54 protein-coding genes and 1 tRNA gene (1 of these 55 cut by a window edge) are annotated in these 55,714 nt (G+C 67.7%); 19 read left to right on the forward strand and 36 right to left on the reverse strand.

Annotation, left to right across the window (positions count from 1 at the left end):
* The 9 genes from F3H32_RS09635 to F3H32_RS09675 all read right to left on the reverse strand — a co-directional run.
* Positions 1–498, reverse strand: a 498-nt coding sequence (locus F3H32_RS09635; RefSeq protein WP_149765668.1) for an acetyl-coenzyme A synthetase N-terminal domain-containing protein, incomplete at its 3' end; no start/stop codon positions are given.
* A gap of 276 nt (positions 499–774) precedes the next feature.
* The gene (locus F3H32_RS09640) at positions 775–1,689 is read right to left on the reverse strand and encodes an FAD:protein FMN transferase (protein ID WP_149765669.1); all 915 of its coding nucleotides are present in this window, start codon (positions 1,687–1,689) and stop codon (positions 775–777) included.
* Positions 1,686–2,261: a nitrous oxide reductase accessory protein NosL gene (locus F3H32_RS09645; protein WP_149765670.1), complete on the reverse strand. Its 576-nt coding sequence runs from the start codon at positions 2,259–2,261 to the stop codon at positions 1,686–1,688. Before F3H32_RS09645 ends, F3H32_RS09640 begins: the two co-directional genes overlap by 4 nt.
* Positions 2,258–3,082, reverse strand: coding sequence for an ABC transporter permease (locus tag F3H32_RS09650; protein ID WP_149765671.1), 825 nt, complete (start codon positions 3,080–3,082; stop codon positions 2,258–2,260). The genes F3H32_RS09645 and F3H32_RS09650 overlap by 4 nt, the downstream gene beginning before the upstream one ends.
* The gene (locus F3H32_RS09655; protein WP_149765672.1) at positions 3,079–3,978 is read right to left on the reverse strand and encodes an ABC transporter ATP-binding protein; all 900 of its coding nucleotides are present in this window, start codon (positions 3,976–3,978) and stop codon (positions 3,079–3,081) included. The genes F3H32_RS09650 and F3H32_RS09655 overlap by 4 nt, the downstream gene beginning before the upstream one ends.
* On the reverse strand, positions 3,944–5,272 hold the full coding sequence (locus F3H32_RS09660; protein ID WP_149765673.1) for a nitrous oxide reductase family maturation protein NosD: 1,329 nt from the start codon (positions 5,270–5,272) through the stop codon (positions 3,944–3,946). Before F3H32_RS09660 ends, F3H32_RS09655 begins: the two co-directional genes overlap by 35 nt.
* Positions 5,273–5,275: 3 nt before the next feature.
* Entirely contained in the window at positions 5,276–7,234 is a 1,959-nt protein-coding gene (gene nosZ / locus F3H32_RS09665; protein ID WP_149765674.1) for a TAT-dependent nitrous-oxide reductase, read from the reverse strand.
* Between the two features lie 20 nt (positions 7,235–7,254).
* Positions 7,255–9,453, reverse strand: a complete 2,199-nt coding sequence (locus tag F3H32_RS09670; RefSeq protein ID WP_149765675.1) for a NosR/NirI family protein — start codon at positions 9,451–9,453, stop codon at positions 7,255–7,257.
* Positions 9,450–9,899: a hypothetical protein gene (locus tag F3H32_RS09675; protein WP_149765676.1), complete on the reverse strand. Its 450-nt coding sequence runs from the start codon at positions 9,897–9,899 to the stop codon at positions 9,450–9,452. The genes F3H32_RS09670 and F3H32_RS09675 overlap by 4 nt, the downstream gene beginning before the upstream one ends.
* 332 nt (positions 9,900–10,231) lie before the next feature.
* On the opposite strand from F3H32_RS09675, the gene F3H32_RS09680 reads away from it, so the two are divergent.
* Positions 10,232–10,675, forward strand: a complete 444-nt coding sequence (locus tag F3H32_RS09680) for a pseudoazurin (RefSeq protein WP_149765677.1) — start codon at positions 10,232–10,234, stop codon at positions 10,673–10,675.
* A gap of 165 nt (positions 10,676–10,840) precedes the next feature.
* Positions 10,841–11,113, forward strand: coding sequence for a DUF6522 family protein (locus F3H32_RS09685; RefSeq protein ID WP_149765678.1), 273 nt, complete (start codon positions 10,841–10,843; stop codon positions 11,111–11,113).
* A gap of 40 nt (positions 11,114–11,153) precedes the next feature.
* Here the strand turns inward: F3H32_RS09685 and ric are convergent, their stop codons facing one another.
* Genes ric through F3H32_RS09700 form a run of 3 tightly spaced genes read right to left on the reverse strand, consistent with a single transcriptional unit; the run spans position 11,154 to position 13,874 of the window.
* Positions 11,154–11,822, reverse strand: coding sequence for an iron-sulfur cluster repair di-iron protein (gene ric / locus F3H32_RS09690; protein WP_149765679.1), 669 nt, complete (start codon positions 11,820–11,822; stop codon positions 11,154–11,156).
* Complete coding sequence (locus F3H32_RS09695; protein WP_149765680.1) at positions 11,815–12,408, reverse strand: UbiX family flavin prenyltransferase; 594 nt, start codon at positions 12,406–12,408, stop codon at positions 11,815–11,817. The genes ric and F3H32_RS09695 overlap by 8 nt, the downstream gene beginning before the upstream one ends.
* Positions 12,405–13,874 carry a UbiD family decarboxylase gene (locus F3H32_RS09700; protein WP_149765681.1) on the reverse strand — a complete coding sequence of 490 codons (1,470 nt, stop codon included), beginning with the start codon at positions 13,872–13,874 and terminating at the stop codon, positions 12,405–12,407. Before F3H32_RS09700 ends, F3H32_RS09695 begins: the two co-directional genes overlap by 4 nt.
* 118 nt (positions 13,875–13,992) lie before the next feature.
* Here F3H32_RS09700 and ubiT point away from each other — a divergent pair, with 118 nt between their 5' ends.
* The 4 genes from ubiT to F3H32_RS09720 are packed head-to-tail and all read left to right on the forward strand — an operon-like array spanning position 13,993 to position 17,647.
* A complete protein-coding gene (gene ubiT / locus F3H32_RS09705; RefSeq protein WP_149765682.1) occupies positions 13,993–14,526 on the forward strand; it encodes a ubiquinone anaerobic biosynthesis accessory factor UbiT in 534 nt (177 codons plus the stop codon).
* Positions 14,526–15,518 (forward strand): ubiquinone anaerobic biosynthesis protein UbiU, encoded by a 993-nt coding sequence (gene ubiU, locus F3H32_RS09710; protein WP_149765744.1) that lies wholly within the window; start codon positions 14,526–14,528, stop codon positions 15,516–15,518. The genes ubiT and ubiU overlap by 1 nt, the downstream gene beginning before the upstream one ends.
* A 2-nt stretch (positions 15,519–15,520) precedes the next feature.
* Positions 15,521–16,411 (forward strand): ubiquinone anaerobic biosynthesis protein UbiV, encoded by an 891-nt coding sequence (gene ubiV / locus F3H32_RS09715; RefSeq protein ID WP_149765745.1) that lies wholly within the window; start codon positions 15,521–15,523, stop codon positions 16,409–16,411.
* Between the two features lie 21 nt (positions 16,412–16,432).
* A complete protein-coding gene (locus tag F3H32_RS09720) occupies positions 16,433–17,647 on the forward strand; it encodes an NnrS family protein (RefSeq protein ID WP_149765683.1) in 1,215 nt (404 codons plus the stop codon).
* 63 nt (positions 17,648–17,710) lie between these two features.
* Here the strand turns inward: F3H32_RS09720 and F3H32_RS09725 are convergent, their stop codons facing one another.
* The 7 genes from F3H32_RS09725 to F3H32_RS09755 are packed head-to-tail and all read right to left on the reverse strand — an operon-like array spanning position 17,711 to position 28,443.
* Positions 17,711–18,223, reverse strand: coding sequence for a DUF2478 domain-containing protein (locus tag F3H32_RS09725; protein WP_149765684.1), 513 nt, complete (start codon positions 18,221–18,223; stop codon positions 17,711–17,713).
* Complete coding sequence (locus tag F3H32_RS09730; protein WP_223191400.1) at positions 18,223–19,020, reverse strand: peptidylprolyl isomerase; 798 nt, start codon at positions 19,018–19,020, stop codon at positions 18,223–18,225. The genes F3H32_RS09725 and F3H32_RS09730 overlap by 1 nt, the downstream gene beginning before the upstream one ends.
* Before the next feature lie 11 nt (positions 19,021–19,031).
* Positions 19,032–19,733, reverse strand: coding sequence for a respiratory nitrate reductase subunit gamma (narI, locus tag F3H32_RS09735; protein WP_149765686.1), 702 nt, complete (start codon positions 19,731–19,733; stop codon positions 19,032–19,034).
* A 13-nt stretch (positions 19,734–19,746) separates the two neighbouring features.
* Positions 19,747–20,436: a nitrate reductase molybdenum cofactor assembly chaperone gene (narJ, locus tag F3H32_RS09740; protein ID WP_149765687.1), complete on the reverse strand. Its 690-nt coding sequence runs from the start codon at positions 20,434–20,436 to the stop codon at positions 19,747–19,749.
* On the reverse strand, positions 20,433–21,950 hold the full coding sequence (narH, locus tag F3H32_RS09745; protein WP_115756528.1) for a nitrate reductase subunit beta: 1,518 nt from the start codon (positions 21,948–21,950) through the stop codon (positions 20,433–20,435). The genes narJ and narH overlap by 4 nt, the downstream gene beginning before the upstream one ends.
* The gene (locus tag F3H32_RS09750; RefSeq protein ID WP_149765688.1) at positions 21,947–25,711 is read right to left on the reverse strand and encodes a nitrate reductase subunit alpha; all 3,765 of its coding nucleotides are present in this window, start codon (positions 25,709–25,711) and stop codon (positions 21,947–21,949) included. Before F3H32_RS09750 ends, narH begins: the two co-directional genes overlap by 4 nt.
* Before the next feature lie 14 nt (positions 25,712–25,725).
* The gene (locus tag F3H32_RS09755; protein ID WP_149765689.1) at positions 25,726–28,443 is read right to left on the reverse strand and encodes a nitrate/nitrite transporter; all 2,718 of its coding nucleotides are present in this window, start codon (positions 28,441–28,443) and stop codon (positions 25,726–25,728) included.
* Positions 28,444–28,726: 283 nt separating this feature from the next.
* On the opposite strand from F3H32_RS09755, the gene F3H32_RS09760 reads away from it, so the two are divergent.
* The 4 genes from F3H32_RS09760 (at position 28,727) to F3H32_RS09775 (ending at position 32,676) form a co-directional block, all read left to right on the forward strand.
* Positions 28,727–29,431 (forward strand): helix-turn-helix domain-containing protein, encoded by a 705-nt coding sequence (locus F3H32_RS09760; protein WP_115756531.1) that lies wholly within the window; start codon positions 28,727–28,729, stop codon positions 29,429–29,431.
* Positions 29,432–29,523: 92 nt separating this feature from the next.
* Entirely contained in the window at positions 29,524–30,594 is a 1,071-nt protein-coding gene (gene ada, locus F3H32_RS09765; RefSeq protein WP_149765690.1) for a bifunctional DNA-binding transcriptional regulator/O6-methylguanine-DNA methyltransferase Ada, read from the forward strand.
* Positions 30,595–30,861: 267 nt separating this feature from the next.
* A complete protein-coding gene (locus F3H32_RS09770; protein ID WP_149765691.1) occupies positions 30,862–31,575 on the forward strand; it encodes a FadR/GntR family transcriptional regulator in 714 nt (237 codons plus the stop codon).
* Between the two features lie 93 nt (positions 31,576–31,668).
* A complete protein-coding gene (locus tag F3H32_RS09775; protein ID WP_223191401.1) occupies positions 31,669–32,676 on the forward strand; it encodes an asparaginase in 1,008 nt (335 codons plus the stop codon).
* 90 nt (positions 32,677–32,766) lie between these two features.
* On the opposite strand, the gene F3H32_RS09780 is transcribed toward F3H32_RS09775, so the two are convergent.
* On the reverse strand, positions 32,767–34,131 hold the full coding sequence (locus F3H32_RS09780) for an NCS2 family permease (RefSeq protein ID WP_223191402.1): 1,365 nt from the start codon (positions 34,129–34,131) through the stop codon (positions 32,767–32,769).
* 220 nt (positions 34,132–34,351) lie between these two features.
* Between F3H32_RS09780 and puuE the strand changes: the two genes are divergently transcribed.
* Together puuE and F3H32_RS09790 are read left to right on the forward strand one after the other, a co-directional pair.
* Positions 34,352–35,764: an allantoinase PuuE gene (gene puuE, locus F3H32_RS09785; protein WP_149765692.1), complete on the forward strand. Its 1,413-nt coding sequence runs from the start codon at positions 34,352–34,354 to the stop codon at positions 35,762–35,764.
* A gap of 67 nt (positions 35,765–35,831) precedes the next feature.
* The gene (locus F3H32_RS09790; RefSeq protein WP_149765693.1) at positions 35,832–36,659 is read left to right on the forward strand and encodes a bifunctional allantoicase/(S)-ureidoglycine aminohydrolase; all 828 of its coding nucleotides are present in this window, start codon (positions 35,832–35,834) and stop codon (positions 36,657–36,659) included.
* A gap of 67 nt (positions 36,660–36,726) precedes the next feature.
* Here F3H32_RS09790 and alkB read toward each other — a convergent pair whose 3' ends face one another.
* Positions 36,727–37,359 carry a DNA oxidative demethylase AlkB gene (alkB, locus tag F3H32_RS09795; RefSeq protein ID WP_149765694.1) on the reverse strand — a complete coding sequence of 211 codons (633 nt, stop codon included), beginning with the start codon at positions 37,357–37,359 and terminating at the stop codon, positions 36,727–36,729.
* A 92-nt stretch (positions 37,360–37,451) separates the two neighbouring features.
* Here alkB and F3H32_RS09800 point away from each other — a divergent pair, with 92 nt between their 5' ends.
* Positions 37,452–38,069 (forward strand): DsbA family protein, encoded by a 618-nt coding sequence (locus tag F3H32_RS09800; protein WP_149765695.1) that lies wholly within the window; start codon positions 37,452–37,454, stop codon positions 38,067–38,069.
* Between the two features lie 15 nt (positions 38,070–38,084).
* Here F3H32_RS09800 and trpB read toward each other — a convergent pair whose 3' ends face one another.
* The 9 genes from trpB to F3H32_RS09845 form a co-directional block, all read right to left on the reverse strand.
* A complete protein-coding gene (gene trpB / locus F3H32_RS09805) occupies positions 38,085–39,317 on the reverse strand; it encodes a tryptophan synthase subunit beta (protein WP_149765696.1) in 1,233 nt (410 codons plus the stop codon).
* A gap of 52 nt (positions 39,318–39,369) precedes the next feature.
* Positions 39,370–39,822 carry a GNAT family N-acetyltransferase gene (locus tag F3H32_RS09810; RefSeq protein ID WP_149765697.1) on the reverse strand — a complete coding sequence of 151 codons (453 nt, stop codon included), beginning with the start codon at positions 39,820–39,822 and terminating at the stop codon, positions 39,370–39,372.
* Entirely contained in the window at positions 39,819–40,466 is a 648-nt protein-coding gene (locus F3H32_RS09815) for a phosphoribosylanthranilate isomerase (protein ID WP_149765698.1), read from the reverse strand. Before F3H32_RS09815 ends, F3H32_RS09810 begins: the two co-directional genes overlap by 4 nt.
* Before the next feature lie 3 nt (positions 40,467–40,469).
* On the reverse strand, positions 40,470–40,874 hold the full coding sequence (locus F3H32_RS09820; protein WP_149765699.1) for a LapA family protein: 405 nt from the start codon (positions 40,872–40,874) through the stop codon (positions 40,470–40,472).
* Between the two features lie 38 nt (positions 40,875–40,912).
* Positions 40,913–41,200 (reverse strand): integration host factor subunit beta, encoded by a 288-nt coding sequence (ihfB, locus tag F3H32_RS09825; RefSeq protein WP_115754835.1) that lies wholly within the window; start codon positions 41,198–41,200, stop codon positions 40,913–40,915.
* A gap of 197 nt (positions 41,201–41,397) precedes the next feature.
* On the reverse strand, positions 41,398–43,077 hold the full coding sequence (rpsA, locus tag F3H32_RS09830) for a 30S ribosomal protein S1 (protein WP_115754836.1): 1,680 nt from the start codon (positions 43,075–43,077) through the stop codon (positions 41,398–41,400).
* Positions 43,078–43,238: 161 nt separating this feature from the next.
* Positions 43,239–44,318, reverse strand: coding sequence for an NAD(P)H-dependent flavin oxidoreductase (locus tag F3H32_RS09835; protein WP_149765700.1), 1,080 nt, complete (start codon positions 44,316–44,318; stop codon positions 43,239–43,241).
* Entirely contained in the window at positions 44,315–44,899 is a 585-nt protein-coding gene (locus F3H32_RS09840; protein ID WP_149765701.1) for a (d)CMP kinase, read from the reverse strand. Before F3H32_RS09840 ends, F3H32_RS09835 begins: the two co-directional genes overlap by 4 nt.
* A 6-nt stretch (positions 44,900–44,905) precedes the next feature.
* Complete coding sequence (locus F3H32_RS09845; RefSeq protein ID WP_149765702.1) at positions 44,906–45,151, reverse strand: hypothetical protein; 246 nt, start codon at positions 45,149–45,151, stop codon at positions 44,906–44,908.
* Positions 45,152–45,318: 167 nt separating this feature from the next.
* On the opposite strand from F3H32_RS09845, the gene F3H32_RS09850 reads away from it, so the two are divergent.
* The 3 genes from F3H32_RS09850 (at position 45,319) to F3H32_RS09860 (ending at position 47,149) form a co-directional block, all read left to right on the forward strand.
* A complete protein-coding gene (locus F3H32_RS09850; RefSeq protein ID WP_149765703.1) occupies positions 45,319–45,939 on the forward strand; it encodes a hypothetical protein in 621 nt (206 codons plus the stop codon).
* Between the two features lie 200 nt (positions 45,940–46,139).
* Complete coding sequence (locus F3H32_RS09855) at positions 46,140–46,592, forward strand: DUF1236 domain-containing protein (RefSeq protein ID WP_149765704.1); 453 nt, start codon at positions 46,140–46,142, stop codon at positions 46,590–46,592.
* Between the two features lie 137 nt (positions 46,593–46,729).
* Positions 46,730–47,149: a hypothetical protein gene (locus tag F3H32_RS09860; protein ID WP_149765705.1), complete on the forward strand. Its 420-nt coding sequence runs from the start codon at positions 46,730–46,732 to the stop codon at positions 47,147–47,149.
* Between the two features lie 65 nt (positions 47,150–47,214).
* On the opposite strand, the gene F3H32_RS09865 is transcribed toward F3H32_RS09860, so the two are convergent.
* Both F3H32_RS09865 and F3H32_RS09870 read right to left on the reverse strand, forming a co-directional pair.
* Positions 47,215–47,290, reverse strand: a tRNA-Thr gene (locus F3H32_RS09865).
* 44 nt (positions 47,291–47,334) lie between these two features.
* Positions 47,335–48,960 carry an alpha-amylase family protein gene (locus F3H32_RS09870; RefSeq protein ID WP_149765706.1) on the reverse strand — a complete coding sequence of 542 codons (1,626 nt, stop codon included), beginning with the start codon at positions 48,958–48,960 and terminating at the stop codon, positions 47,335–47,337.
* Between the two features lie 85 nt (positions 48,961–49,045).
* On the opposite strand from F3H32_RS09870, the gene F3H32_RS09875 reads away from it, so the two are divergent.
* Together F3H32_RS09875 and F3H32_RS09880 are read left to right on the forward strand one after the other, a co-directional pair.
* On the forward strand, positions 49,046–49,420 hold the full coding sequence (locus F3H32_RS09875; protein WP_149765707.1) for a sensory rhodopsin transducer: 375 nt from the start codon (positions 49,046–49,048) through the stop codon (positions 49,418–49,420).
* Positions 49,421–49,424: 4 nt separating this feature from the next.
* Positions 49,425–50,417 (forward strand): TIGR03885 family FMN-dependent LLM class oxidoreductase, encoded by a 993-nt coding sequence (locus F3H32_RS09880; protein ID WP_149765708.1) that lies wholly within the window; start codon positions 49,425–49,427, stop codon positions 50,415–50,417.
* A 104-nt stretch (positions 50,418–50,521) separates the two neighbouring features.
* Here F3H32_RS09880 and folE2 read toward each other — a convergent pair whose 3' ends face one another.
* From folE2 to F3H32_RS09900, 4 genes are all read right to left on the reverse strand, one after another.
* Positions 50,522–51,487, reverse strand: a complete 966-nt coding sequence (folE2, locus tag F3H32_RS09885) for a GTP cyclohydrolase FolE2 (protein WP_149765709.1) — start codon at positions 51,485–51,487, stop codon at positions 50,522–50,524.
* 83 nt (positions 51,488–51,570) lie between these two features.
* Positions 51,571–52,767, reverse strand: a complete 1,197-nt coding sequence (gene metZ, locus F3H32_RS09890; RefSeq protein WP_149765710.1) for an O-succinylhomoserine sulfhydrylase — start codon at positions 52,765–52,767, stop codon at positions 51,571–51,573.
* Positions 52,768–52,842: 75 nt separating this feature from the next.
* On the reverse strand, positions 52,843–53,448 hold the full coding sequence (locus F3H32_RS09895) for an inner membrane-spanning protein YciB (protein ID WP_149765711.1): 606 nt from the start codon (positions 53,446–53,448) through the stop codon (positions 52,843–52,845).
* 93 nt (positions 53,449–53,541) lie between these two features.
* On the reverse strand, positions 53,542–54,591 hold the full coding sequence (locus tag F3H32_RS09900; protein ID WP_223191403.1) for a DUF1223 domain-containing protein: 1,050 nt from the start codon (positions 54,589–54,591) through the stop codon (positions 53,542–53,544).
* A gap of 311 nt (positions 54,592–54,902) precedes the next feature.
* Between F3H32_RS09900 and acnA the strand changes: the two genes are divergently transcribed.
* Positions 54,903–55,714: the start of an aconitate hydratase AcnA gene (acnA, locus tag F3H32_RS09905; protein ID WP_149765713.1), read on the forward strand. 1,948 nt of this gene lie beyond the right edge of the window; only the first 812 of its 2,760 coding nucleotides appear in the window; it begins with the start codon at positions 54,903–54,905; its stop codon lies off the right edge, out of view.

Here is a 55,714-nt window from a genome sequence, read left to right on the forward strand (position 1 = left end):
GGCGAAGACGATGGAATGGATGGCGCCGATGCGCGCACAGGCCAGCATGGCATAGGCCGCCTCGGGGATCATCGGCAGGTAGATCACCACCCGGTCGCCGCGCATCACCCCCTGGCTCAGCAGCACATTGGCAAAGCGGTTCACCTTTTCGGACAGTTCGGCATAGGTGATGTGGCGGGCGGGCTGGTCGGGGTCGTCGGGTTCGAAGATGATCGCGGTCTGGCCGGCGCGTTCGGCCAGGTGGCGGTCGATGCAGTTGACCGAGGCGTTCAGCACCCCGTCCTCGAACCATTTGACCGAGACCCGGCCCATGGTGAAATCGGTGTCCTTGACCTTGCTGTAAGGCTGGATCCAGTCCAGCCGCCGCCCCTCGCGCCCCCAGAACCCCTCGGGGTCCGAAATCGATTCGGCATAAAGCCGGGCATAGTCGGAAGGCCCAACCAAAGCATCCGAAAAACCAGCCGGAATGGGATGTTTCTTAACGTTTTCAATGGACATGGCGCGCCTCCTCTACTCGCGACGGGGGTCTGTCCGGGCGCCGCACCTCCCCCTCAAGGTGCTTTTGTCAGGCGGCCGGGAACAAGAATGCGCAGATGTTAATAAGATTTTTAATTTCCAGTAAACTGTTTTTTTTAAACGAAAATATTGTTAAGTAATTCACACTAGTGATCGCATTTGTGTAAATTATTCACAAGCCCGGCATTTTGCATGCCCATGCGCCCGCCGCCGCTGCTGGCGGCGGGGATGGGGCGGCGCGCGCGCGGGCGGCTTTAGTCAGGCCGCGCGGGGCGCGGCCTCCAGCCGGGCGGCGGTGAAACCGGCCAGCAACCGGTCCAGCGCCGGCCGGTCGGCCGCCAGGCAGCCGGCCGTTGACAAGGCATCGGCAAGCGCCGCGCTGGGGGCCGAGACGCTGATCGCGCGCCAGGGCGAAACCACCGGGGCGCCGCTCAGCGGGTCCAGGATATGGCCGTCCCGCCCGGCCCCGTCGAAGCTGGTGCCCAAGGGCGCCGAGGTCGCCAGCGCCCGGCCGCGCAGCCCCACCGCACCGCCCTGGGCCAGGTGCACCGGCCAGTCCGTGCCGTCGGGCCGCGCCCCCAGGGCGCGCAATTCGCCGGTGTCGATCAGGATGTCGTCCAACCCCTCGGCCTCGAGAGCCGCGGCGACGCGGTCGGCGACATAGCCCTGGCCGATGCCGTTCAGCGTCAGGGCCATCCCCGGCTCCAGCGTGATGCGGGCCGCGTCCAGCCGCACCCGGTCCCAGCCGGTGCGCGCCAGCGCCGCGCGCCGCTCGTCCGCAGTGGGACGGCGGCCGGCCGCGGCGGCTTCGGCCCAAAGCGCCCAAAGCGGCTGCACGGTCGGGTCGAACAGCCCGCCGCTGGCGCGATGCACCGCGCCGGCCTGCGCCAGGCAGTCCAGCAATTCGAAGGGCGGCGCCGCAAGCGCCCCGTCCCGGTTCAGCCGCGACAGGGCGCTGTCGGCGCGGTAGAGGCTAAGGATGCCCTCCAGCCGGTCGATCTCGGCCAGGCAGCGGGCGGTGATCGCCACAGCCTCGGGGTGGTCGATGCGGATCGAGGCGCGGGCGCCAAGCGCCTGGCCTGTCCAATGCCGGACGGGCTGGGCGCGCAGGCTTGCCGGCGCAAGCGCCACGGCGGCGGTGATGGTCAGAAAGCGACGGCGGGACAGGCTCATGTCGCGGGCTCCTTGGGTTGGCTCAACGCGCGCAGGCGGTTCATGAAATCGGCTTCCGTGCCGCTGTCGGGCGCGGTCTCTTCGGGCGTCAGCACCATTTCGTCGGGGATGGCGTCCAGCCGCATCACCTGGCCGCCCTGCGCGGCGGCAAAGGTTTCGGCGGCCTCGCGGCTGGAAAAGGGCACCGCCTCGGGCGCGCCCATGCCGCCGACCTGGGCCGAGCCCATGACGAAAAAGGCGTCCTCGGCCTCGATCCAGTTGCCTTGGCCCGGATCGTCCCAGGTGGCGCCGGGCGCACCCATGTCATTGACCTGGATGGCCAGGATCGGGTGGCTTTGTTCCGGCATCCTGGCATAGGCGACGGCGTCGCGGACCTGGCTGAAGAACAGCGGCGTGCCCGGCATCCCCTCCAGATGCACCTGGGCCTTGGGGCCGGGATGTTCCAGCAGGTTCATCTGGCAGAAATGGCCCAGCGTCTGGGTGTTCATCTCGACCGGGGTGGTGTCCTGCGCCACCTCGTCGCGGCAGGCGGCAAGGCCCAGCATCAGTACCAGCAGCAGCGCATGTCTCATGGCGTGACCTTTCGGAATGCGGCAATGGCAAGGCCAAGCGCGGCCAGCGGCCACAGCAGGACCGAGAGGGCCGATTGCCAAAGCGGGATGGTGGCGGCCGCCCCGCCGACGCCGGCGGCGGCAGCGGTGGCCTGGGCGGCCGACAGGTTGAACAGGCGGAAGGCGTCGGCGGGATTGGCCAGCAGCGCGACCGGCAGCACCTGGGTGGTGAAGCCGCCGCCGCCATCGGCGACGATCAGCGCCAGCAGCGCCAGGTCGTAAAGCACGACCAGCCCCAGCCACAGCCCGACCGCCAGCCCCGCCGCGCCCGAGGGGCGGCGCGCGACGCTGGACAGCGCATAGCCCGCGCCCAGGAAGGTCGCGCCCAGCAGGGTCGAGCTCCACATCAGCCGCCACAACGCCGGCAGACCGGCGGTCGAGGCCGGATCGGTCCAGACCGCCGCAGCCGCGGCCGCGCCATAGCCGGCACAGACCGCCAGCGCCAGGATCGCCAGATGCGCGACCAGCTTGCCGGCCAGCACCTCGGCCCGCGCCACGGGATAGGTCAGCAGCAAGGGCAAGGTGCCGCGTTCGACCTCGCCGGCAATGGCGTCGAAGCTCATCAGCAGCGCCAAGAGCGGCACCAGGTAGACGGCCAGCGAGGTCAGCGAGGCGACCACGACCGACAGCCGGTCGGCGCCGATATCGCCGGTGGGCGCGGCACCCGCCGCCGCCAGCACCAGCGCAAAGACCACCATCAGCGCGGTGGCGATGGCGACCCAGCGGTTGCGCAGCGCGATGCGGAACTCCAGCGCGGCGGTGGACAGGATGCGGCGGATCATTGCCCGGCCCTCCGGCTGAAATGGCTGTAGATGTCCTCAAGACTGGGCGGGATCACGTCCAGGTCCGCGACCCGGTCGCCAAGCCCGGCGATGCGGGCCAGCAGCCCCAGCTTTTCGTCCTGGGCGCAGGCCAGGTGCAGCGTGCCGTCGCCTGCCGGCCGCGCCTGCGGCAGGGCCTGGGCCAGCGCCGGGGCGGCGCCCTGGGCCGGTGTCACGGTCAGGCCCACGGGCAGGGCGGCGCGGCGGCGCAGGTCGGCCAGCGTGCCTTGGGCCGCCAGCCGGCCCTGCGACAGGATCAGGATGCGGTCGGTGCGGGCCTCGACCTCGGTCAGCGCGTGGCTGGACAAAAGGATCGCCGCCCCCTCGGCCGCCAGCCCGTCCAGCAGCGCATAGAAGTCGCGCCGCGACACCGGGTCCAGCCCCGATGTCGGCTCGTCCAGCACCAGAAGCCGCGGCCGGCCGATCAGGGTTTGGGCCAGGCCGACGCGCTGGCGCATGCCCTTGGAATAGGTGCCGATGCGGCGGCGCGCAGCCTTGGCCAGCCCCACCCGCTCCAACAGCTCCATGGCGCGGCGCGGGCTTTCGCCGCGCAAGGACAGGTAATGGCGGATCTGCTCTTCTCCGGTCAGGGCCGGGTGGAAGGCGGCGTTTTCGGGCAGATAGGCCACCTGCATCCGCGCCTGGCCCGAGCCGGGGGCGGCGCCGCAGACCCGCACCTCGCCCGCATCGAAGGGGATCAGGCCCAGGATGATCTTCATCATCGTGGACTTGCCCGCGCCGTTATGGCCCAAAAGCGCGACGCGCATCCCCGGCCCCAGGTCCAGCGAGACCTGGTCCAGCGCCTCGACGCCCTGGAACCGCTTAGTGAGACGAGAGATCGTCAGGGTCGATGTCATCGTAATTTCCTTTTGCCCAACGCCCCGCGGCCTCGGCTTCGTAAGCCTCGATCTCGGGCGGGACGGGGATGGTCAGGGGTCGCATCAGGGGCGCGCTGTCCTGGACGCCGCCCGGCAGGGTGGCGGGAAAGCTTTGCTGGCTCCAGCGGATCAGTTGCACGGCGGGCGCGCCGGTCAGCAGCGCGGCGGCGGGCTGCGACCACAGGATATGGTCCATCAGGTCGTTGGGGCGATAGACGCCGTCGGCGATGCCGTCTCCGTTCAGGTCAAAGCCCGGATGGTCGGACCAGAAATTGCCGCGCCCCTCGTGGCTCCATTCGACATGGCGGGTGCCCACGTATTTCACCTGCTCGCGATTGCCGATAAAGGCGTTGCCGCTGAGCACGTTGCGTTCCGACCCGGCGGTGAAATGGATGCCGATGCCGCAATCCTGAAAGCGATTGTCCCAGATCAGGTTCTTGTGCGCGTTATAGATGAACAGGCATTTCTTCGCGCCGCCGCGGATCAGGTTGCCGGTCACGTCGGCATTGTTGGCATAGTTCAGCATCAATCCATGCTCGCGGTCGCCCAGGCTGCGGTTGCCGCGGATCACCGTGCGGTCCGAGAACATGATGGCAAAGCCCAGGTGGTTGCCGATGCTGACATTGCCCGAAACCTCGGTATTGCGGGTATACATGAAATGCACGGCAAAGCGCAGGTCGCGAAACAGGTTGTCGCGATAGAAGCTGTCGGCGCTGGTGTTGGAAAAGATGCCGTCGCGCCCGTAGCGCACGGAATTGCCCTGGACCAGCGTGCCGGGGCTGTTCCAGACATAGATGCCGTTGCCGCGCTCGTTCATGCGCGGGTCGCGGGTGCCGATGATCTGGTTGCCGACGACCTGGGCGTCGCGGCCGCCATGCACGTCGATACCGTGCATGTTGCCTTCCAGATGCAGGCCGCGGACCTGCGCCCGGTCGGCGCCCTTGCCGATCTTGACGCCCGCATCCAGGTCCTTGTTCACCATGCCCGAGCCGGTGACGGAAAATCCCTGCAAGGTGACGTCCGATGCGGCGATGGTGACGACCGTGCCCTGCCCGCCGCCGTCGATGACGGCCGCCTGGCCGCCGGCCAGGGTCAGCGGCCGGTCGATGGTGACGGGGCCCGGATGGACCCCGTCTTGCAGCCGCAGCACATCGCCGGGGGCAGCCCCGGCGATGGCGCGCGCCAGATTGCCCCGGCCCGGCGCCACCTGATGCTCGGCCGCCCCGGCGGGGACGGCAAGCAGCAGGGCAAGGATCAGGGACGCAAGCCGCATCGGTCAGGCCGCCTTCGGCTCGACCATCATGCGGCCGCGCATCTCCATGTGCAGCGCATGGCAGAACCACTGGCAATAATACCAGTAGACCCCCGGATTGGCGGCGACGAATGTCACCGAAGAGGTCATCTGCGGCCCGATCTCCATCGCCACGCCGTGGTTGCCCATGGTAAAGCCGTGGGTCAGGTCGTCCACCTCGTCCAGGTTGGTGACGACGATCGTGACCTCGTCCCCCTCGGTCACGCTGAAGCTCTCGATCGAGAAGCTGGGCGCGACGCTGGACATATAGACCCGCACCTTGTTGCCGTCGCGGATGATCGTATCGGCCCAATCGTCGATATTGACGCCGTCCGCCTCGGCCATCTTGCGGGTTTCGGCCCACATCGGGTCGTTGCGGTCCCAGACAGACTTGATGTTGGACAGGATCGCCGGATCGACCGAGATGGCGTCATGGGGCTCGGCATAGGTGGGGCCGTCATGGACCAGCACCATCTCGTCGCCCGAAATGTCGATCAGCTGGTCGTTTTCCGGCTTCATCGGCCCGACATTCAGGAAACGGTCCTTGGAGAACTTGCACAGGCAGACCAGCCAGTCGTTCTTGGCGTCCAGCGTCTCGCCCATCGTGGTCTTCAGGTGGCCGGGCTGGTAATGCACGTCCAGCTTTTGCTTGATCGGGTCGATTTCCTCGCCGCCATAGGCGCGGATCGCCTCTTCGATGTTCCACTTGACCACCTGGCTGTCGATGAACAGCGAGGTATAGGCGTTGCCCCGCCCGTCGAAGGCGGTGTGCAGCGGCCCCAGGCCCAGTTCCGGCTCGGCCACCACGGCGCTGCGCGGGTCGGCATCTTCATAGAAGATTGCGTCGAACCGCGTCACGTCCAGCACCGTCGCGGTAGGCGACAGCTTGCCCGCAACGACCAGGTGCTTCTTGTCGGGGGCCATGTTGCAGCCATGCGGGTTGTTGGCGATGGGGATATAGCGGGTCAGCAGGCTGCCCGCCTCTTTCCGGCCGTCCAGGACCTTGCAGCCGTTGATTTCCTCGTAATTGCCTGCCTCGACCGCCTTTTCGATCTCGGCCAGGTTGAAGACGACGACATGGTCCATCTCGGACTCGCTCATCTCGGGCAGGGTCATGCCCATTTCCGAGTTGTACGAGGTCGAAAAGGCGTATTTGCCGTCGTAATCGCAATCGCAATTGTCCAGGTTGCCCGAAACCAGCACCTGCCAGGCCACCTGCATCTCGTCGGCATCGACCGCGGTGAAGACGTTCACATAGGTGGACAGATCGTCCATGGTGGTGCCGTCGTTGATCAGCGGCGCCTCGTCCTCGCCGTTGCAGAACAGATAGTTGCTGCGCGGCCATTTCTGCGGGCGCATGCCGTGGATGGCCTTGGCGTTCGGGATCTCCAGGATGGAATCGCATTTCATCACGTCGCAGCGCACCCGCGCCACGCGGGTATTGGCCTTGTCGTTCATGTATAGATAGCGGCCGTCATACTTGCCCTCGGTATAGGACATGTGCAGGTGGTGCAGGTCGCCGTTGTCGTGGATGCGCTTGCCGTTGGCGGCGAGCTGCTTCTTGGTCCGCTCGGTCATCGTGCGTTCGTGGATGTGCAGCGATTCATTGGTCTGGCCCCAGCCGGTGGCCGAGCAGCGGTTGAAGACCGGCACCCGCATCAACTCGCGCATCGACGGAATGCCCAGGATGCGCATTTCGCCCGTCTGCCCCGAGGACCAGAAGCCGTAATAGTCGTCAAGCTGGCCCGGCGCGATGGCGCCTTCGCCGGTCGCGGCCAGCGCCGCGCCGGTGCCGGCGGTGGTGGCGATGCCCGCCGCCCCCAGCCCGACCGCGGCCGGCCCCAGCGCCAGCCGCCCGCCCCAGGCGCCGGCCACGGCCGCGCCCCCGGCGGTCGCCCCCAGCAATGCACGGCGGCTAAGACCCTTTTGATGCTTCGATTCCATGATCGAACTCCTTTTTTCGTTCAAGCTTCAATCTTGCGGGCGGCGTTGGGATGGCCGGCCGGCGGCTGGCCCAGCCTGGGCTTGCTGCCGGCGGCCACGGCTTCGCGCCGCTTCACCTTTCTGATCACCACCGGACAGGTGGTTTCGGACTGATAGAGCACCTGGCAGTGCAGGCAGTTGATGCATTCGTTGGGGTTGATCTCTCCCGTGGGGTGGATGGACTGCACCGGGCATTGCTGGGCGCAGATCTGACAGGGGTTTCCGCATTCGTGATAGCGCTTGAGCCAGTCGAACATGCGGATGCGGGCCGGGATCGCCAGCGCCGCGCCCAGGGGGCACAGGTAGCGGCAATAGAACCGCTCGACGAACAGCCCCGCGATCAGCAGCGCCGCGGCATAGGCCACGAAAGGCCAGGCGCGGACGAAGTTCAGGATGATCGCGGTCTTGAAGGGCTCGACCTCGGCCAGATGTTCGGCCTGTTCGACGCTGACCAGAGAGACTCCGAAAAGGCCCAGGAAGATCATGTATTTGACCGGCCACAGCCGTTCGTGCAGGCCCCAGGGCAGCGTCCATTGCGGCACGCGCAGCTTGCGCGCTATCTGGTTGGTCAGCTCCTGCAACGCGCCAAAGGGGCACAGCCAGCCGCAATAGGCCCCGCGTCCCCAGAACAGCAGCGCCGCCGCGACCGCGAACCACAGGATGAAGGTCAGCGGGTCCAGCAGGAATGCCTGCCAGCTGAAGCCGTTCACCAGGCTGCCGAACAGCGCCATCAGGTTCACCACCGAAAGCTGCGCGTTGAACATCCAGCCCAGCACCACCAGGGTGACCGCCAGATAGGCCATGCGGAAGATGTAGAAGCGCCGTTCGTTCCTGACCGCGTAATGCTGAAAGAAGAACACCCCGGTCAGCACCGCCAGCATCGTGGCCAGGATCGCGATCTTGACCTTGGAATCCAGCCAGATGCGCTTCCAAAGCTCGGCTTGGGCGCGGGTTTCCTCTTGCTCGGCCACGGCTACGGCCGGGGCTGCGGCGGCGGGCGCGGGCGCGGCGGCCACCGGGACGGCGCCCAGATATTTTTGCGGCAGCTGATAGGCCAGGTCAAAGGTGTGGAAGACCTTTTCGATCGGCCCGACCTCGCGATGCACCAGCAACTGGATGCGGAAGGGCTTGGTCGGGTCAAAGCCCGATTCGGCGGGGATCTTGAACAGGTCCGTTTCGGTGAAATCCGGCGCACCCTCGGCCCGGACGGCATTCAGCCGGCGATGGTCGCGGTCGCGAAACCGCACCGAGATGTCGTCCTGGATTAGCACGATGCGGTCGAAGATGCCGCCGCGCACATAGCCGGACCCCTTGAAGCTGTAGAGCCCCTGCCCCATCACCGCGATGGCATGGTCGTCCGGCCCAAGCCAGACGTCCAGGTTCGCGGCCTGCGCCTCGCCCAAAAGGGCCTGGCCGATGGCCGGGACCGAAACCAGCCCGACCTGCATCTCGATAAAGGTGGTCTCGGGGGCCTCGGTCAGGGCGCGGCCGGCGGCGCGCGGATCGGGATTGGTCGCAAAGGCCTCGTTCACCTGTCCCACGTCCAGCAGCAGCCGGCGCAGGGTGCCGTCGCCCTCCATCTCGGTCCAATCGGCGGGCGGCGCGGCGTCGGGATTGATCTCCAGCGCCGGGCCGGTGGTGGCGGCTTCGGCCAGCCCGCCCAGCCCCAGCGCGCGGGCGACCTTCAGCCCCGAGCGCACGATGGAATCGTCGATGACCATGACCGTCACGGTGGCGCCCGAGATGATCTCGACCTGGTGCCCGGTGCCGCCCGACCGTGCCTCGGCCACCAGGTCCAGGCCCTTGTAGCCGTCCACCAGCGCCTTGACCTTCGCCTCAGGGATGCCGATCAGCACGATGGGTTCGGAATGCTTGACCAGCCGCAGGCCGGCGATCCGGGCATCCTTGTCCACCGCCACCAGCGTATGGATGGGCTTGCCGGAATAGCCGGTCGTGCCGACGAAATCCGAGGTGACAAAGGCGTGGGCGATGGTTTCGCCGCCCCTTAGCACCGGCGCGACGGCCAGATCGTCGCGGATGGGACCGAAACCGTCGGCGCCGGGCACCAGTTCTGCCGCGTTCTGGTCCGGCAGCAAATCGGCCAGCACGCTTTGGGCGGCGGCAGGCAGGGCCGGCAGCGCCAGCAGCGCAAGGGTCAGGAAAAGGCGGAAAATCTTCATGCTCTGGCATCCATGGCAATCGCCTGGACGCCGCGCTTCGGCCGGCGCGGGCATTCCGCATCAGGCCAGGGGCTGTCGCCTGCGGGCGACGGGACCAGAACGGTCCAGGCATGGGAAAGGGATGGGGGTCCGCGCGGCAGCACCGGCACCGGCCGGTCGGTCCCGAACCGCTGCGGCGCGGCCAGGATCACATCTGACCGCTGCCATTCCCCGACGGCGGCCGGCAGGTCGGGCGGCGGGTTGTCGGTCAGCGCCGGCGGATGGCAGATCGGGCAGTCGCGGCAGTCCTGGGGGGCGGGGTGCTCGTTGCCTTCGGCATCAAGCCAGACGGTGCTGGCCTGGCCTTGCGCGCAGATCACCACCTGTTCCAGCGGCCCGGCCAATGCTGCGGCCAGATGACCGGGCATGGCGGCGCCGGTCCCGCCCCAGCCTGCCAGCAGGATCAAGAGAATCGCGGCAAATGACAGCAGAGGCCGGGCCAGGTTATGAACTGCACGATAGCACATATCCCCCCTTTTATGCCGTTCCTTGGGACGCGCGTTGATTTCGATCAAACCCGGCGGTTCGGAATTGGTTCCCCGCAGTTTAGTTCCGCATGGCGGCTTTCGCCAAGCAGGCTCTCTCGTTTTGCGTGTATGGAATCCTGCCGCCTGCCTCGTCCGGCCGAAATCCGAGTTTTTTCCTTTTCATTTGACTTTTCTCAAGCCGCCGCCGTCCTGGACCGGCTATTCCCATGGGCACCGGCGGGGCTTCCGTCCCCGCCGCCAAGGAGAATACGATGTTTCACAAACCCCTCGCCACAGTTGCCGGCCTTGTGCTGGCGCTTGGTCTTGTTGCCCCCGCATCCGCCGCGACGCACGAGGTGCATATGCTCAACAAGGGCGAAACCGGCGTCATGGTCTTCGAGCCGGCCTTTGTCCGCGCCCAGCCCGGCGACGTGATCACCTTCATCCCCACCGACAAGAGCCATAATGTCGAAGCGATCAAGGACATCCTGCCCGAAGGCGTCGAGCCCTTCAAAAGCAAGATCAACGAAGGCTATGCGCTGACCGCGACCGAGCCGGGCCTTTACGGCGTGAAATGCACCCCGCATTTCGGCATGGGCATGGTGGCGCTGGTCCAGGTGGGCGATGCGCCGCAGAACCTGGACACGGCCAAGGACGCGAAGATGCCCAAGAAGGCGCGCGAACGCATGGACGCCGAACTGGCGCAGGTTGACTGACCCGCCGGCGGCATCCCATCGCCAGGCAAGGGCGCGGCGCGGCAAGGTCCGCCCGCGCCCGCTGGCGTCGAAAGGGGCGCAGCGCGTCATGGCAGAATGGCCCCCGCGTGCCCATATGCGAAAAAGAACCGCCCGCATGAGGGCCCGATCCAGGAGGGGATTGGCATGGACATGATCGAACTGACCGAACAGGGCTTCGTGGTCGAGGCCCAGGAACTGGCCGCGGGTTTCGGGCTGGAGCCGGGTCGGGTGCCCGAACTGATGCGCGACAACCGCATCACCACCCGCTGCGAAACCGGCAAGGGCGAGGATGCGGGCCGCCACCGGCTGACATTCTTTTACGACGGCCGGGCGCTGCGGCTGACCGTCGACGACGCGGGCACGATCCTTAGCCGCGCCCGCTTCGACATTCCCGCCCGTGGCCAGGCCGCGGGCTGACGCGGCCCTGCGGCGCGCCAGCCTCCCAGGACCTGCCGGTTCACGACGCCAGGACGCGCGGGAACAGCACCTCTTCCTCCAGGTGGATATGGGCGACCACGTCGTCGCACAGCTTGCGCAGCCCGGTGTAAAGCGCCGTCCACGACCCGCAGGCGTCCTGCGGCAAGGCCAGCCCATGGGCAAGATGCTCGACCTGGCGCAGCAGCGCCCCGGTATCCTGGTGTTCGGCCTGCATCACCCTGATCGGGCCGGCCAGCATCGAGGCGCCGGCGCCTTGCAGGATGGCGGGGAACAGCAGCGCTTCTTCCTTGCCCATATGCGATTCCAGGTCGTCGCGCAGCGCGGCCAGCCCCTGGGCCAGGCCCAGCGGCGCGGCATCGTGGCCGGCATGCACCCTTTCGACCCGCTCGGCCAGGCCGATCAGCGCGGCCAGTTCCTGGCGGTGGACGGCATGATAGCGGTCCAGGATATGGTCGATCAGCGCCGGCGTATCGGCCGGGGCATCGCGCCCGGCGCGGTCGACCAGTGCCTGCAACTCGGCGGTCAGCGCCGGCAGGGATCGGCCGGCCTTTCCGGCCGCCTCGGCCAGGCTGTCGCCGGCCCCGCAGCAAAAGCTGATGCCGGCCCGGCGAAAGACCTCGGCCGCGCCGGGAAGCCGGGCGGCGATGTCGCCGACGGTGCTGTCGGGTGCAAGTGTAATGTCAGTCATGGTGATCTCCTCCGTTTGGGGCGGGCCGGCTGGGGGCCCAGGCTTGCGCCAAAGGCGGGCCGAGGCGCAGCAGATCGACCGCGCGGGCGGCAATCTGGGCGGTGACTTCGGCCAAGCCCTGCGGGCGCAGGTAAAAGGCGGGAACCGGGGGCAGGATCACCGCCCCCATCCGCGTCGCGGCCGCCATGTTTTCCAGATGCGCCAGCGTCAGCGGCGCCTCGCGCGCCAGCAGCACCAGCGGCCGGCGTTCCTTCAGTTGCACCCCCGCGCTGCGGGTCAGCAACCCGTCGTCGAAACCATGCGCGACGGCCGCAAGGCTGCGCATGGAACAGGGCGCGACGATCATGCCCGCGACCGGGCAGGAGCCCGAGGCGATGGCCGCGCCCAGGTCGCGCTGGTCATGGACGCGCGCCGCCAGCGCCTGCAAATCGCGCAATGCGTCAGGCCCGACCTCTTCGGCCAGGGTGCGCCGCGCCATGTCCGACACCACCAGGTCGATCTCCGCCCCGGCGCGGGCCAGCGCGCGGGCGCAATCCAGCGCCAGCACCGCGCCCGAGGCACCCGAGACGCCCAGCACCACCCTCATGGCAGCACCGCGTCAAGCAGCGCCTCGGCCCGCGCCTCGTGTGCGGGGTCAAGCCGCATGACCCGGCCCCATTCGCGGCTGGTTTCGGCGCCGATCTTGGTGGTGGCGTCCAGTCCCAGCTTGCCCGCCAGCCCCTCGACGGGCGAGGCGAAGTCCAGATAGTCCATTGGCGTGCGGTCCAGCAGCATCACGTCGCGGCCGGGATCCATCCGGGTCGAAATGGCCCAGGCGATGTCGTCCCAACTGCGCACGTCGATGTCGCTGTCCACCACCACGACCAGCTTGGTATAGCTGAATTGCGGCAGCATCCCCCATAGCGCCATCATCACCCGCCGCGCCTGGCCGGGATAGCGCTTGTCGATCGCCACCACCGCCATGCGATAGGAACAGGCGGCGGGCGGCAGCCACAGGTCGGTGATTTCCGGGATCTGGGCGCGGATCACCGGCAAAGCCAGGTCGTTGAACACCTCGCCAATGACCGATGGCTCGTCGGGGGGCCGGCCGGTCGCGGTGGACAGGTAAAGCGGATCGTCGCGGCAGGTGATGCGGCTGACGCGCATGACCGGGAAGGGTTCGACGGCGTTGTAATAGCCGGTATGGTCGCCAAAGGGGCCTTCGGGCGCGGTCTCGCCGGGATGGACCCAGCCCTCGACGATCACTTCCGCGCGGGCGGGCACCATCAGCGGCACGGTCTGCGCCGCGACCAGTTCGGCCCGCGCGCCGCGCAGCACGCCGGAAAAGCCCAGTTCGGACACCGTTTCGGGCAGCGGCAGCGCCGCGGCCAGCAGCAGCGCCGGATCGGCACCCAGCGCGATGGCGACCGGCATCGGCTCATTCGCGCGCGCCCATGTGCGGTGATGCGCCGCCCCGCCGCGATGCGCCAGCCAGCGCAGGATCAGCCGGTCCGGCCCCAGCACCTGCGCGCGATAGACGCCCAGGTTATAGCGGGTCAGGTCCTCGGCCCGGCTGTCCTGCGGCCGGGTCAGCACCACCGGCCAGGTGATCAGCGGCCCGCCATCCTCGGGCCAGGGCGTCTGCACCGGCAGCGAATCGAGGTCCGGCAGTTCGACCGCCTGCCCCGGCCCGTGGCGCAGGACCTTGGGCCGCGTCGCCAGCGCCGCGCGCAGCATCGGCCAGCGCGACATCGCGTCCCGCATGCCCTCGACCGGGGCCGGGCTGCGCAGCGCGGCCAGGAATTCGCCGAAACCCGCGATCTCGTCGGGCTGAAGGCCCAGCCCGGCGGCAACCCGCGTCCGGGTGCCGAACAGGTTGGCGATGACGGGAATGCGCGATCCTTGGGGCCGGTCGAAGCGCAAGGCCGGGCCGGCGCGGCGCAGGCAGGCCAGTTCGACCGCCGTCATCTCGTGGCGGGGCGAGACCGGCTCGGCGATGCGGGCAAGCTCGCCCCGCGCCTCCAGCCAGGACAGAAACGCCCGCAAGTCGGGAAAGATGGGTAGGCTGCGCATCGAGGACTCCGGCAGGCCCGCGGCAGGGCGGGCGGTCCCCCAAAGCTAGGCAGGATTTTCCGCCGCCGATTTGACCAATATCAATCACAGCGCCGATTGGGGGGCCTAGACCCGGATCATGACCCAGCGCCCCACCCTGCCGCCGCTGCTGATGCGGCTTCCGCCCCCGCCGCTTTCCCGCCCGGTCCTTGGCCTGGCGCTGACGGCTTTCCTGCGCCGCATCGCCGCGCGCGAACCGACGATCCTGTCGCGCCTTGGCCCCTATGCCGGATCGCGCTTCCTGCTTGATGTCAGCGATGCGCCGATGCTGCTTTTGATGCAGCCCCAGGCGCGGCGGCTGACCGCGCATTCGCGCCATGCGCCCGCGCCCGAACATGACGCGGCGATCCGCGGCGGGCTGGCGGCGTTCCTTGCCATGCTGCACGGGGCCGAGGACGGCGATGCGCTGTTCTTTTCCGGCGAATTGCAGATCGGCGGCGATACTTCGGCGGTGCTGGCGCTGCGCAACGCGCTGGACGATGCCGAACTGGACCTGACCGAGGAGCTGGCGGCGCTGACCGGCCGGCCGCTGGACCGCTGGCTGCGCCGCGCCTCGGCGCTGGTGGCGCGCAAAAGCGGCCTGGTGCTGTCCCGACAAGAGGTGATGGCATGATGGAGCTGGTCTGCCCGGCCGGAACCCCGGCGGCCCTGCGCGCCGCGGTCGATGCCGGCGCGCATACGGTCTATTGCGGCTTTGCCGACGAAACCAACGCCCGCAATTTCCCCGGCCTGAACTTTTCCCGCGAGGAACTGGCCGAGGGCGTGGCCTATGCCCATGCCCGCGGCGCGCATGTGCTGGTGGCGATCAACACCTTTCCGCGCGCCGGCGACCAGGCGCTGTGGCACCGCGCCGTGGCCGATGCCGCCCGGCTGGGCGCGGATGCGGTGATCCTGGCCGACCCTGGCCTGATCGCGCATGCCGCCAATGCCCATCCCGGCCTGCGGCTGCACCTGTCGGTGCAGGCCGCCGCCGCCAATCCCGACGCGATCAATTTCTATGCCGAAACCTTCGGCATCCGCCGCGTCGTGCTGCCCCGCGTCCTGTCGGTCGAGGAGATCACCGCCATCAACCGCGAAATCGACGTGGAAACCGAGGTCTTCGTCTTTGGCGGGCTTTGCGTCATGGCCGAGGGGCGCTGTTCGCTGTCTTCCTATGCCACGGGGCTTTCGCCGAACATGAACGGCGTCTGCTCGCCCGCCAGCCACGTCGCCTATGCCGATGTCGCCGGCAATCACGAGGCGCGGCTGGGCGATTTCCTGATCCACCGCACGCCCAAGGGCATGCCGGTGCCCTATCCGACGCTGTGCAAGGGCTGCTTCACCTCGGCCGACGGCAAGGGCGACAGCCAGACCGGCCATATCTTCGAAGATCCGGCCAGCCTGGACGCGACCCGGCTGATCCCGGCGCTGCAAAAGGCCGGGGTCCGCGCCCTGAAGATCGAGGGGCGGCAGCGTTCCCGCGCCTATGTCGCGCAGGTGGTGCGCGCCTTTCGCGCCGCCGTCGAGGCCGCCGAACAGGGCGCGCCCATGCCCGAGGGACTGCTGGCCCGCCTGACCGAGGGACAGGCCGCCACCACCGGCGCCTATGCCAAGACCTGGAGATGACCATGGACCTGACCGTCGGACCCATCGCCTTTTTCTGGAGCGCCGAACAGGTGCGCGCCTTTTACCGGACACTGGCCGACACCCCCGTTCAGCGGGTGGTGATCGGCGAATGGGTCTGTTCCAAGCGCCTGCCCTTCTGGCAGCACGAGATCCCCGCCGCGGTCGAGGTTTTGCAGGCCGCCGGCAAAGAGGTGGCACTGTCCACCCTGACGCTGATCACCCTGAAACGGGAACGCCGGCAGACGGCCGAGCTGTTCGCATCCGGCCTGCCGGTCGAGATCGCCGATCTTGGCGCGCTGAAGCACCTGCCCCAGGGCGCGCCCTTCTGGGTCGGCCCGACGGTGAACGTCTATAACGAAGGCACGCTGGAATGGCTGGCGGCACAGGGCGCACAGCGCATCTGCCTGCCGCCGGAACTGCCGCTGGAATCGGTGGCGCAACTGGCGCAGGCCGGCAGGCAGGCTGGCGTCGCGGTCGAGGTCTGGGGCCATGGCCGGGCGCCGCTGGCGATTTCGGGGCGCTGCTATCACGCGCGGCTGCATGACCGCGCCAAGGATAGCTGCCAGTTCGTCTGCGCCGAAGATCCCGACGGCCGCACCGTCGAGACGCTGGAGGGGCAGCCCTTCCTGACCGTGAACGGCGTCCAGACGCTAAGCTATACCCAAATGACCGTGGCCCGGCAGGTGGATGCGCTGCGCCAGGCCGGCGTCGCCGCGCTGCGGCTGTCGCCGCAGCCGGGCGATTTCGCGGCCGTGACCCGGCTTTACGCGCGGCTGCTGGACAAGGGGCTGGACCCCGGCGACGCGCTGGCCGACTTGCGCCGCATCCAGCCCGGCGCCATCTTTGCCCAAGGGTTCCTGGAGGGGCGCCCCGGCGCCGCCCCCTGCCCCTGACCTTTTTGACGGAGACGCGCGATGTCTACCTCGGAACGCCTGCGCAACTATCGCGGGCCGGCCTTGCTGAGCCATGGCTTTCGGGCCTTTTTCCTGCTTTCCACGCTATGGGCGGCGCTGGCCATGGCGATCTGGGTCGCCATGCTGGCCGGGGCCGAGATCCTGCCCCTGGCCTTCGACCCGTTCAGTTGGCACGCCCATGAGTTCCTTTACGGCTATCTGGGCGGGGTCATCGCCGGCTTCCTGCTGACCGCGGTGCCGAACTGGACCGGGCGGCTGCCGGTGATGGGCGCACCCTTGGCCGGGCTGGTCGGGCTGTGGCTGCTGGGCCGGCTGGCAGTCGGGGTGTCGGCGCTGATCGACTGGCGCGTGGTCCTGCTGGCCGACCTGGCCTCGGGCCTGATGCTGCTGGCCTTCCTGGCGCGGGAAATCCTGCATGGCCGGAACTGGCGCAACCTGCCGGTGCTGGCGCTGCTGGGGCTGTTCACCGCCGGCAACGCGTTGTTTCACATCGAGGCGGCCCGCGGCGACGCGGCCTTCGAGGGCATGGGGATGCGGCTGGGCCTGGCGGCGGGCCTGATGCTGATCGCGCTGATCGGCGGGCGGATCATCCCCAGCTTTACCCGCAACTGGCTGGCCGCGCGCGGCGCGCAGCAATTGCCCGTGCCTTTCGGCCGTGGCGACGGGCTGGTGCTGGGGCTGACGGCGGTGACGCTTGCGGGCTTCGTCGCCCTGCCCGAAGGCCGGGCCATGCCCTGGCTGATGCTGGCCTGCGGCGCGGCGCATCTGTGGCGGCTGGCGCGCTGGCAGGGCGCGCGGACCGGGGCCGAGCCGCTGCTTTGGGTGCTGCACCTGGCCTATGGCTTCCTGGCGCTGGGTTTCTGGGCCGAGGCGGCGGCCGGGCTGGACCTGATGCTGGCCGCACCGGCGCGCCATGTCTGGCTGGCCGGCGCCATCGGCCTGATGACCCTGGCGGTGATGAGCCGGGCGAGCTTGGGCCATAGCGGCCGCCCGCTGCGCGCCGGGCGCGGCACCACGGCGCTTTACCTGGCGTTGACCGCATCGGTCGTGCTGCGGCTGCTGGCCGGTCTGCTGCCGGCCCAGGTCTGGCTGCTGCACCTGTCGGGAACGCTGTGGATCCTGGCCTTTGGCGGCTTCGCGCTGATCTACCTGCCGGTGCTGGCGCGGCCGCGGCTGGCGAAAAAGCCGGTCTCGGGCGCCAGGCGCACGGCCTGAGGCAGAACGGAAAAAAGGCCCGGTCGCGACGACCGGGCCTTTTGCATTGCGGGGCTTTTCGGCTTAGGCGGGTTGCAGCCCGCAGGCGCGCTGGCACCAGTCCAGAACCGCCGCCTGATCGGCGGGAAGCGGCGTGGCAAGCCCATCGGCAAAGGCCTGGAACGCCGGCAGGTTCAGCCCGTTCACCCCGGCCAGTACCGGGATGCCGCGCGACAGTGCCTCGGCGATCAGGGGGGCAAAGCCGCGGCCCTCGGATTCCTGCTTGCCGAACTTGTTGACCAGCAGCAGGTCGGCGCCGGGCAAGGCGGCAGCGACGCCCAGCACCGCCGCCTCCAGCACGCCGGCATCCAGCCGGCAGCCCCGCGCGCCATTGCCGCGATCCTCGCTGATGCGCAGCACCGGACCGTCGGGCAGCACAAGCAGGTCCATGTCGCAGCGCGCGCGGCCCTCGCGCTGCGGATTGGTCTGCACCGTACCGGCCAGCCGCAGCCCCGCCGCCTGCGCGGCCAGGGCGACACCGGCCAGGAAGCGGTCGGTGGCACCGCGGCCGGACAGGCTGACATAGGCCAGTTGCATCACGCCCGCCCTTCCTGGTCAAAAGTGATCCCGGAAATCCCCGCCCCGGCGATCAGGCCGCCAAGATAGTCGCGGCTGGCGCGCAGCCAGGCCGCCTTGTCATGGGCCTGGCGCAATTGCGGCAATACCGCCTGGAACGGCAGCACCTGGCCGCGGGCGCGCGCGTCCAGGCGGATGATGTGCAGGCCATAGCGGGTCTCGGCCAGGGCCAGCCCGCCTTCCTCCATCGTGGCCAGCACGGCCTCGAACTCGGGCACGGTATCGCCCGAGGTCAGTTGCCCCAGCACCCCGCCCGCGGTTTTCGAGGAACAGGCGCTAAGTTCCGCCGCCAGTTCCCCAAAGCGGCCCGGCCGGGCGCGCAGTTCCGCCAGCGCCGCCTCGGCCTTGGCCCGCGCTTGGGCACGTGCCGGCGCATCCTCGGGGGCGGCGGCGAACAGGATATGCGCCGCCTCGTAAAGCGAGGGGGCGCGGAACTGGTCGGGATGGGCGGCGTAATGGGCGGCCAGCGCCGCCTCGTCGGCGGGGACGGGCCGGACCCGCTGGTCCAGAAGGGCGCGGATCGCGGCCTCGTCCTCGGTCTCCCATTGGCCGGGGGCCAGTTCGGCGGGTTCCGCCGCGATGCCCTGGGCGCGGGCTTCCTGCAACAGAAGCTCGCGCACCGCCAGGGCGCGGGCCGCGGCCCGCCAGGCATGGCCGGGCTTGCCCTTGGGCGCGGGGTGGTTCTGCGCCTCGGCCGCGATGCGGCCGGGGTCTAGCGTCACGCCGTTCACCACGACCGGCGGCAGCAGCGGTTTCATCTCCATCGCCCCTACTCCGCCGGATGGCGCTTGGCCGGTTGATGCTTGGTCCGCACGATCTGGTAGCCGGGCCGCCACAGATAGCGCACCGGGGCCGAAATCATGTGGACCAGCCGCGTGAACGGGAACAGCAGGAAGATGGTCAGCCCCAGCAGGATATGCAGCTTGAACAGCCAATGCACATTGGCGATGTGGTCCGCGGCGCCGGATTGCAGATAGACGATCCCCTGCGCCCAGGACATCAGCAGCGTCATTTCGTGCCCGTCCAGGTGCTGGGCCGAAACCAGGATGGTCGCAAGCCCCAGCACCAGTTGCGCCACCAGCAGGGCCAGGATGCCGGTATCGGCCAGCGTCGTATGGGCACGCACCCGCGGGTCGGTCAGCCGGCGGTGCAGCAGCATCCCGCCGCCCACCAGCGCCACGACCCCGGCAATGCCGCCCGCCGTCATCGCCAGCACCTGCTTGGCGCCATGGCTGATCCCCAGCGCATCAAAGACCGCGATCGGGGTCAGAAGCCCGCCCAGGTGGCCGAAAAAGATCACCAGCACGCCGACATGGAACAGGACCGAGCCGATGACGAATTGCCGCCGCCGCAGGATCTGGCTGGACTTGGATTTCCAGCTAAACGGGTCCTGGTCATAGCGGATGATCGAGCCGAGGATCATCACCGTGATGGCGATATAGGGATAGATCCCGAAAAGGAAATTGTTCATCTATGCCTCCTGTTCATTGCGCCGGGCTGGGGACGCGCGGTGCGTCCATGCGGGCAAGGATGTCGCGGCTGACCGGGCAGCCGGCATTGGGGTCGGGGCCGAAAGTGACCTGCGCCTCTTCCCAGACGGCGTCCAGCGCGGCCAGATCCTCGGGGTCGTCGTCGGGCATGCCGGCCAGGTCCTGGGGCAGTTCGGGCGGCTCGGTCACGACCAGCGTCACCAGCGCGCTCAGCACGCCGGCATAGGCCGTCTCGCGCCGCGTCAGCCGGTCGGCCAGCGCGACCAGGATATGCGAGGCATCGGCCAAAAGCGCCTCTGCCTCGGGTAAGGGCCGGGTGGACAGGTATTCCAGCAGCACCGGCAGGTGGTCGGGCAGTTCCAATCCGACCAGGTCGAAGCCACCGGCGCGATAGGTTTCCAAAAGGTCCACCATGGCGCCGCCGCGGTCGCGGCTTTCGCCATGGACATGTTCGAACAGGTTCAGCGACAGGCTGCGCGAGCGGTCGAACAGCAGCACATAGCGTTCCTGAAGGTCGTAAAGGTCGCCTTGCTGCAATTCCCGCAGCAGCCGGGCGATTTCCTGCATCCGCCGGGGGCCAAGCAGCCCCTCGGCGCGCAGCACCGCCTCGATTTCGGGCAGCGCGGCGATCAGCTCCTCGCTGGGATAGGACAGCAGCGCGGAAAGGGCCTTGAAGCTTTTCATGCGATGAACTCCTGGGGGCTGCGGAACTTCTTGCCGCCAAAGAGCGAGGGCGTGTCGCCCGACGAACAGCCATGCCCGTCGGTAAAGCCGCAGCCGCCGCGCAGGTCATAGGCGTCCTCGACGATCTCGCGATGCGTGGTCGGGATGACGAAGCGGTCCTCGTAATTGGCGATGGCCAGCAGCTGATACATCTCGTCGATCTGGTGGGGGGTCAGGCCGACGCGCTGTGCGACGCCCAGGTTCACCACCCCGTCCAGGTTCTTGGAGCGCATATAGCTGCGCATGGCCAGCATCCGCTCCAGCGCGGCGGCCACCGGCGCCTCGTCGCCGGCGGTCAGCATATTGGCCAGGTAGCGCAGCGGGATGCGCAGGGAACGCACGTCGGGCATGTCGTCCTGGGCGGCGATCTTGCCCGCCTCGGCCGCGTTCTGGATCGGCGACAGCGGCGGCACATACCAGACCATCGGCAGGGTGCGATATTCCGGGTGCAGCGGGAAGGCGATCTTCCATTCCATCGCCATCTTCCAGATCGGCGAGCGCTGCGCACCCTTGATCCAGTCCTCGGGTACGCCCTCGGCGCGGGCGGCGGCGATCACCTCGGGGTCGTTGGGGTCCAGGAAGACGCCAAGCTGCGCGTCGTAAAGATCCATCTCGCTTTCGGTCGAGGCGGCCTCGGCAATCTTGTCGGCATCGTAAAGCATCACGCCCAGATAGCGGATGCGGCCGACGCAGGTTTCCGAACAGACCGTGGGCTGGCCGGATTCAAGCCGCGGATAGCACAGGATGCATTTTTCCGACTTTCCGGTGGACCAGTTGTAATAGATCTTCTTGTAGGGGCAGCCGGAAACGCACATCCGCCAGCCCCGGCACTTGTCCTGGTCGATCAGCACCACCCCGTCCTCTTCGCGCTTGTAGATCGCGCCGGATGGGCACGAGGCGACGCAGGCCGGGTTCAGGCAATGCTCGCAAAGCCTGGGCAGATACATCATGAAGGTGTTTTCGTATTCCCCGTAAATGTCCTTCTGGATACCCTCGAAGTTATAGTCCTTGCTGCGTTTCTCGAACTCGCCGCCCAGGATTTCCTCCCAGTTCGGGCCCCATTCGATCTTTTCCATCCGCTCGCCCGAAATCTTGGAGCGCGGTCTTGCGGTCGGGAAAGCCTGCATCTCCGGCGCGGATTTCAGGTGGTCATAGTCGAAATCGAAGGGTTCGTAGAAATCGTCGATCTCGGGCAGGTCGGGGTTGGCAAAGATATTGGCCAGCACGCGCCACTTGCCGCCCTGCTTGGGCCGCAGATGGCCCGACCGCGTCCGCACCCAGCCGCCGTTCCAGCGTTTCTGGTTTTCCCAATCCTTGGGATAGCCGATGCCGGGCTTGGTCTCGACGTTGTTGAACCAGGCGTATTCGACGCCTTCGCGAGAGGTCCAGACGTTCTTGCACGTCACCGAGCAGGTATGGCAGCCGATACACTTGTCCAGGTTCAGCACCATGCCGATTTGCGCACGCACTTTCATTCCGCTGCCTCCATCTTTTGGGTTGCGGGCCCCGTTTGCAGGGGCTGGTCGAGCCAATCGACCTTGTTCATCTTGCGGACGATGACGAATTCGTCGCGGTTGGCGCCCACGGTGCCGTAATAGTTGAAGCCGTAAGCAAGCTGGGCATAGCCGCCGATCATATGCGTGGGCTTGGGCACGATGCGCGTCACCGAATTGTGGATGCCGCCGCGCAGGTTGGTGATCTGGCTGCCGGGCGTGTTCACGATCTTTTCCTGGGCGTGATACATGAACATGCTGCCTTCCTTCATGCGCTGGCTGACCACCGCGCGCGCGGTGATGACGCCATTGCTGTTGAAGACCTCGACCCAGTCGTTATCGACCAGCCCGGCCTTGCGGGCGTCGATTTCCGAGATCCACACCACCGGGCCGCCGCGGTTCAGCGTCAGCATCAGCAGGTTGTCGGTATAGGTCGAATGGATGCCCCATTTCTGGTGCGGGGTCAGGAAGTTCAGCACCACGTGCTTTTCCCCCGCGGCCAGCGATTTGCGGGCATCCGCCCCGATGGTCTTGAGGTCAACCGGCGGGCGCCAGGTCACAAGCGCCTCGCCAAAGGCGCGCATCCATTCGTGGTCCTGGTAAAGCTGCTGGCGGCCGGAAACGGTGCGCCACGGGATCAGCTCATGCACGTTGGTCCAGCCGGCGTTATAGCAGACCTCCTCGCTTTCGATGCCCGACCAGGTGGGGGACGAGATGATCTTCCTGGGCTGGGCGGCGATGTCGCGGAAGCGGATCTTCTCGTCCTCCTTGACCTCGGCCAGGTGCTTGTGGCTGCGGCCCGTCGCCTTGGACAGCGCGTCCCAGGCCTTGACCGCAACCTCGCCATTGGTTTCGGGGGCCAGCATCAGCACCATCTCGGCGGCGTCGATGGCCGTGTCGATGCGGGCCATGCCCTTGGTCGCGCCCTCTTCGGTGACGCGGCCGTTCAAGGCTTGCAGGTGATGCACCTCGTCCTTGGTGTCCCAGGAAATGCCCTTGCCGCCATTGCCCAGCTTTTCCATCAGCGGACCCAGCGCGGTGAAGCGCTTGTAAAGGTTCGGATAGTCGCGCTCGATCTCGATATAGGCGGGCGCGGTCTTGCCGGGGATCAGGTCGCATTCGCCCTGCTTCCAGTCCTGCACGAAGGGCTGGGCGATTTCGCCGGCGCTGTCGTGCTGCAAGGGTAGCTGCACCACGTCGGTTTCGACCCCCAGCACCTCGGGCGCGATGTCGGAAAACTTGCGGGCGATGGCCTTGAAGATTTCCCAGTCGGTCTTGGACTCGTAAGCCGGGTCCACCGCCGCTTGCAGCGGGTGGATGAACGGATGCATGTCCGAGGTGTTCAGGTCGTCCTTTTCATACCAGGACGCGGTCGGCAGGACGATGTCGGCATAGACCGCGGTGGTGGACATGCGGAAGTCGATCGTGACCAGCAGGTCCAGCTTGCCCTCGGGCGCCTGGTCGTGCCAGGCGGCCTCGACCGGCTTTTGCCGGCCCTCCTGGCCCAAATCCTTGCCCTGGACGCCGTGATCGGTGCCCAAGAGGTGCTTCAGGAAATATTCATGCCCCTTGCCTGACGAGCCCAGCAGGTTCGAGCGCCAGACGAACAGGTTCCTCGGCCAGTTTTCGGGCGCATCCGGGTCTTCGCAGGACATCTGCAAGGCGCCGGATTTCAGCCGCTCGGCCACGTAATCCTTGGCCGGCACGCCGGCCTCTTTGGCGGCGCGGCCGATTTCCAGCGGGTTGGTCTTCAACTGCGGGGCCGAGGGCAGCCAGCCCATCCGTTCCGCCCGGATGTTGTAGTCGATCAGCGACAGCCGGTTCCAGTCGCCCTTGGGCGCGGTCGGCGACAGGATTTCCTGCGTGCTGACCGTCTCGTAGCGCCATTGGTCGGTATGGGCATACCAGGCCGAGGTGGCGTTCATGTGCCGCGGCGGGCGCGCCCAGTCCAGCGCGAAGGCCAGCGCCGTCCAGCCGGTCTGCGGGCGCAGCTTTTCCTGGCCGACGTAATGCGCCCAGCCGCCGCCCGACTTGCCCACGCAGCCGCACATCACCAGCATGTTGATGACGGCGCGATAGTTCATGTCCATGTGGAACCAATGGTTCATCGCCGCGCCGATCACCACCATCGAGCGGCCATTGGTCTTTTCGGCATTGGCGGCGAATTCGCGCGCCACCTGGATGATCCGGTCGCGGGGAACGCCGGTGATGCGCTCGGCCCAGGCCGGGGTAAAGGGCACGTCGGCGTCATAGTCGCGCGCGACGTTTTCGCCGCCCAGGCCGCGGTCTAGGCTGTAATTGGCGCAGAACAGGTCGAACACCGTGGCGACCAGCGCCTGCTGGCCATCCGCCAGGGTCATGCGCTTGACCGGGATGTTGCGGGTCAGCACCTCGCCGCGGTCGTCCACCTCGAAGCCATTGGTGGCTGCGCCGCCGAAATAGGGGAAGTCGACGCCGACCACGTCGTCGCGATCTTCCTCCAGCACCAGGCTCATCTTCAGCCGGACCTCATCCTCGCCGGCCTTCTGTTCCAGGTTCCAGCGCCCCTCTTCGCCCCAGCGGAAGCCGACCGAGCCGTTCGGCACCACGATGCGGCCGGTCAGGTCGTCGATGGCGACCGTCTTCCATTCCGGGTTGTTGGCCTGGTCCAGCGCGCCGTCGAAATCGCTGGCGCGTAGCTGGCGGCCGGGCACATAGCGGCCGTCCTGTTCCTCCAGCCGCACCAGCATCGGCATGTCGGAATAGCGCCGGCAGTAATCCTCGAAATACTCGGCCTGCCGGTCCAGGTGGAATTCGCGCAAGATGACATGGCCAAAGGCCATGCCAAGCGCCGCGTCGGTGCCCTGCTTGGCGTTCAGCCAGATGTCGCCGAACTTGGCCGCCTCGGAATAGTCGGGGCAGATCACCGCGGACTTGGTGCCGCGATAGCGCGCCTCGGTATAGAAATGCGCGTCGGGGGTGCGGGTCTGGGGCACGTTCGAGCCCCAGATCAGCAGGTAGCCGGCATTATACCAGTCGGCGCTTTCGGGCACGTCGGTCTGTTCGCCCCAGGTCTGCGGGCTGGCCGGCGGCAGGTCGCAATACCAATCGTAAAAGGACATGCAGGTGCCGCCCAGCAGCGACAGGTAGCGCGTGCCCGCGGCGTAAGAGATCATCGACATGGCCGGGATGGGCGAAAAGCCGAAGACCCGGTCGGGGCCGTATGTCTTTGCCGTATAGGCATTGGCGGCGGCGGTGATTTCCGTCGCCTCGTCCCAGGTCGCGCGCACGAAGCCGCCCTTGCCGCGGATGCAGGTATAGCTTTCACGCGCCGCCGGGTCGGACTGGATCGCCGCCCAGGCCTGGATGGGGGTCATGCTGCGGCGCTTTTCGCGCCACAGTTTCATCAGCCGGCCGCGGATCAGCGGCGTCTTTACCCGGTTCGCGCTGTAAAGATACCAGCTATAGGACGCGCCGCGCGCGCAGCCGCGCGGCTCGTGGTTGGGCAGGTCGGGCCGGGTGCGGGGATAGTCGGTCTGCTGCGTTTCCCAGGTGACGATGCCGGATTTGACATAGATCTTCCAGGAGCACGAGCCGGTGCAGTTCACCCCATGGGTCGAGCGCACGATCTTGTCGTGCCGCCAGCGCTGGCGATAGGTGTCCTCCCAATCGCGGTTTTCGGTCGTGGTCTGGCCATGCCCTTCCGAAAACACGTCCTTGCGGGTGGATTTCAGGAAGTTCAGGCGGTCCAGCAGATTGCTCATGGCTGTCTCCTATGTCAGGCGGGGGTGGCGGCGCCGGCAGGGGCGCGGCCGCGTTCGATGTCGTGCAAAAGCCCGCCCGGCCGGGTGTAGAACACCCAGGTCACGGCAAGGCACAGCACGTAGAAGCCCAGAAAGGCCCACAGCGCGCCAAGCGCCGATCCGGTCAGCGCGATAGAGCTGCCGTAAGCCTTTGGGATGAAGAAGCCGCCATAGGCGCCGATCGCGCTGGTGAATGCGATGATGGCGGCGGATTCGCGGTCGGACTGGCGGCGGCGATCCTCGGGGGAAAGCTGCGGCTCAAGCCGGGCGACTTCCTTGCGCATGATGACGGGGATCATCTGGAAGGTCGAGGAATTGCCGACCCCGGTAAAGAAGAACAGCGCCATGAAGCCCGCGAAGAAGCCCCAGAAGGACAGCGCCTGAAGCGAGACGATGACCAGCCCGACCGAGGCGATCATGCCGGCAAAGACCCAGAAGGTCACGCGCCCGCCGCCGACCCGGTCGGAAAGCCAGCCCGTGCCCGCGCGGCTAAGCGCGCCGACCAGCGGCCCCAGGAACACGAATTGCAGCGCGTTCACATCCGGGAAGGCCAGCTTGATCAGCAAGGGGAAGCCCGCCGAATAGCCGATGAAGCTGCCGAAGGTGCCGATATACAGCAGGCACATCACCCAGTTGTGCAGCCGGCTGAAGATCACCGCCTGTTCGCGGAAGCTGGCGCGGGCGTCGGTGATGTCGTTCATGCCCAGCCATGCCGCGATGGTCGAGGCGATGATGAAGGGCACCCAGACAAAGCCGGCGTTCTGCATCCACAGCCGGCTGCCGTCCGACAGTTCCTGAGCCGCGCCGCCCATGGCGCCAAAGACGCCCATGGTGATGACGATGGGCACCAGGAACTGCATCAGCGACACGCCCAGGTTGCCCAGGCCCGCGTTCAGCCCCAGCGCATTGCCCTTTTCGGCCTTGGGAAAGAAGAAGCTGATATTGGCCATGGACGAGGCGAAGTTGGCGCCCCCCAGCCCGCATAGCAGCGCCAGCACCACGAAGATCAGATAGGGGGTCGAGGGATCCTGCACCGCATAGCCGATGCCCATGGCCGGGATCAGCAGCGAGGCGGTGGACAGCGTGGTCCACAGCCGCCCGCCAAAGATCGGCACCATGAAGCTGTAGAAGATGCGCAGCGTCGCCCCCGACAGCGCCGGCAGCGCCGCCAGCCAGAAAAGCTGGTCCTGGGTAAAGGCAAAGCCGATCAGCGGCAGCTTGGCCACCACCACCGACCAGACCATCCAGACCGAGAAGGCCAGCGTCAGCGCCGGGATCGAGATCCACAGGTTGCGCCTTGCGACCTTGCGGCCCTGTTCGGCCCAGAAGGTCGGGTTCTCGGGGCGCCAATCGTCCAGGACGCGCGGCATCACCGTGCGTTCGGGGTCATGCACCTCGGCCAGTTCGGGAAAGTTCGGCAGCCGGTCCAGGGCCCGGCCCTGCGCCCGGCGCTCCATGGCGCGGATCGACATGTGCATCCAGGCCATCGACACGATGACGACCAGGAACAGCAGCGCAAAGCTGGAGGTCCAGATCCCCGTCAGGTCCAGAAGCGCGCCGAAGACGATGGGCAGGATGAAACCGCCCAGCCCGCCGATCATGCCGACAAGCCCACCGACCGAGCCGACATGGTTCGGGTAATAGACCGGGATATGCTTGAAGATCGCGGCCTTGCCCAGGCTCATGAAGAAACCCAGCGCAAACAGCGTGACCACAAAGGGCCACAGCCCCATTTCTGTCGAGAACGAGATCGGCCCGTCCATGCCGCGGATCGTGTAATCGGTCGGCGGATAGGACAGCATGAACAGGAACAGGGCGCTGAAGCCAAAGGTCCAATACATCACCGTGCGCGCGCCGAAGCGGTCCGACAGGATGCCGCCATAGGCGCGGAAGATGCTGGCCGACAGGCTGAAGGCCGCCGCCGCCATGCCCGCAAGCCGCAGGTCGACGCCGTAAACCTGGGTCAGGTAATGCGGCAGCCACAGCGCCAGCGCGACGAAGCCGCCGAAGACGAAGAAATAGTAAAGCGCGAAGCGCCAGACTTGCAGCTTTTTCAGCGGCGCGAATTGCTCGGCCAGGCTGGGGGCGGCGATGCCCTGGGCGCGGCGCGCCTCGAAATCGGGATCGTCGCGGGCAACCAGGAAAAACACCACGCCCATCAGCGCGATGCCCACCGCCCAGATCTGCGCCACCGCCTGCCAACCCCAGGCGACCAGGATGAAGGGGGCCAGGAACTTGGTCACGGCGGCGCCGACATTGCCCATGCCGAAAATGCCAAGCGCGGTGCCCTGGCGCGCGGCCGGGAACCATTTCGAGACATAGGCGACGCCGATGATGAAGGAACCGCCTGCCATGCCCACGCCAAGCGCGGCCAGCAGGAATTCGGCATAGCTGTCGGCCCAGGTCAGCGCCCAGGTGGCGATGCCGGTGAACAGCATTTGCAGCGAAAACACCAGCCGCCCGCCGAAGCGTTCGGTCCAGACGCCCAGGATCAGCCGGATCAGCGACCCGGTCAGGATGGGCGTGGCGATCAGCACCCCATATTCGAACTCGTTCAGGCCGAGTTCCTGCTTGATGGTGATCCCGATGATCGAAAATATCGTCCAGACCGCGAAGCAAAGCGTAAAGGCGGTGGTGCTGAGCCAAAGCGCCCTTTGCTGCTGCGTCTGGGAAGTGGAACCTGGGTCCGGCATGGCGGCTGCTCCGTTTGGATCGTTCGCGCGCTTGTTTCTGCGGCTTACCCATCACGGCACCCCGGCCGGAATGTTTGATCTGAATCAACTTTCGTCGGGCGGCCGGGGAAAAGCGACGCGATTTGGGTTTTGTCCCCCGCAACACGAGTAAATGCACAAAACATAATGCCGCGTTCACGGATTCGGTCAACGACAAATCCCGGCTGGCCGGTTGACAATAATCAAGGTAAATATCATCACCGCGGCCGATTCTGGCCAAATCAGAGGCGAAAGGTCGACCCAGATGCGCGAAGAGGACCGCAACGATATTCGCAACTTGCCGCTGTTTCGCAACATGACCAGCCCGGCATTCGACGCGCTGATGCATGCGGCCTATGACCAGGTGTTTCCCGCGCAGCTTGAACTGATCCAGCAGGGCGAGGTGGCGAATTTCCTGCATGTCATGCTGGAGGGCGCGGTCGAGCTTTATGCAAATTGGCAGGAACGCGACACGACCATGGCGGTGGTCCAGCCGGTGACGACCTTCATCCTGGCGGCCTGCATGCGCGACGCGCCCTATCTGATGTCGGCGCGCACCTTGCAGCGTTCGCGCATCGTGCTGATCCCGGCCGTGGATGTGCGCGCGGCCTTTGCCCGCGACCACGGCTTTGCGCTGGCCGCGGTCCAGGACCTGTCCGAGGGCTATCGCAACCTCGTGCGCCATGCCAAGAACCTGAAGCTGCGCAATGCCCGCGAAAGGCTGGGGGCCTATCTGTGGCAGCGCTCGCTGGATGCGGGGGGCGTGCAGGGATTCGTGCTGCCGCAGGAAAAGCGGCTCTTGGCCTCTTACCTGGGGATGACGCCGGAAAGCCTGTCGCGCGCCTTCAAGGCCCTGCGCGATCACGGCGTCCATATCGACGGCATGCGCGTCACCATCACCGATGCGGCGGCGCTCAAGGCGCTGGTCCAGCCCAACACGCTGCTGGACACGACGCTGAACATCCCCTGACCGGGCCGGATTTGACCGCAAGCGGCGGAGTGCAATGGTCGCCGGCCGGTGCCAGATATGCTAGCAGGACATGCAGCAGAAAGGTTCCCGCCATGGACCAGGCCCCGATCCCCACCGAAAGCGATCCCCGCTGGCAGCTTGTGCTGGCGCGCGATGCGGCGTCGGATGGCCGCTTCGTCTACGCGGTGCGCACCACCGGGGTCTATTGCCGCCCCTCTTGCCCCTCGCGCCGCGCCAGGCCGCAGAACGTGACGCTTTACCCATCGCCCGACGCGGCCGAGGCGGCGGGCTTTCGCCCCTGCCGCCGCTGCAATCCCAGGGGCGCTTCGGTGGCCCAGGCCAATGCCGCCCTGGTCGCCGCCGCCTGCCGCCTGATCGAGCAGGCCCAGACGCCGCCCAGCCTGGACGCGCTGGCCGCGGCCGCCGGGGTCAGCCCGTTCCATTTCCACCGCCAGTTCAAGGCCGCGACCGGGCTGACGCCGCGCGCCTATGCCGCCGCCCATCGCGCCGGCCGGTTGCGGGACAGGCTGGACCAGGGCGACAGCGTCACCCAGGCGATCTATGCCGCCGGCTTCGGCTCGAACAGCCGCTTCTACGAAGGCGCGGACGGGATGCTGGGCATGACGCCCTCGGCCTGGCGCAAGGGCGGCGCGGGGGCCGATATCCGCTTTGCCCTGGGCCAATGCGCGCTAGGCGCCATCCTGGTCGCGCAAAGCGGCCGCGGCATCTGCGCCATCGCGCTGGGGGACGATCCCGAAACGCTGCTGCACGATTTCCAGGACCGTTTCCCGGCCGCCAGCCTGATCGGCAACGATACCGCCTTCAAGGCGCTGGTCGCCCGCGTCGTGGGCTTCGTCGAGGCGCCCGGCATCGGGCTGGACCTGCCGCTGGACATCCGCGGCACCGCCTTTCAGCAGCGGGTCTGGCAGGCGCTGCGCCAGATCCCGCCCGGCACCACCGCCAGCTACGCCGAAATCGCCCGCCGCATCGGCGCGCCGCGCGCCAGCCGCGCCGTGGCCGGGGCCTGCGCCGCCAATGCGATCGCGGTGGCCATCCCCTGCCACCGGGTGCTGCGCAGCGACGGGGCGCTGTCGGGCTATCGCTGGGGCCTGGCGCGCAAGCGCGACTTGCTCGACCGCGAAGCCGCGCCCCGGCGCAAGTGACGGGTGCAACCGCATGCCTGCCAGCCACATTGATAAATGTTTGCGCCGGGAAAAATGGGGCTTCCCAGGCCCTGCCGGCATGATCAGGATGAAAGGACAATTTACGGATTCTGACGCGGAGCGCGCGGATGAGGATCTATCATCTGATTTTCATGGCCCAGGTCGCCGGACTTGTCGGACTGCTTGGCGCCGCCATTCTGTACTGGTGACGATTGCGCCACCGACGCCATGGCTTGACAGCATCGTCCCAGATGCAACATTGGCGCCATGAACAAGGTGGCTGATTGGTTGACCCAAAAGAGCCCGGTCAGTCGGAAAAACGCCGCCGAAACGGTGTTCGAGGATTTGCGCGGCGCGATACTGGCCGGCCGGCTGCCGGTCGGCACCCGGCTGCCCTCCGAGGCCAAGCTGGCCGGGCATTACGGCGTCAGCCGCCCGATCATCCGCGAGGCCATGCGCTCGCTGCAAACTCTGGGCCTGACGCGCAGCCGCAGCGGCAGCGGCAGCTTCGTCATCTCGGACCGCCACGCCCCCGAACTCGCCTATGGCAGCTACTCGGCGCGCGAGATGATCGAGGCCCGGCCCCTGATCGAGATCCCCGCCGCCGGCTGGGCCGCGCTGCGCCGCAGCCCCGAGGACATGGCCCGGCTTCTTCAGCTTTGCGACGGCATGGAGCGACAAGAGGATGCGCTGAAATGGGTGCGGCTGGATTCCGATTTCCACTGCCTGATCGCCGAAGCCGCCCGCAACCGGCTGTTCGTCCGCATCGTCGCCGATTTCCGCGAGGCGCTGATGCGTCAGTCGGAACTGGTGAACCTGATGGCGGACCGCCGCGTCACCTCGAACAGCGAACATCGCCGCATCGCCCAGGCGATCGCCGCCGGCTCCGAGACCGAGGCCCGCGCCGCGATGCGCGACCACCTGGACGTGGTCGAGCAGGCGATGACCTGGATCACCAGCCAGCGCGCGGCCCGCTCGTGACCCCGGCCGCCCGGCGTGCCCCGCGATGGGGACGGGCCGGGGCGCGGCTTGACCCCGGCCCCTGGGCTGTTTAATCGCACGCCATCAGACAGGTTGCGGCAGGCCGGCCCAGGCCCGCGCATCTGCCAGGGGGGCCACAGCCATGCGGATTTCGTCGTGACGCCGGCCGGGCGGCTGCCGGTGCTGGCGGTGCTTGCCACCGGCGGCACCATCGCCAGCCGGCGCGGTGCCGATGGCGCCGCCAGCCCTCGGCTGGGCGCCGGGGATATCCTGGCGCAACTGCCGCAGATGCAGGCCGAACTGCGCCCGCGCGAATTGCTGGCCAAGGATTCCGCCAGCCTGTCGCTCGACGACATGCAGCGCATCAGCGATGCGGTCGCCGCGGAACTGGCCGATCCCGGCATCGACGGCATCGTCGCGCTGCACGGCACCGACGCGATGGAGGAAACCGCGCTTTTGGTGCAATTGCAGACCGCCGCCCGCAAGCCGGTCCTGTTCACCGGCGCACAGCTTCCCGCGGACCATCCGCACCCGGATGGGGTCCTGAACCTGGCCGATGCGATCCGCGCGGCCCTGCAACCGGGGGCGCGGGGTGTCGCCCTGGCCTTTGGCGGCCGGGTGCTTCCCGTCTGGGGCCTTTACAAGGCCAGCGTCGAGGCAGCCGATGCCTTTCGCCGCGTGGCCGACGAAGCGCCGACCATCAGCCGCCCGCTGCCGGCGCCGGTCACCGGGCTGCGGGTGGATATCGTGGCCGCCCATCCGGGCAGCGACGGGCTGCATCTGGACGCCAGCATCGCCGCCGGGGCGCGCGGCATCGTGATCTCGGCGCTGGGGGCGGGCAATGGCGCCCCCGCCCTGGTCGCGGCCATCGCCCGCGCCCGCAGCCGGGACGTGCCGGTCGTGGTGTCCAGCCGGGTGCCCGAAGGGCTTTTGTCGCCGCTCTACGGCGGCGGCGGCGGCGGCCATGACATGCGCCGGGCCGGGGCCATCCATGCCCGGCTGCTGCGACCCGGACAGGCGCGCATCCTGCTGGCGGCGATGCTTGCCAATGGCTGTTCGCAGGCCGAAATCACCCGCGCCTTCGAAGCGCCGCCGGCCTGACCGGACCCGACCCGGCCCGAAGCCGCAATTCTTTCGTGGACAAATATCCTCGGGGGGTCCGGGGGGCAGACAGCCCCCCGGCAGCCGCCGTCACTCCATGAAGAAGGCAAAGCGGATCACGAACAGCGCCGCCACGATCCAGGTCGCGGCATGCACCTCGCGCGCGCGGCCGGTCGCCAGCTTGATCGCGGCATAGCTGACAAAGCCGAAGGCCAGGCCATTGGCGATGGAATAGGTAAAAGGCATCATCAGCGCCGTCAGCACGGCCGGGGCGCTTTCGGTCACGTCGCTCCAGGCGATCTCCTCGAATTCGCGCACCATCAGGCAGGCGACGTAAAGCAGCGCCGGCGCGGTGGCATAGGCCGGGACCGATCCCGCTAGCGGCGCAAAGAACACCGCCAGCAGGAACAGCACCGCCACGACCAGCGCGGTCAGCCCGGTGCGCCCGCCCGCCTGCACGCCCGAGGCGCTTTCGACATAGGCGGTGGTCGAACTGGTGCCCAGCATGGATCCCGCCAGGATCGCCGTCGAATCCGCCATCAGCGCCCGGCCCAGGTTTTTGTTGGTATGGGTCGGCCCCTCGGTCAGCAGCCCGGCGCGCTTGGCCACGCCGATCAGTGTGCCGGTGGCGTCAAAGACCTCGACCAGCACCATGACCAGGATGACGTGGAAGATGCCCACCGTCAGCGCGCCGGCGATATCCAACTGCAAAAAGGTCGGCATGATCGAGGGCGGCATCGAGATCACCCCGGCAAAGGGGCTGGCGCCGATGGCGATGGAAACGACGGTGATGACCAGGATGCCGATCAGGATCGCACCGCGCACCTTCAGCGCATCCAGCGCCGCGATGATGAAAAAGCCCAGGATGGCCAGCAGCGTGCCGATCTGGGTCAGGTCGCCCAGGGCGACCAGCGTCGCCGGATTGTCCACCACGATGCCCGAGTTCTTCAGCGCGATCAGCCCCAGGAACATGCCGATGCCCGCGGCGATGGCGCTGCGCATGGATGTCGGGATGCCCGCGATCAGCCAGCGCCGGATGCCCGTCACCGACAAAAACAGGAACACCAGGCCCGAGATGAACACCGCCCCCAGCGCCTGTTGCCAGGTGAACCCCAGCGCGCCGACCACGGTAAAGGCGAAGAACGCGTTCAGCCCCATGCCGGGCGCCATGCCGATGGGCCAGTTGGCCCACAGCGCCATGATCGCCGATCCCAGCGCCGCCGCCAGGCAGGTGGCGACGAAGACCGCGTTGCGGTCCATCCCGGTCGAGGACAGGATCTCGGGGTTCACGAAGATGATATAGGCCATGGTCAGGAAGGTGGTGATCCCGGCGATCACCTCTGTCCTGACGCTGGTGCCATGGGCCGTCAGGCCGAATTGCTTGTCTAGCACGGTTGCTCCCCCTGGGCTGGCGCTGGCGCCGCTGGCCGTCAGGCCGGGTTGGTTGTCTGGCATGTTTCCTCCCTCGCGACGGATGACCCGCCATGCAGGCCAGATTACGCCTTGCCATCTTCAACGAGAATGCAGGGTCCAGCGACAGAGTTTCAACGAGACGTTTAAGACTGGGACATTTTCAACGCAAACTTGCTTCTGTTTATGAAAGATCATGGGTTGCCTGCCGCCCCGGCAGGGTGATGACTGCCAGTCAGCCAGAAAGCAGGAAAGGAAGCAAGCGATGCGATACAGCCGCGACATGATCGGTTATGGCCAGCACACGCCCGATCCCGAATGGCCGGGCAATGCCCGGATCGCGGTGCAGATCGTCATCAACTACGAGGAAGGCGGCGAAAACAGCATCGAGCATGGCGACGCCGCCTCGGAAGCCTTCCTGTCGGAAATCATCGGCTGCCAGCCCTGGCCCGGCCAGCGCCACTGGAACATGGAATCCATCTATGACTATGGCGCGCGGGCGGGGTTCTGGCGGCTCCACCGGCTGCTCAAGGACCTGCCCGTGACGGTCTACGGCGTCGCCACCGCGCTGGAGCGCGCGCCCGAACAGGTCGCCGCCATGCAGCAGGCCGGCTGGGAGATCGCCACCCACGGCCTGAAATGGATCGACTATCGCGACATCCCGCGCGAGGTCGAGGCCGAGCATATCGCCCGCGCGGTCGATCTGCACACCCGCGTCACCGGCGAACGGCCGCGCGGTTTCTACCAGGGCCGCACCTCGATGAACACCGTGGCGCTGGGATGCGAAGAGGGCGGCTTCGAATACCTGGCCGACAGCATCGCCGACGACCTGCCCTATTGGCATGTCCATGACGGCAAGCCGCAACTGATGGTGCCCTATACGATGGACGCCAACGACATGCGCTTTTCCTCGGGCCAAGGCTTCGGCACCGGGGTCGAGTTCTTCGACTACCTGCGCGACAGCTTCGACCTGCTTTATGCCGAGGGACAGGCCGGCGCGCCCAAGATGATGTCCATCGGCCTGCATTGCCGCCTGGCCGGCCGGCCGGGCCGGGCCATGGCGATCAAGCGTTTCCTGGACCATGCCCGCAACCATCAGGGGGTCTGGTTCGCCACCCGGCTGGATATCGCGCGGCATTGGGCGCGCACCCATCCCTGGCAGTCCAGGCCCCGCCCCTCGCAGATGGACCGCGCGGCCTTCGTGGCGAAATTCGGCGGCATCTACGAGCATTCGCCCTGGATCGCCGAGCGGGTCTGGGACGGTGAGATGGGCGCGATCCACGACACACCCGCCGGGCTGGCCGCGCGCATGGCCCAGGTCTTTCGCGCCGCCAGCGACGACGAGCGGCTGGGCGTGCTGCTGGCCCACCCGGACCTGGCCGGCAAGCTGGCCGCGGCCAAGCGCCTGACCGCCGACAGCACCGCCGAACAGGCAAGCGCGGGCCTGGACAGCCTGACCGATGCCGAGCGCGCCGAGTTCGACCGGCTGAACACCGCCTATATGGAAAAGCACCGCTTCCCCTTCATCATCGCGGTGCGCGACCACGACAAGCCGGGGATCATGGCCGCCATGCGCGCCCGCATCGACAATGACAGCGCGACCGAACGCGCCGAGGCCGAGCGCCAGGTCTGCCGCATCGGCGCGCTGCGCCTGCAACAGATCCTGGGCGGCGCCTGAACCTGGTGACCTGCCTTTATCCGCAGCAGATGGATGCCGGGGCACCCCGGCGCAACGGAGACCCGTGATGACCGCCAAGACCCCGACCTATGCCGGGCCTTTCGCCGGCCTGCCGCCGCAGACCGACCTGACCACCGATACCGCCATCTTCACCGATGCCTATGCCGTCATCCCCGCCAGCACGATGCGCGACATCGTCACCAGCTTCCTGCCGGGCTGGACGGGGATGCGGATGTGGATGATCGCCCGGCCGCTTTCCGGCTTTGCCGAGACCTTCAGCCAATATGTCGTCGAGCTGGCGCCGCAGGGCGGTTCGGACCGGCCCGAGGACGACGCGGGCGTCCAGGCCGCGATCTTCGTGACCGAGGGCACGGTCACGCTGACCATCGACGGCCAGGCGCATGAGCTGGTGCCCGGCGGCTTTGCCTATATCCCCGCCGGCATGGCCTGGTCGGTGCGCAATGGTGCCGAGACCTCGCGCTTTCACTGGTGGCGCAAGCGCTGGCAGGCGGTCGAGGGGCTGGAAAAGCCCCAGGTGATCGTCGCCAACGAGCGCGACATCGCCCCGGTCCCGATGCCCGACACCAACGGCGCCTGGGCCACCACCCGCTTCATGGACCCCGCCGACATGCGCCATGACATGCATATCACCATCGTCACGCTGGCGCCCGGCGGCTCGATCCCCTTTGCCGAGACGCATGTGATGGAACACGGGCTTTACGTGATCGAGGGCAAGGCGGTCTATCGGCTGAACCGCGACTGGGTCGAGGTCGGCCCCGGCGATTTCATGTGGCTGCGCGCCTTTTGCCCGCAATCCTGCTATGCCGGCGGGCCGGGGAATTTCCGCTACCTGCTTTACAAGGACGTGAACCGGCACGCGCCGATCTGGACGTAAAGGGGGGGCTCTGCCCCCAGCCGCTGCGCGGCTTCCCCCGGAGTATTTGGAAAACGGCGAAAGCCGGTCAGCGGGCGCTGCGGAAGGTCAGGTTGATGCGGGCGGCGCCGGTCAGCGGGTGTTCGCCCTTGCGTAGCATCAGGATGCCGTGCCAGTTCAGCCGCGCCGGCCCGCCCCAGACCACCACGTCGCCATGGGCCAATGCGTGCCGGGCCACCGGATCGCGGCGGTCGGGGCCGCCGAACTGGAAGGTGGCAGACAGGCCCAGCGAGACCGAGACGATGGGCGCGGCCATGTCGGCCTCGTCCCGGTCCTGGTGCAGGCCCATCCTGACCCCCGGCACGTAGCGGTTGATCAGGCAGGCATCGGGCTGGAAGCCGGGGAAGCCGGCGCGCGCGGCCGCCTCGGCCGCCAATTGCCGCAAGCGCGCGGGCATCGGCGGCCAGGGACGGCCGGTCAGCGGGTCCAGCGGCTCGTAGCGGTAGCCGCGCCGGTCGCTGACCCAGCCGAGCGCGCCGCAATTCGTCATCTCGACGCCGATCTGCCGCCCGCCCGGCGTCTGCATGTGGCGAAAGGGCGCGGTCGCCGTGACCTGGGCTAATGCGGCAGGAATGGCCGGATCAAGCGCAAAGCCGCGCAGGATCATGGCGCCCGGCCCGATGGGCTCGTCCCGGCGGGGTCCGAAAAGGTCCGTTTCCATCTTGCCCTCCCACGGGAATGTCATGTCGCCCCGCTTGACCGGCGCCCTGGGCGGTGGCTTTGAGAAATGGGTTCCAGAAAAGGATTCTTGCCATGCGCCGCCCCCTTGCCGCAATCGCCCTTGCGCTGCTTTGCGCCCTGTCCCCCGGCCTGGCCCAGGCCCAGGACCGCAGCCCCGCCGAAGTGGCGGCGATCCGGCAGGCCGTGTTCGACGGCCCCGGCCTGCCGGTATTGGGCAATGTCCGGGGCGATGCGGTGCTGGTCGAGTTTTCCGATTACAATTGCGGCTTTTGCCGCAAGAGCGCGCCGGAAGTGGCGGCGCTGCTGCAATCGGATCCCGGCCTGCGGCTGGTGGTGCATGAGATCCCGATCTTTGGCGAGGGGTCGCGCTTTGCCGCCCAGGCGGCGCTGGCCGCCCAGGCGCAGGGCAAATATGCCGAGTTTCACCGCGCGCTGATGGGCATGCGCGGCAAGGCCGAGAAGGCGTCGGTGCTGCGCGTCGCGCGCGAGGTCGGGCTGGACGTGGCGCGGTTGCAGCGCGACATGCAGGCGCCGGAGATCACGGCGCGGATCGAGCGGTCGCTGGAACTGGCCGACGAGATCGGGCTGGTCGGCACGCCAAGCTTTGTCGCCGGCAAGCGGGCGGTCTTCGGCTATCTGGGCCGCGATGACCTGGCCGGGCTGGTGGCCGAGGCGCGCGCCGCGAAATAGCGCGCGCCGGGCCGATCAGGTGCGGATGTCCACGCCCAGGTGCTTGGCCACGGTGAAGATGTCCTTGTCGCCGCGACCCGACAGGTTCACCACCATGATATGGTCCTGGGGCAGGTCCGGCGCGATCTTGATGACATGGGCCAGCGCGTGGCTGGGCTCCAGCGCCGGGATGATGCCTTCGAGCCGGCAGAGCGTCTGGAAGGCCGCCAGCGCCTCGTCATCGGTCACGCTGACATATTCGGCGCGGCCCTGTTCCTTGAGCCAGGCATGTTCGGGACCGATGCCGGGATAGTCGAGCCCGGCGCTGATCGAATGCCCTTCCAGGATCTGGCCCTGGTCGTCCTGGAGCAGATAGGTGCGGTTGCCGTGCAGCACGCCCGCGCGGCCGCCGGACAGGCTGGCGCAATGCTGCATCCGGTCGTCCACGCCCTTGCCGCCGGCCTCGACCCCGATGATGCGGACGGAAGGATCGTCCAGGAAGGGATGGAACAGGCCCATGGCGTTCGAGCCGCCGCCGATCGCTGCGACCACGCTGTCGGGCAGCCGCCCCTCGCCCTCTTGCTCGGCCAGTTGCCGGCGGGTTTCGCGGCCGATGATGCGCTGGAAATCGCGCACCATGGCCGGATAGGGATGCGGGCCGGCCACCGTGCCGATGCAATAGAAGGTGTCGCGCACATTGGTCACCCAGTCGCGCAGCGCGTCGTTCATCGCGTCCTTGAGCGTGCCGCGGCCCGAGGTGACGGGCACCACCTCGGCGCCAAGGAGCCGCATGCGAAAGACGTTCGGCGCCTGGCGTTCCACATCATGGGCGCCCATGTAGACCACGCATTTCAGCCCGAAGCGGGCGCAGACCGTCGCGGTCGCCACGCCGTGCTGGCCCGCGCCGGTCTCGGCGATGATGCGGGTCTTGCCCATGCGGCGCGCCAGCAGGATCTGGCCCAGCACGTTGTTGATCTTGTGGCTGCCGGTATGGTTCAGTTCTTCGCGCTTCAGGTAGATCTTCGCGCCGCCCAGTTCCTCGGTCAGGCGCGGGGCGAAATAAAGCGGGCTGGGGCGGCCGACGTAATGTTTCCACAGGTCGTCCATCTCGGCCCAGAAGGCGGGATCGTCCCTGGCGCGGTCGTATTCCGCCTCGAGCGCGAGGATCAGCGGCATCAGGGTTTCGCTGACGAAGCGGCCGCCGAAGATGCCGAAGCGGCCCTGTTCGTCCGGGCCGGTCATGAAGCTGTTGATGAGGTCTTCGGCCATGGCTCTCCTCGGGCGCGGTCGCAGTGAGTATTTGGGAAACGGTGAAAGCCCGTCAGAGGGTTTTCTTATATCCGATATGGGAAGGGGTAAAGCCGAGCCTGTCGTAGAAGCGATGCGCATCGGCCCGGCTGCGGTTGGTGGTGAACTGCAAGAGCGTGCAGCCGGCGGCGCGGGCGCGGTTCTCGGCGTCCCGGATCAGCGCCTTGCCGAGGCCCTGGCCGCGCTGGTCGGGGTGGACGCGGACGCCCTCGATCTGGGCGCGGCGGGCGGCGCGCAGCGACAGGCCCGAGATGAAGGTGATCTGGTAGCAGGCGACGACCTGGTCGCCGCTGACGCCGACGATCAGGCGGTTCGCGACCTCGCCCTGCATGGCGTCCCAGGCGGCGAGATAGGGGGCCAGGTCGTAGGCTTCCCGCGCCCGGCCCAGCATGTCGTCGCGCAAAAGGGCCAGGATCGCGGGAACCTCGTCGCGGCGGGCTTCGCGAAAGGCGACCGGCGCGGTCACAGGATCGGCGCCGTGGCGCGGGCGATGAAGCGGCGGACGCGTTCGGGATCCTTGACGCCCGGCGCGCTTTCGACGCCCGATGACACATCGACGCCCGGCGCACGCGTCAGGCGCACCGCCTGCGCCACGTTCTCGGGCGTAAGACCGCCGGCCAGCAGCCAGGGTTTCAGGATCTGCCGCCCGGCAAGCAGCCGCCAATCGAAGGCAAGCCCGTTTCCGCCCGGCAGTTCCGCATCCTTGGGCGGCTTGGCGTCGATCAGCAGCATGTCGGCCACCAGCCCGTAATCCCAAAGCGCATCCAGATCGCGCGGTCCGGCCAAGCCCACCGCCTTCATCACCGGCAGGCCGGTACGGGCCTTGATCGCGGCGACGCGGGCCGGCGTCTCGTTTCCGTGCAACTGGATCATGTCCAGCGGCATATGGGCCAGGGTCGCATCCAGCGCGGCGTCGTCGGGATCGACGAAAAGCCCGACCTTGGCCACGCCCAGCGGCACCTGTGCGGCAAGCTGGGCCGCCGCCTGCGGCGCCAGGTGGCGCGGGGATTTGGCGAAGAAGACGAAGCCCAGATAGCGCGCGCCGGCCCCGATGGCGGCCGACAGCCCCGCGGCCTCGGTCAGGCCGCAGATCTTGACCGCGACGGCCATGGATCAGCGCGGCGCCGGCAGGGTGGCGCCGGAAGCCGTTGGCGCCGCGGCGGGCTTGCGCGCAGATTCGTCCAGGATCGCCAGCACATCGTCGCGCGGCGCCGCATGGGTGCGACGCAGGTCGCCCACCTCGCGCTGCAATTGCGCCAGGTCATGCGCCCGGCGGCTGGATTCGGCGCGAATATGCGCCTCGCGCAGCCATTCCCAGACCAGCCCGACCAGCACGCCGAAAACCATGGCCAGGAACAGCGCGACAAAGGCCGGCATGGTCAGCGACCATTGCCCGCCCGCAAAGGGCGCGAGCGCCTGGGGCAGCAGGCTGATGGTGACGAGGTCGCGATTCGCCGCCGCCAGCAGCATCAGCACCGCGGCCAGAATGACAAAGAAGAACAACCGGATCGCCCGCATGCCGTGAACCCCGCAAAGATTGACGCCGGCAATCTGACCTATTCGGCGATGCCGTTCAACCGTTCGCGCAAAAGCTTGCCGGTCTTGAAGAAGGGCACGTGCTTTTCTTCCACGCTGACGGTCTCGCCGGTGCGGGGGTTGCGGCCCTGGCGGGAATCGCGCTTCTTGACCGAAAAGGCGCCGAAGCCGCGCAGCTCGACCCGGTCGCCGCGGGCCATGGCGTCGATGATTTCTTCGAAGACGGTGTTCACGATCCGCTCGACATCGCGCTGGAACAGATGCGGGTTTTCTTCGGAGATCTTCTGGATCAGTTCGGATCGGATCATTGCGGTTCCTGAATCTGGTGTTCCAACATCCTGTCGCCCGATCATAGGCCGGGCATTGCGGCATTCAACGGCAGAACGCATGGCCCGCGGTTTGGTTGCCGTGCTTTTCAAGACTTTATGGTTCAATCCGCGGCGTTGCGCAATGAAAAGCGCCCCCGGACGAACCGGGGGCGCAAAGTTCAGCCGATCGGCAAGGCTTAGCCGCGGCCCTTGAGCGCGGCGCCCAGGATGTCGCCCAGCGAGGCACCCGAATCCGAGCTGCCATACTGTTCCACGGCTTCCTTTTCCTCGGCGATCTCGCGCGCCTTGATCGACAGGCCCAGGCGGCGGGTCTTGGTGTCGATATTGGTCACGCGGACATCGACATGGTCGCCGACCTGGAAGCGCTCGGGGCGCTGGTCCTGACGGTCGCGGGCCAGGTCCGAACGGCGGATGAAGGACTTCATGCCGTTATATTCGACCTCGACGCCGCCATCCTCGATCGCCGTCACGGTGACGGTGATGATCGAGCCGCGCTTGACGCCCTCGACCGCCTCGGCCATCGCGTCGTTTTCAAGCGCCTTGATCGACAGCGAGATGCGCTCCTTGTCGATATCGACTTCCTGGACGACGGCTTTCACCACATCGCCCTTGCGGAAGTCCTGGATGGCATCCTCGCCGCGGGTATCCCAGCTGATGTCCGACAGGTGGACCATGCCGTCGATATCGCCTTCCAGGCCGACGAACAGACCGAATTCGGTGATGTTCTTGACTTCGCCCTCGATGACGGTGCCGACGGGATGGGTCTCGGCAAAGACTTCCCACGGGTTGCGCATGGTCTGTTTCAGACCCAGGCTGACACGCCGCTTGGCTTCGTCGATTTCCAGGACCATCACGTCGACTTCCTGCGAGGTCGAGACGATCTTGCCGGGATGGACGTTCTTCTTGGTCCAGCTCATTTCCGAGACGTGGACCAGGCCCTCGACGCCGGCTTCCAGTTCCACGAAGGCGCCGTAATCGGTGATGTTGGTCACGCGGCCGGTATGGACCGAGCCGATCGGGAACTTGTTGGCCACCGTATCCCACGGGTCGGCCTGAAGCTGCTTCATGCCCAGGCTGATGCGGTGGGTTTCCTTGTTGATTTTGACGACCTGGACCTTGACGGTCTCGCCGATCGACAGGATCTCGGACGGGTGGTTGACGCGGCGCCAGGCCATGTCGGTGACGTGCAAAAGCCCGTCAACACCACCCAGATCGACGAAGGCGCCGTATTCGGTGATGTTCTTGACCACGCCCTCGACGGTCTGGCCTTCGGTCAGGTTGGCGATGACCTCGGCGCGCTGTTCGGCGCGGCTTTCCTCCAGGATGGCGCGGCGCGACACGACGATATTGCCGCGGCGGCGATCCATTTTCAGGATCTGGAAGGGCTGCTTGAGACCCATCAGCGGGCCGGCGTCGCGCACCGGGCGCACATCGACCTGGCTGCCGGGCAGGAAGGCCACGGCACCGCCCAGGTCGACGGTGAAGCCGCCCTTGACGCGACCGAAGATGGCGCCTTCGACGCGCTCTTCCGCGGCATAGGCTTTTTCCAGGCGGTCCCAGGCTTCCTCGCGCCGGGCCTTCTCGCGCGAGATGCTGGCTTCGCCGCGGGCATTCTCGACGCGGTCCAGATAGACCTCGACCTCATCGCCGATGGCGATGGCGGGGGTTTCGCCGGGATTTGCGAATTCTTTCAGATCGACGCGGCCTTCCATCTTGTAGCCGACGTCGATGATGGCCTGGCCCGCCTCGATGGCGATGACCTTGCCCTTGACGACCGAGCCCTCTTCGGGCGTGTCGATGGCGAGGCTTTCGTTCAGGAGGGCCTCGAATTCCTCCATGGTCGCTTTAGCGCACATATAGATCCAGTTTCCTTTTTGATCATTTCTGGCCTTGCGGTTGGCTCCGCCGGTCTTTTTATAGGTGCCGGAACAAGCGCAAAGGGTCGTGCATGCGCCCGACCCCGTTGAAGCGGCCCGTGCTGGCCCCATCGCTTACCCTGACGGGCGCGATATAGCGGTCAATCGCCGTTCTGGCAAGCGTCGAGGCCGGGGAAGTGCCGGCGAATTTCCTGTTCCAGCACCCCGACAAGCTGCGCGGCGGGCAGCGGCCGGGCGCGATTGGCGCCGGTGCCTGCCCAATGCGCAGCGTAATCCGCGCCGCCGGCCAGCGCATGCAGCCGCTTGGCCGCGTCATAGGGGATCGGGTAATCGGGCAGCGCCGGCGCGTCGCGGGCTTGTCCAAGCGCCGTCAGGCGGTTCGCCAGCCCGCGCGCCGGACGACCCGAGATGGCGGGGGTCATCACCGTATCGCCGGGTTCCGCCGCCGCCAGCCGGGTGCGATAGGCATCGGCGGCCGCTGATTCGGGACAGGTGACGAAAGCCGTGCCCATCTGCACCGCCGCGGCGCCGGCTGCCAGAAAGCGCGCCGCATCGGCCCCGTCCATGATGCCGCCGGCCGCGACGACCGGCAGGCCCAGGTCCAGCAATTCGTCCAGCAGCGCCGCGGTCGGCAGCCGCGCATCCGGTCCGGCAGGATCGAAGATGCCGCGATGGCCGCCGGCCTCGTAGCCCTGGGCCACGATCAGGTCCAGGCCGGCGTCGCGGATCGCCAGCGCCTCGGCCCGCGAGGTCGCGGTGGCGGCCAGGGCAGCGCCGCTTTCGCGCAGGGCGGCAATGCGCCCGGCCGGGGGCAGGCCGAAATGAAAGCTGACCAGCGCCGGGCGGGCCGCCAGGACAGCGTGCAGCATGGCGTCATCCATGACGAAGCTGCGATAGATCTCGGCGATGCCGGCCGGCGGCTCGGCGCCGAAGCGGCGGAACTCGGGGGCCAGATAGGCCAGCCAGCCCGCCTCGCGCGCGGGGTCGGCCTGGGCCGGGCGATGGCAGAACAGGTTGACGCCATAGCGGTTCGATCCCAGCCGCGCTTGGGTTTCGGCCATCATCGCCGCCGCTTGGCCAGCATGGGCCGAGCCAAGGCCAAGCGAGCCCAGCCCCCCTGCCCGGCTGACCTCGGCCGCAAGCTGCGGCGTCGCGGTGCCGGCCATCGGCGCCTGGATCACCGGCACGCGCAGGTCGGAAAGCTGGAAACGCGGGCTCATGCGCCGGCCTTTCTGGCGCAGGCGATGGTGCGGGCCACCGCCTCGTCGACGGTCATCTTGCTGGTGTCGAACAGCAGCGCGTCATCGGCCGGGCGCATGGGCGCGACGGCGCGGGCCGCGTCGCGGGCATCGCGTTCGCGCAGTTCGGCCAGGATGCGCGTCTCGTCCGCGCCCAGTTCCAGCGCGCGGCGGCGGGCGCGCACGGCATCGCTGGCGGTGATGTAAAGCTTCAGCTCGGCCTTGGGGCAGATCACCGTGCCGATGTCGCGCCCGTCCAGCACCGCGCCGGGTTCGCTGCGGGCGAAGCGGCGCTGGAACTCGACCAGCGCGGCGCGCACCTCGGGGATCGCGGCGACGCGGCTGGCGGCCTGGCCGGCTTCGGCGCTGCGCAGGTCGTCGCGCGCCAGATCCTCGGCAGTCAGCGCGCGGGCGGCGGCGACAGGATCGCCGCCCTTGGCGCCGACGGCGCGATAAAGCAGTCCGGTGTCCAGATGCGCAAAGCCGAAATGCCGGGCAAGCGCCCGCGCGATGGTTCCCTTGCCCGATGCGGCGGGTCCGTCGATGGCGATGGTAAAGGGCATGCGTCCTCAGATTCTGGGGTCGGCGGCGCGGGCGATGGCCCAGGGCCGGTCCCGGCCGGCAGCCGGGCCGAAGCGCCAGGGGCCGGGAACACCGGCGACAGCCGCCGAACGGCCGCGCGCCTGCGACGGGATCATGGCGCGGGCTTCAGGATCCGCGCCCGCGATCTTCCAACGAGGTGACAGGCGGATACGCAATGCTTCAAGCCCGGCCAGCGAATTTTCCCGCAGACGCATCGCGAACGAATCTCGCATGCGGGACAGGTTTTTCGTAGCCGCTTTTGCCAGGGGTGGCAACGGTTTCGCCGGCGCAGCCGCGGCCGTTCCTGCGCGGCGCCAGACAGCCCGTGCAGCCGCCGCGGGAACATCGCGGCGCGCGGCCGGTTACTTGGCGCGCCAATCCGGCGCGGGAGGAATGTGATATGACGGCATCGTTGAAAATCCTGATCGCCAGCGTGACACTGGCGGCCACGGGCACCGCCTATGCCGATCGCGCCGCCGAGCTGGCGCGGCTGGAAGGCGGCATGTCCACGCCGACGACGACCGAGGGGATATCGAAAGACGGATCCCTGGCCCCGCTTGAGGGCGATGACGCGGCGGCGGGTTCGGCCGCAAGCAGCGCAGGCGCCGACAGCACCGCGGGGACGGACAGCAGCGCCACCGCGGGCAGCACCGCAACGCCCGACAGCGCCGCTGGGGCTGACGGGACTACAGGGGCCGACGCCACCACGGGGACGGACGGGACCACAGGGGCTGACGCCACCGCGGGGACGGACGGCACCGCAGGGGCTGACGCAAACAAGATCGCCAAGGATGGCAGCACCGCGCCGCTGGAAACCTCGGACAGCAATGTCACCGATCGGGCCATGTCGGGACAGGACGCACAGGCCCAGCAAGAGGGCCAGGCGACGGCGGCGGATCAAGCCCAGGCCGAAAGCGGCACCGACGACAAGGCCGCCGCCCTGAAGGAGGCGCGCGCAGCCTTGGAAAGCGGCGACGAGGCCGCCTGCATGGAAGCGGTGCAGCGGGCCACCGCCTCCTGATCTTGCGCCGTCCCGCCAGGCGCCGAACATGCTCCGCCCCGGTCGATCCGGGGCGGCGAGTTTTTGCCACGGCGTTCCGCCGCCCCGCCGCAAGCACACCCCGGCGCGAGCAGGCCGGCGCCGCGTCTCACTAGATGGTGAAAGCCGGAACAAACGCGTGCCGCCGCGGTTTTCCCGACCACTCGAAAGGGAGTAGCACCATGAAGAACACCGTTGCAGTTTCCGCCGCCGCCCTGATCCTTAGCGCCGGCGCAACCTTTGCCCAGACCACCATCGTGACCCAGCCCTCGGTCGAGACGACCGAGGTCCAGACCGATCCGCAGACCACCGGCAGCGGTGCGGTGGGCGGCGCCACCACCGGCGCAGTTGCCGGCGGCATCGTCGGCGGCCCGGTCGGGGCGGCCGTGGGCGGGCTGGCCGGCGCCGCGCTGGGGGATGCGACCGAAGACGCCATGACGCCCGAGACCCGCACCTATGTCATCGAACACCGGGTGGATTCGGTCACACTGGACAATGTGGCGGTCGACACCGTCGTCCCCGAGACCATCCAGTTGCAGCCGATCCCCGACACCCAATACCAGTATGTCTATGTTGACGACCAGCCGGTGATCGTGGAGCCGCAGACGCGCAAGATCATCCATATCGTCGAATAGGACGGCATCGGGCGGGTCCTGCGCGGCCCGCCCAATACGCCGCCCGCCGGCGCCTTTTCGCCCAGGCATGGATTCGTGATCCACACCGCGTCGGCGCGCGGGCTATATCCTTGGCCAAGACCCAGCCGGAGCATGAGATGACATCCCCGTTGAAACTGACGACCGCCATTCTTGTCGCCCTGTTGGCCGCCGCGCCGGTCGCGGCGGATCCGGGGCACGGCCACGGCAAGGGCCGCCACGCCGAACGGCAGGACGCGCGCGGCCCCGCCCACCCGCACCGCGTCCAGGCGCGCCATGTCGCGGACTGCCCGCCTGGGCTTGCCCGCAAGACGCCGCGCTGCGTCCCGCCGGGCCAGGCGCGCAAGCATTACGGCAAGCGCGTCGGCGACACGCTGCGCATCGGGGATTACACCCGGATCCGCGACCTGGACCGCTATGATCTTAGGCCGCGCCAGGGCTGGAACTATTATCGGGACCAAGACCGCATCTATCGCGTGGACGGCACGAGCCGAAAGATCCTGGCCGTGCTGGACCTGATCGAGGCTTTCTCGCACTGAGCCTTGGGCGGATAGCCCGGCGGGCCGGCGCGCAAGGTCGGCAGATGGGGCTTGGAGCGGGAAGATGGTGCCGGTTGCAGGAATCGAACCCGCGACCTTCTGATTACAAATCAGCTGCTCTACCAGCTGAGCTAAACCGGCATCCCGGCATTTCCGATAGCGCCTGGCGGCCGCAGGCGCAAGGTCTAGCGCATCCAGCACAGCCAGCGGAAATCATGCGCCTCAAGCGCGACCGACAGCCGCCCGTCGCGCGGCGCGTCGGTGCCTTGGCCCAGCAGCGCCTGCGGGGCCTCATCCGTGCCCAGGCCGTTCAGCGGAACCTCGGCCCGCGCCGGCTTGCCCGACAGGTTGTGCAGGGCCAGGATGTCTTGTTCGGGCGTTCGCCAGCCCAGGGCCAGGACCGTATCCGGCCCGCATTCAAGGATATGGCAATCGCGCTGTCCGACCTGAAGATGCTGGTGGCGCAGCACCGTCAGCCGGCGCAGATGCTCCAGCAGGGAACCAGGCTTGCCGTCCTGCGCCGCGACATTGACCTGGGCCAGGCCAAAGGGGCCCTGGTCGATCATGGGCTGGACCAGCCGCGCCTTGGGGGCGGCGGAAAAGCCGCCATTGCGGCCCGCGGTCCATTGCATCGGCGCGCGCACCGAATTGCGGCCGTCGGCCCCCAGATCCTCGCCCATGCCGATCTCGTCGCCATAGCAGACGACCGGCGCGCCCGGCAGGGCGAAAAGCAGGCTGTAGGCCATCTTCAGCCGCGCCGCGCCGCCCAGCATCGGCGCCAGCCGCCGCCGGATCCCGCGGCCATAGATGCGCATCTTGTCCTGCGGGGCGAACAGGTCCAGCACCCGGTCCCTTTGCTGCTGGTCCAGCCGCTCCAGGTCCGCCTCGTCCAGGTTGCGCAGGAAATTGGCCCATTGGCCATTCTCGGGCGCCGGGGGCAGGCGCGACAGCGCCTCGCGGATCGGCAGGGCGCTTTCGGTGGCAAGCGCCAGCATCAGGTAATTGTTCAGGAAAAAGTTGAACATCATGTTCAACTGCTCGCCATCGAAAAAGCTGGCAAGCTTGCCCTCGTCCTCGTCCACCTCGCCCAGGACCATGGCGTCGGGCTTTTGGCGGGTGATATGGGCGTAAAGCTCTCGCAGGACCGTGTGCGCGGCATCGCCCTTTCCGGCCGGGTCCAGCGGATCCTCGACCAGATGCGAGGCGGCATCGACGCGAAAGCCGGCGATGCCGAAGCTTAGCCAGAAATTCGCCACCCGCTTCAATTCGTCCAGCACCCGCGGGTTGCGGTGGTTCAGCGTCGGCTGGAAATGGTAGAAGCGGTGATAGTAATAAGCCCGCGCGGTGTCGTCAAAGGTCCAGACGCTGTCCTCCTGTCCGGGGAACATCGTGCCCTGGCCGGGGGCGGGCTTGGGCGGCTGGTCGCTCCAGACGTAATAGTCGCGATAGGCCGAGTGGCTTCCCTGCCGCGCCGCCTGGAACCAGGGATGCCCCGACGAGGTGTGCTGCGCCACCAGGTCCAGCACCACCCGGATGCCCTGTTCGCCGGCGCGGTGGACGAATTCCTGGAACTCGGACAGCCGGCCGCATTTGGCGGCGACCCGATAATAATCGGTGATGTCATAGCCGTTGTCGCGGTCGGTCGAGGGGTAAAAGGGCAGCAGCCAGACGCAGTTGAACCCCAGGCTGGAAAGATAGGGCAGCTTGGCGCAAAGCCCGGCGAAATCGCCCACGCCATCCTTGTCGGAATCACAGAAGCGTTCCACGTCCACGCCATAGATGACGGCATGCTTCCACCATTGGTCCTGCACGATCTGCCTCGCTTGCCTGTCGCAACCGTCCGGGAACAAAGGAAAGCCCTGCGCGGTTCCTGACCCACAGCACAAGGAGACCGACATGCCTGCGATCGGAAAAAGGATCTGGGCCATTGCCGAAGGCTATATCCCCTCGGCCAGCCATGGTCCGGCGCCGGAATTGACCAGCCACGAGGCGGCCTGTCTGCTGAACTGCGCCGAGGCGCCGGCGCAGGTCGAACTGACGGTCTATTTCACCGACCGCGACCCGGCAGGCCCCTACCGCGTCGAGGTGCCCGCCCGCCGCACCCTGCATCTGCGCATGAACGATCTGGCCGACCCCGAGCCGATCCCGCGCGATACCCCCTATGCCTGCGTCATCCGCGCGGACCGGCCGATCGTGGTGCAGCACACCCGCCTTGACAGCCGGCAGGCCGAGAACGCGCTGATGACCACCATCGCCTATGCCGAGGGCTAGGCGGATGGCAGTCATCGGCTATCATGCCTCGCACGAGCAATTCGCCCCTTCGGAACTGCTGGAGCTGGTCGGACAGGCCGAAGCGGCGGGTTTCGCGGCAGCCATGTCCTCGGACCACCTGGCGCCCTGGGGCGAAAAGCAGGGGCAATCGGGCTTTGCCTGGTCCTGGCTTGGCGCGGCGATGCAGGCGACCCGCCTGCCCTTCGGCGTCGTCACCACGCCCATCGGGCTGCGCTATCATCCGCTGCTTGTCGCGCAAGCCGCCGCCACGCTGGCACAGATGTATCCCGGCCGGCTAGCCGTCATCCTGGGCAGCGGCGAGGCCCTGAACGAGCGCCCCTTTGGCGCCGGCTGGCCGGGAAAACAGGAACGCACGGCCCGGCTGGAGGAAGGGGTGGGCATCATCCAGGCGCTGCTGGACGGGCAGGAAGTCACGTCCAGCGGCTTTCACAAGCTTGAGGCGGCGCGGCTTTACAGCCTGCCCGACCAGGCGCCCGCGCTTTTCGCCGCCGCGCTGACGCCGGAAACCGCCCGTCGCGCCGGGGGCTGGGCTGCGGGGCTTGCCACGATCAACATGCCGCGCGACCGGCTGCGCGCCGTGATCGACGCCTTTCGCGACGCGGCCGGCGAGGCGCGGCCGGTGCATGTGCAGGTGCATCTGTCCTATGCCGCAAGCCAGGCCGAGGCCGAACACAACGCGGTGGAGCAATGGCGCACCAATGCGCTGCCCGGCTCGGTCGCGGCCGAGCTTTGCTCTCCGGCCATGTTCGACGCGGCGACCGGGCACATGGAGGTCAAGGACCTGGCCTCCAGCGTGCTGATTTCCTCTGATCCGTCCCGGCATGGCGAATGGCTGCACCAGATGGCGGCGCTGGGGGTAGAGCGGCTGCTGCTGCACAATGTCGGGCGCAATCAGCGCGCGTTCATCGACATCTTCGGCCGGCAGGTGCTGCCGCAATTGCAGTCCGATCCGGGACAGGCAGCGGCCCCGGCCTGATCCGCGGGGCGGACCCATCGGCCGCGGCGGGTTCCGGTCCGCGCCGGGCAGCCGGCCAACCCGTCACCCAGGCCGCCGGGACCGAGTGCAACGCGCCCCGCCGGTCACGCCCTCAGCCCGGCAAAGATCGCGGGGTCCAGATTGGCATGGGCAAAGGTCTCGCCTCGGGTCATGACGCTGACCGCATCATGGGAATGCAGCGATTCCTGGTGGCTGGCCACGACGCGGAAATCCCCGACCCGCGGTTCGCCCATCAATTCGGCGGCAAAGGCGCGGACCGCATCCTCGACGAAGATCGGATTGGCGGCGTTCAGCTCGGCAAAGGCCTGCTCGTCCTCGCGCTTGACCATGACCTGGGTTTCGGTGGCGACGGCGCGGCGGCACAGCGCCACCATATCCTCGAACCACAGCGTGTCGCCCTGCATCACCACCGAAAGCCGCGCCACCGAGCGTTGCGAATGCGGCGTCGCCAACTGGCCGCGCATCTGCCTGGCATGTTCGGCCAGTTCCAGCGAGCAGGGGCAGGTCGAGGAATAGACATAGTCGAAATGCATGATCCGCAGCCGCCGGCCCGCCTGTTCGGCCAGTTCCAGCGCGATATCGTAATATTGCCAGCCCGACAGGCCCGAGCGCAGCGATTCGACCCGCATCGGATAGCTGAGCCGCATCATGATGCGCGCATCGACGCTGCCCAGATCGGACTTGTAATCCTCCAGCGCCGCCTCCAGCACGCCCATCGAGAAACGCTTTTCGGCATGGGCATAAAAGGACCGCATGATGCGGCTCATGTTGATGCCCTTGCGATCGGCTTCCAGGCTGACCGTGCCGGTCACGCTGGTTTCCAGCGTGATCTCGCCGCCTTGCGGGGCCTGATAGCGGATCGGCAGGCGGAAGTTCGAGATGCCGACATGCTGGATCGGCGCCCGCGCCCCCACGATCAGGCTGGCCGGGCCGTTTTGCAGGTCCGGCAGGCTGGCCTTATAGGCATCGTCCACGCGGAAATCGGCCGGATATTCCCGGTTCAAGGCGGGACAGGCGCGCTCGGTGGCGATGGGGCTGGCCTCGGTCATTGTCGTCTCCCTGGCAGAACGGCCCTTATCTGGGAACTCGGGACCGAAAAAGAAAGGGGTGCCGGGCACTTCCGCCCGCGCGCCTAGCCCAGCGAGCGGCGGAAGTCGGCGATCAGGTCGCCCGCATCCTCCAGCCCGATCGACAGCCGCAACAGGCCGGAGGTGATGCCCAGCTTGGCGCGCACCTCTTCGGAAAGGCGCTGATGCGTGGTGGTCGCCGGGTGGGTGACGATGGATTTCGCATCGCCCAGGTTGTTCGATATCTGAAAGATGCGCATCCGGTTCATTGCCGCAAATGCCGCCTGCTTGGAGCCCAGGTCGACCGCGACCATGGTGCCGCCCCCGCCCATCTGCCGCTGCGCCAGGTCATGCTGCGGATGGTGGGGCAGGCCCGGATAGATCACGCGGACCAGCCCCGGCTGGCCGTGCAGCGCGGTGGCGACTTGCAGCGCGGCCTGGGCCTGGGCGCGGACCCGCAGTTCCATCGTCGCCAGCCCGTTCAGCATCATCCAGGCGTTGAAGGGGCTGATCGCGCCGCCGGTGTGTTTCAGATAGGGCTCGGCCTGCTGGCGCACAAAGGCGCGGCTGCCGCAGATCACCCCGCCCAGGCAGCGGCCCGATCCGTCGATATGCTTGGTTGCCGAATAGACCACCACATCGGCGCCCTGCTGGACCGCGCGGGAAAAGACCGGGGTGGCAAAGACATTGTCCACCACCACCAGCGCGCCCACGGCACGGGCCAGTTCGGCGACGCCGGCGATGTCCACCACTTCCAGCGCGGGGTTCGACACCGATTCGAAGAACACCGCGCGGGTATCGGGCCGGATCGCGGCGCGCCATTGGTCCAGATCGGTGCCGTCGACATAAGTGACCTCGACCCCGAAGCGGGCCAGCAGGTCCAGCACATAAAGGCACGATCCGAACAGCGCCCGCGACGACACGATATGATCGCCCGGCTTGGCAAAGCACATCAGCGCGCCATTGACCGCCGCCATGCCGCTGGCGGTGGCGAAAGCGTCCTCGGTCCCCTCCAGGTCGGCCATGCGATCCTCGAACATGCGCGAGGTGGGGTTGCCGTAGCGGGCATAGATGAATTCGTCCGGGCCGGCGTTCAGAAAGCGCGCTTCGGCCTGTTCGGCGCTGTCATAGGAAAAGCCCTGGGTCATGAACAGGGCCTCGGCCATCTCGCCATACTGGCTGCGGCGGATGCCGTGATGGACGGCGCGCGTGCGCGGATGCAGCGACGGGTTCAATTCCTGTGGCGTCGAGTCCTGCGACATGGGCTTGCTCCTGCTGGTCGAGGTTCCGGTTACTCCCCCAGGGCGCGCCATGCAAGCGAACCATACCAGCCGGGGCTATTGGCCGTCGCGCGGCTGGGCGTGCCGTTCGAACAGCCGGGCATTGGCGACAAAGAACACCACCATGATCGCCGGCAGGCCAAAGGTCTTGAAATTGACCCAGACGGTTTCCGACATCAGCCGCCAGACCGCCTCGTTGGCGGCCGCAAGGCCCAGGAACAACAGCGCCATGCGCAGGGTCAGGATCCGCCAGCCCTGGGCGTTCATCGGCAGCGCCTCGGCCATCACCAGTTCCAGCCAGTTGCGACGCAGCGCCAGGCTGACCCCCAGAAGCGCCGAAAAGATCAGGTAGATGATCGTCGGCTTCATCTTGAAGAATCTGGGGTCGTTCAGCCAGATGGACAGCCCGCCGAACACCACGACCAGCACCAGCGTGGCGATCTGCATCGGCGAAAGCCGGCCGGTCAGGCGCCACAGGGCCAGGGTGCTGAGCGCCAGCACCGGCACGAAGGCCAGCGTCGCCAGGATGAAGCCGGAATAGTCGCGGCCGCCCAGGCTGACCACCTGGTCGCGATAGCGCATGAAGACCAGGAAGAACAGGATCAGCGGCCCCAATTCCAGCCCGGACTTGAGCCAGGGATTGATCTTGCGCGGTTCGGTCAAGGCGGGGCTCCTGTCTGCGGCGGTATTTGCGGGCGGTATCTGCGGGGCTGCCGGCGTTTTGCCCCGGCTGGCGCGGCGGCGCAAGCGCCGGGTTCAGTCCAGCCGGACCGCCGCCAGGATCGGGCCGCTGGCCGAGCGCGGGTCGCCCCGGCCCAGTTCTTGCGCCAGGATGGCATGGCGGGTATCGCCGGGAAAGGCGGCGCTGTCCTGGCCGTCCTGGCGGACGGTCATGCGCAGGGGCGTGCGCCCGTCCCATTCGGCGATACGCTCGGCCGCCAGCACGACATTGCGGTATTCCATGGCGATGCCGCGATTCTCGCCCGCCTTGATCGCCACCCGGCGCTGCGGCGCATAGCGCACCAGCAGGATCGCCACCCGGTCGGCGATGGCGCCGCGCGGCGTCAGCTCGATGCGGTAGCCCTCTTTGGTCTGGCTGGACGAGACCATGACCATGGCCGGCCGCGCCATCTGGGTCTGCAACAACCCCATCAGTTCGGCCGGGCGCAGGGCGATCAGCGTATCGGTGCCGCCGACGACGATCTGCGGCGTATAGATGGCCCGTTCGCCGGCCTCGCGGGCATAGGCCTGTTGCCGGCGGGTGAATTCGGGCCGGGCAAACCCATCGGCCCAGCCCAGGTAATCCCAGTAATCGACATGCCAGGACAGCGCCAACACGTCCTTGCGATCCGCCAGGTCGGCCAGCATCTCGTCGGCCGGCGGGCAGGAAGAACAGCCCTGCGAGGTGAAAAGCTCGACCACCACCGGCGGATGGCCGACCGGCCCGATCATCCGGGCGCGCGGCTGCGCCTCGGCAAAGGAAACCGACGGGGCGGCGGGCACGCCGCCGTCCAGGGCGGACGGCATGCTTTCGACCGCAAAGCCGGGCGCGCCCTCGGGCGCCTCGATCAGCCCGATGACGCCGTCATCCTCGACCTCGAACGCGTCGGGCTGGAATATCGGCGCCTCCTCGGCCGCGACCGCGTCGGGAACAAAGCCGGGCGCCGCGGCAGCCGGGGCGGCTGGGGCCGGAACCTGTGCGGCGGGCGATCCGGCGGCAGCCGGGCCTGCGTCCTGCGCCAGGGCCGGCGCGGCAAATCCGCCCAGACAGGTCCACAGCGCAACGGTCATCGCCCGCAGGACCATCGCCTTTGCCCCCGGCCCCCGCTTGGTCCTATTGTCGCGCCTTGTCGCCATCTCGTCCGTTTTCCCGGCCTTTCTGATCCGCCTCAGCTAAACCGGCCGGCACGCGAACGACAAATCAACGCTTTGTTAGCGCCCCGTGCCCGGCATGTGAACCCACGGCCCAGACGGCCTTCTTGCAACCGCAGCAAAAGTTTGGCATACAATGGCATACAAATCCTGCCCAGTTCCCCTTGAACCCCATCCCGAAAAGGGGCAAATGGCAGGCAGCACCGCCATTCAGCCACCTTTTTCAAGGATAGGGAGCCGAGCCCATGCCCATCGAAACCGGAACCGATACCGCCAAGACGCGCCGCCAGCTTCAGGTGGGCGCTCGCAGCTATGCCTATTACTCGATAGACGCAGCCACCCAGGCGGGCCTGGGCGATTTCTCGAAACTTCCCGCCGCGCTGAAAGTGGTGCTGGAAAACCTGCTGCGCTTCGAGGATGGCGGGCGCACGGTCAGCGTGGACGACATCAAGGCCTTTGCCGAATGGGCGCAAAAGGGCGGCCAGAACCCGCGCGAGATCGCCTATCGCCCGGCCCGTGTGCTGATGCAGGACTTTACCGGCGTCCCGGCGGTGGTGGACCTGGCGGCGATGCGCGACGGCATCAAGGCGCTTGGCGGCGATGCGCAAAAGATCAACCCGCTGAACCCGGTGGACCTGGTCATCGACCACTCGGTGATGATCGACGATTTCGGCAATCCCCGCGCCTTCCAGCGCAACGTCGATCTGGAATATGAACGCAACCTGGAACGCTATACCTTCCTGAAATGGGGCCAAAAGGCGTTCAACAACTTCCGCGTGGTGCCGCCCGGCACCGGCATCTGCCACCAGGTGAACCTGGAATACCTGGCCCAGACCGTCTGGACCGATACCGACCAGGCCGGCCAGACCGTCGCCTATCCCGACACGCTGGTCGGCACCGACAGCCACACCACCATGGTCAACGGCCTGGCCGTGCTGGGCTGGGGCGTCGGCGGGATCGAGGCCGAGGCGGCGATGCTGGGCCAGCCCATCTCGATGCTGATCCCCGAGGTCGTGGGCTTCAAGCTGACCGGCAAGATGATGGAAGGCACGACCGC

The organism is Paracoccus thiocyanatus (genome assembly GCF_900156255.1).
In the GTDB taxonomy this organism is placed as follows: domain Bacteria; phylum Pseudomonadota; class Alphaproteobacteria; order Rhodobacterales; family Rhodobacteraceae; genus Paracoccus; species Paracoccus thiocyanatus.

Bases quoted from the DNA above. Each gene is read 5' to 3' on its own strand.
- alkB (WP_149765694.1), bottom strand. From the start codon at position 37,359: ATGGAAACGGACCTTTTCGGACCCCGCCGGGACGAGCCCATCGGGCCG.
- narH (WP_115756528.1), bottom strand. From the start codon at position 21,950: ATGAAAGTGCGTGCGCAAATCGGCATGGTGCTGAACCTGGACAAGTGT.
- F3H32_RS09660 (WP_149765673.1), bottom strand. From the start codon at position 5,272: ATGCGGCTTGCGTCCCTGATCCTTGCCCTGCTGCTTGCCGTCCCCGCC.
- F3H32_RS09845 (WP_149765702.1), bottom strand. From the start codon at position 45,151: ATGCGAGATTCGTTCGCGATGCGTCTGCGGGAAAATTCGCTGGCCGGG.
- F3H32_RS09860 (WP_149765705.1), top strand. From the start codon at position 46,730: ATGACATCCCCGTTGAAACTGACGACCGCCATTCTTGTCGCCCTGTTG.
- F3H32_RS09850 (WP_149765703.1), top strand. From the start codon at position 45,319: ATGACGGCATCGTTGAAAATCCTGATCGCCAGCGTGACACTGGCGGCC.
- ubiU (WP_149765744.1), top strand. From the start codon at position 14,526: ATGGAGCTGGTCTGCCCGGCCGGAACCCCGGCGGCCCTGCGCGCCGCG.
- F3H32_RS09695 (WP_149765680.1), bottom strand. From the start codon at position 12,408: ATGAGGGTGGTGCTGGGCGTCTCGGGTGCCTCGGGCGCGGTGCTGGCG.
- F3H32_RS09640 (WP_149765669.1), bottom strand. From the start codon at position 1,689: ATGAGCCTGTCCCGCCGTCGCTTTCTGACCATCACCGCCGCCGTGGCG.
- nosZ (WP_149765674.1), bottom strand. From the start codon at position 7,234: ATGGAATCGAAGCATCAAAAGGGTCTTAGCCGCCGTGCATTGCTGGGG.
- F3H32_RS09835 (WP_149765700.1), bottom strand. From the start codon at position 44,318: ATGAGCCCGCGTTTCCAGCTTTCCGACCTGCGCGTGCCGGTGATCCAG.
- folE2 (WP_149765709.1), bottom strand. From the start codon at position 51,487: ATGACCGAGGCCAGCCCCATCGCCACCGAGCGCGCCTGTCCCGCCTTG.
- F3H32_RS09680 (WP_149765677.1), top strand. From the start codon at position 10,232: ATGTTTCACAAACCCCTCGCCACAGTTGCCGGCCTTGTGCTGGCGCTT.
- F3H32_RS09815 (WP_149765698.1), bottom strand. From the start codon at position 40,466: ATGGCCGTCGCGGTCAAGATCTGCGGCCTGACCGAGGCCGCGGGGCTG.
- F3H32_RS09720 (WP_149765683.1), top strand. From the start codon at position 16,433: ATGTCTACCTCGGAACGCCTGCGCAACTATCGCGGGCCGGCCTTGCTG.
- F3H32_RS09820 (WP_149765699.1), bottom strand. From the start codon at position 40,874: ATGCGGGCGATCCGGTTGTTCTTCTTTGTCATTCTGGCCGCGGTGCTG.
- F3H32_RS09770 (WP_149765691.1), top strand. From the start codon at position 30,862: ATGAACAAGGTGGCTGATTGGTTGACCCAAAAGAGCCCGGTCAGTCGG.
- F3H32_RS09780 (WP_223191402.1), bottom strand. From the start codon at position 34,131: ATGCCAGACAACCAACCCGGCCTGACGGCCAGCGGCGCCAGCGCCAGC.
- ubiT (WP_149765682.1), top strand. From the start codon at position 13,993: ATGACCCAGCGCCCCACCCTGCCGCCGCTGCTGATGCGGCTTCCGCCC.
- F3H32_RS09875 (WP_149765707.1), top strand. From the start codon at position 49,046: ATGCCTGCGATCGGAAAAAGGATCTGGGCCATTGCCGAAGGCTATATC.
- F3H32_RS09755 (WP_149765689.1), bottom strand. From the start codon at position 28,443: ATGCCGGACCCAGGTTCCACTTCCCAGACGCAGCAGCAAAGGGCGCTT.
- F3H32_RS09790 (WP_149765693.1), top strand. From the start codon at position 35,832: ATGACCGCCAAGACCCCGACCTATGCCGGGCCTTTCGCCGGCCTGCCG.
- ubiV (WP_149765745.1), top strand. From the start codon at position 15,521: ATGGACCTGACCGTCGGACCCATCGCCTTTTTCTGGAGCGCCGAACAG.
- F3H32_RS09760 (WP_115756531.1), top strand. From the start codon at position 28,727: ATGCGCGAAGAGGACCGCAACGATATTCGCAACTTGCCGCTGTTTCGC.
- F3H32_RS09750 (WP_149765688.1), bottom strand. From the start codon at position 25,711: ATGAGCAATCTGCTGGACCGCCTGAACTTCCTGAAATCCACCCGCAAG.
- ihfB (WP_115754835.1), bottom strand. From the start codon at position 41,200: ATGATCCGATCCGAACTGATCCAGAAGATCTCCGAAGAAAACCCGCAT.
- narI (WP_149765686.1), bottom strand. From the start codon at position 19,733: ATGAACAATTTCCTTTTCGGGATCTATCCCTATATCGCCATCACGGTG.
- F3H32_RS09855 (WP_149765704.1), top strand. From the start codon at position 46,140: ATGAAGAACACCGTTGCAGTTTCCGCCGCCGCCCTGATCCTTAGCGCC.
- F3H32_RS09700 (WP_149765681.1), bottom strand. From the start codon at position 13,874: ATGCGCAGCCTACCCATCTTTCCCGACTTGCGGGCGTTTCTGTCCTGG.
- F3H32_RS09650 (WP_149765671.1), bottom strand. From the start codon at position 3,082: ATGATCCGCCGCATCCTGTCCACCGCCGCGCTGGAGTTCCGCATCGCG.
- F3H32_RS09900 (WP_223191403.1), bottom strand. From the start codon at position 54,591: ATGGTCCTGCGGGCGATGACCGTTGCGCTGTGGACCTGTCTGGGCGGA.
- rpsA (WP_115754836.1), bottom strand. From the start codon at position 43,077: ATGTGCGCTAAAGCGACCATGGAGGAATTCGAGGCCCTCCTGAACGAA.
- F3H32_RS09840 (WP_149765701.1), bottom strand. From the start codon at position 44,899: ATGCCCTTTACCATCGCCATCGACGGACCCGCCGCATCGGGCAAGGGA.
- metZ (WP_149765710.1), bottom strand. From the start codon at position 52,767: ATGTCGCAGGACTCGACGCCACAGGAATTGAACCCGTCGCTGCATCCG.
- F3H32_RS09730 (WP_223191400.1), bottom strand. From the start codon at position 19,020: ATGAAACCGCTGCTGCCGCCGGTCGTGGTGAACGGCGTGACGCTAGAC.
- F3H32_RS09655 (WP_149765672.1), bottom strand. From the start codon at position 3,978: ATGACATCGACCCTGACGATCTCTCGTCTCACTAAGCGGTTCCAGGGC.
- F3H32_RS09645 (WP_149765670.1), bottom strand. From the start codon at position 2,261: ATGAGACATGCGCTGCTGCTGGTACTGATGCTGGGCCTTGCCGCCTGC.
- ric (WP_149765679.1), bottom strand. From the start codon at position 11,822: ATGACTGACATTACACTTGCACCCGACAGCACCGTCGGCGACATCGCC.
- F3H32_RS09880 (WP_149765708.1), top strand. From the start codon at position 49,425: ATGGCAGTCATCGGCTATCATGCCTCGCACGAGCAATTCGCCCCTTCG.
- puuE (WP_149765692.1), top strand. From the start codon at position 34,352: ATGCGATACAGCCGCGACATGATCGGTTATGGCCAGCACACGCCCGAT.
- trpB (WP_149765696.1), bottom strand. From the start codon at position 39,317: ATGGCCGAAGACCTCATCAACAGCTTCATGACCGGCCCGGACGAACAG.
- ada (WP_149765690.1), top strand. From the start codon at position 29,524: ATGGACCAGGCCCCGATCCCCACCGAAAGCGATCCCCGCTGGCAGCTT.
- F3H32_RS09800 (WP_149765695.1), top strand. From the start codon at position 37,452: ATGCGCCGCCCCCTTGCCGCAATCGCCCTTGCGCTGCTTTGCGCCCTG.
- F3H32_RS09725 (WP_149765684.1), bottom strand. From the start codon at position 18,223: ATGCAACTGGCCTATGTCAGCCTGTCCGGCCGCGGTGCCACCGACCGC.
- F3H32_RS09670 (WP_149765675.1), bottom strand. From the start codon at position 9,453: ATGAAGATTTTCCGCCTTTTCCTGACCCTTGCGCTGCTGGCGCTGCCG.
- narJ (WP_149765687.1), bottom strand. From the start codon at position 20,436: ATGAAAAGCTTCAAGGCCCTTTCCGCGCTGCTGTCCTATCCCAGCGAG.
- F3H32_RS09685 (WP_149765678.1), top strand. From the start codon at position 10,841: ATGGACATGATCGAACTGACCGAACAGGGCTTCGTGGTCGAGGCCCAG.